Origin of the sequence: Rhizobium sp. NLR8a (genome assembly GCF_019685235.1) — a bacterium.
In the GTDB taxonomy this organism is placed as follows: domain Bacteria; phylum Pseudomonadota; class Alphaproteobacteria; order Rhizobiales; family Rhizobiaceae; genus Rhizobium.
Genome location: NZ_JABDWI010000010.1, coordinates 226,761 through 281,118 on the forward strand (window position 1 = coordinate 226,761; position 54,358 = coordinate 281,118).

At 61.0% G+C, this 54,358-nt stretch carries 57 protein-coding genes and 3 pseudogenes (2 of these 60 only partly in view); 29 read left to right on the forward strand and 31 right to left on the reverse strand.

The features are described from left to right. Window positions 1-123, forward strand: partial view of an ABC transporter ATP-binding protein gene (locus HJC04_RS20650; protein WP_221146961.1) — the 3' portion only. 1,734 nt of this gene lie to the left of the window's left edge; only the last 123 of its 1,857 coding nucleotides appear in the window; its start codon lies off the left edge, out of view; it ends in the stop codon at window positions 121-123. Between the two features lie 106 nt (window positions 124-229). Here HJC04_RS20650 and HJC04_RS20655 read toward each other — a convergent pair whose 3' ends face one another. Further along, complete coding sequence (locus HJC04_RS20655) at window positions 230-460, reverse strand: CopG family transcriptional regulator (protein ID WP_210630456.1); 231 nt, start codon at window positions 458-460, stop codon at window positions 230-232. A gap of 160 nt (window positions 461-620) precedes the next feature. On the opposite strand from HJC04_RS20655, the gene HJC04_RS20660 reads away from it, so the two are divergent. Then, window positions 621-2,534 (forward strand): ABC transporter ATP-binding protein, encoded by a 1,914-nt coding sequence (locus HJC04_RS20660; protein ID WP_210630457.1) that lies wholly within the window; start codon window positions 621-623, stop codon window positions 2,532-2,534. On the opposite strand, the gene HJC04_RS20665 is transcribed toward HJC04_RS20660, so the two are convergent. Further along, window positions 2,490-3,422 (reverse strand): endonuclease/exonuclease/phosphatase family protein, encoded by a 933-nt coding sequence (locus HJC04_RS20665; RefSeq protein ID WP_210630458.1) that lies wholly within the window; start codon window positions 3,420-3,422, stop codon window positions 2,490-2,492. The genes HJC04_RS20660 and HJC04_RS20665 overlap by 45 nt on opposite strands. A 286-nt stretch (window positions 3,423-3,708) precedes the next feature. Here HJC04_RS20665 and petA point away from each other — a divergent pair, with 286 nt between their 5' ends. The 4 genes from petA (at window position 3,709) to HJC04_RS20685 (ending at window position 7,149) form a co-directional block, all read left to right on the forward strand. Further along, complete coding sequence (petA, locus tag HJC04_RS20670) at window positions 3,709-4,287, forward strand: ubiquinol-cytochrome c reductase iron-sulfur subunit (RefSeq protein ID WP_011426278.1); 579 nt, start codon at window positions 3,709-3,711, stop codon at window positions 4,285-4,287. A 14-nt stretch (window positions 4,288-4,301) separates the two neighbouring features. Next, window positions 4,302-5,582, forward strand: coding sequence for a cytochrome b N-terminal domain-containing protein (locus tag HJC04_RS20675; protein WP_085778917.1), 1,281 nt, complete (start codon window positions 4,302-4,304; stop codon window positions 5,580-5,582). Window positions 5,583-5,607: 25 nt separating this feature from the next. Then, a complete protein-coding gene (locus HJC04_RS20680; RefSeq protein ID WP_210630459.1) occupies window positions 5,608-6,492 on the forward strand; it encodes a cytochrome c1 in 885 nt (294 codons plus the stop codon). Window positions 6,493-6,606: 114 nt separating this feature from the next. Next, complete coding sequence (locus tag HJC04_RS20685; RefSeq protein WP_210630460.1) at window positions 6,607-7,149, forward strand: adenine phosphoribosyltransferase; 543 nt, start codon at window positions 6,607-6,609, stop codon at window positions 7,147-7,149. 17 nt (window positions 7,150-7,166) lie between these two features. Here HJC04_RS20685 and HJC04_RS20690 read toward each other — a convergent pair whose 3' ends face one another. Together HJC04_RS20690 and HJC04_RS20695 are read right to left on the reverse strand one after the other, a co-directional pair. Next, window positions 7,167-7,634 (reverse strand): MaoC family dehydratase, encoded by a 468-nt coding sequence (locus HJC04_RS20690; protein ID WP_221146962.1) that lies wholly within the window; start codon window positions 7,632-7,634, stop codon window positions 7,167-7,169. Beyond that, window positions 7,631-8,119, reverse strand: a complete 489-nt coding sequence (locus HJC04_RS20695) for a MaoC family dehydratase (RefSeq protein WP_210630462.1) — start codon at window positions 8,117-8,119, stop codon at window positions 7,631-7,633. Before HJC04_RS20695 ends, HJC04_RS20690 begins: the two co-directional genes overlap by 4 nt. Window positions 8,120-8,197: 78 nt before the next feature. Here HJC04_RS20695 and HJC04_RS20700 point away from each other — a divergent pair, with 78 nt between their 5' ends. Beyond that, the gene (locus HJC04_RS20700) at window positions 8,198-9,274 is read left to right on the forward strand and encodes a hypothetical protein (RefSeq protein ID WP_221146963.1); all 1,077 of its coding nucleotides are present in this window, start codon (window positions 8,198-8,200) and stop codon (window positions 9,272-9,274) included. Window positions 9,275-9,290: 16 nt separating this feature from the next. Here the strand turns inward: HJC04_RS20700 and ychF are convergent, their stop codons facing one another. Beyond that, window positions 9,291-10,394 (reverse strand): redox-regulated ATPase YchF, encoded by a 1,104-nt coding sequence (gene ychF / locus HJC04_RS20705; RefSeq protein WP_020921909.1) that lies wholly within the window; start codon window positions 10,392-10,394, stop codon window positions 9,291-9,293. Between the two features lie 154 nt (window positions 10,395-10,548). Between ychF and HJC04_RS20710 the strand changes: the two genes are divergently transcribed. The 3 genes from HJC04_RS20710 (at window position 10,549) to clpS (ending at window position 11,618) form a co-directional block, all read left to right on the forward strand. Then, window positions 10,549-10,827 (forward strand): AbrB/MazE/SpoVT family DNA-binding domain-containing protein, encoded by a 279-nt coding sequence (locus HJC04_RS20710; protein WP_221146964.1) that lies wholly within the window; start codon window positions 10,549-10,551, stop codon window positions 10,825-10,827. Continuing rightward, window positions 10,817-11,215 carry a type II toxin-antitoxin system VapC family toxin gene (locus tag HJC04_RS20715; protein ID WP_221146965.1) on the forward strand — a complete coding sequence of 133 codons (399 nt, stop codon included), beginning with the start codon at window positions 10,817-10,819 and terminating at the stop codon, window positions 11,213-11,215. The genes HJC04_RS20710 and HJC04_RS20715 overlap by 11 nt, the downstream gene beginning before the upstream one ends. Before the next feature lie 91 nt (window positions 11,216-11,306). Beyond that, window positions 11,307-11,618 (forward strand): ATP-dependent Clp protease adapter ClpS, encoded by a 312-nt coding sequence (clpS, locus tag HJC04_RS20720; protein WP_221146966.1) that lies wholly within the window; start codon window positions 11,307-11,309, stop codon window positions 11,616-11,618. A gap of 6 nt (window positions 11,619-11,624) precedes the next feature. On the opposite strand, the pseudogene HJC04_RS20725 reads toward clpS, so the two are convergent. The 5 genes and pseudogenes from HJC04_RS20725 to HJC04_RS20745 all read right to left on the reverse strand — a co-directional run bounded on the left by HJC04_RS20725 (window position 11,625) and on the right by HJC04_RS20745 (window position 16,656). After that, window positions 11,625-11,889: pseudogene (locus HJC04_RS20725) on the reverse strand (hypothetical protein). Between the two features lie 5 nt (window positions 11,890-11,894). After that, entirely contained in the window at window positions 11,895-12,626 is a 732-nt protein-coding gene (gene pth / locus HJC04_RS20730; RefSeq protein ID WP_210630467.1) for an aminoacyl-tRNA hydrolase, read from the reverse strand. A gap of 93 nt (window positions 12,627-12,719) precedes the next feature. Next, window positions 12,720-13,433 carry an ABC transporter substrate-binding protein gene (locus HJC04_RS20735; RefSeq protein ID WP_210630468.1) on the reverse strand — a complete coding sequence of 238 codons (714 nt, stop codon included), beginning with the start codon at window positions 13,431-13,433 and terminating at the stop codon, window positions 12,720-12,722. A gap of 24 nt (window positions 13,434-13,457) precedes the next feature. Further along, on the reverse strand, window positions 13,458-15,809 hold the full coding sequence (locus HJC04_RS20740) for an EAL domain-containing protein (protein WP_210630469.1): 2,352 nt from the start codon (window positions 15,807-15,809) through the stop codon (window positions 13,458-13,460). A 232-nt stretch (window positions 15,810-16,041) separates the two neighbouring features. Continuing rightward, a complete protein-coding gene (locus HJC04_RS20745; RefSeq protein ID WP_210630470.1) occupies window positions 16,042-16,656 on the reverse strand; it encodes a 50S ribosomal protein L25/general stress protein Ctc in 615 nt (204 codons plus the stop codon). A gap of 403 nt (window positions 16,657-17,059) precedes the next feature. Between HJC04_RS20745 and HJC04_RS20750 the strand changes: the two genes are divergently transcribed. Next, window positions 17,060-18,604 (forward strand): hypothetical protein, encoded by a 1,545-nt coding sequence (locus HJC04_RS20750; protein WP_221146967.1) that lies wholly within the window; start codon window positions 17,060-17,062, stop codon window positions 18,602-18,604. Between the two features lie 207 nt (window positions 18,605-18,811). On the opposite strand, the gene HJC04_RS20755 is transcribed toward HJC04_RS20750, so the two are convergent. The 6 genes from HJC04_RS20755 to lgt form a co-directional block, all read right to left on the reverse strand. Further along, window positions 18,812-19,744, reverse strand: a complete 933-nt coding sequence (locus tag HJC04_RS20755) for a ribose-phosphate pyrophosphokinase (RefSeq protein ID WP_210630472.1) — start codon at window positions 19,742-19,744, stop codon at window positions 18,812-18,814. Window positions 19,745-19,849: 105 nt separating this feature from the next. Then, window positions 19,850-20,671 (reverse strand): hypothetical protein, encoded by an 822-nt coding sequence (locus tag HJC04_RS20760; RefSeq protein ID WP_221146968.1) that lies wholly within the window; start codon window positions 20,669-20,671, stop codon window positions 19,850-19,852. 102 nt (window positions 20,672-20,773) lie between these two features. After that, window positions 20,774-21,925: a Xaa-Pro peptidase family protein gene (locus tag HJC04_RS20765; RefSeq protein ID WP_221146969.1), complete on the reverse strand. Its 1,152-nt coding sequence runs from the start codon at window positions 21,923-21,925 to the stop codon at window positions 20,774-20,776. Between the two features lie 5 nt (window positions 21,926-21,930). Next, entirely contained in the window at window positions 21,931-22,725 is a 795-nt protein-coding gene (pgeF, locus tag HJC04_RS20770; RefSeq protein WP_210630475.1) for a peptidoglycan editing factor PgeF, read from the reverse strand. Between the two features lie 110 nt (window positions 22,726-22,835). Further along, the gene (locus HJC04_RS20775) at window positions 22,836-23,936 is read right to left on the reverse strand and encodes a class I SAM-dependent methyltransferase (RefSeq protein ID WP_210630476.1); all 1,101 of its coding nucleotides are present in this window, start codon (window positions 23,934-23,936) and stop codon (window positions 22,836-22,838) included. A gap of 18 nt (window positions 23,937-23,954) precedes the next feature. Further along, window positions 23,955-24,803 carry a prolipoprotein diacylglyceryl transferase gene (lgt, locus tag HJC04_RS20780; protein ID WP_221146970.1) on the reverse strand — a complete coding sequence of 283 codons (849 nt, stop codon included), beginning with the start codon at window positions 24,801-24,803 and terminating at the stop codon, window positions 23,955-23,957. A gap of 204 nt (window positions 24,804-25,007) precedes the next feature. On the opposite strand from lgt, the gene HJC04_RS20785 reads away from it, so the two are divergent. From HJC04_RS20785 to HJC04_RS20800, 4 genes are all read left to right on the forward strand, one after another. Beyond that, window positions 25,008-25,268 (forward strand): accessory factor UbiK family protein, encoded by a 261-nt coding sequence (locus HJC04_RS20785; RefSeq protein ID WP_210630478.1) that lies wholly within the window; start codon window positions 25,008-25,010, stop codon window positions 25,266-25,268. A gap of 388 nt (window positions 25,269-25,656) precedes the next feature. Then, window positions 25,657-26,157 (forward strand): YbjN domain-containing protein, encoded by a 501-nt coding sequence (locus HJC04_RS20790; RefSeq protein WP_004680153.1) that lies wholly within the window; start codon window positions 25,657-25,659, stop codon window positions 26,155-26,157. Window position 26,158: 1 nt separating this feature from the next. After that, window positions 26,159-26,986 (forward strand): pyrroline-5-carboxylate reductase, encoded by an 828-nt coding sequence (gene proC / locus HJC04_RS20795; protein WP_221146971.1) that lies wholly within the window; start codon window positions 26,159-26,161, stop codon window positions 26,984-26,986. A gap of 11 nt (window positions 26,987-26,997) precedes the next feature. Next, entirely contained in the window at window positions 26,998-27,339 is a 342-nt protein-coding gene (locus HJC04_RS20800; protein ID WP_221146972.1) for a tRNA-binding protein, read from the forward strand. Between the two features lie 51 nt (window positions 27,340-27,390). Here the strand turns inward: HJC04_RS20800 and HJC04_RS20805 are convergent, their stop codons facing one another. Next, the gene (locus HJC04_RS20805; RefSeq protein ID WP_221146973.1) at window positions 27,391-28,044 is read right to left on the reverse strand and encodes an MBL fold metallo-hydrolase; all 654 of its coding nucleotides are present in this window, start codon (window positions 28,042-28,044) and stop codon (window positions 27,391-27,393) included. 289 nt (window positions 28,045-28,333) lie between these two features. On the opposite strand from HJC04_RS20805, the gene HJC04_RS20810 reads away from it, so the two are divergent. The 4 genes from HJC04_RS20810 (at window position 28,334) to HJC04_RS20825 (ending at window position 32,125) form a co-directional block, all read left to right on the forward strand. Further along, on the forward strand, window positions 28,334-28,951 hold the full coding sequence (locus HJC04_RS20810) for a DUF1236 domain-containing protein (RefSeq protein ID WP_221146974.1): 618 nt from the start codon (window positions 28,334-28,336) through the stop codon (window positions 28,949-28,951). A gap of 529 nt (window positions 28,952-29,480) precedes the next feature. Continuing rightward, window positions 29,481-29,972 carry a MarR family winged helix-turn-helix transcriptional regulator gene (locus HJC04_RS20815; RefSeq protein WP_210630483.1) on the forward strand — a complete coding sequence of 164 codons (492 nt, stop codon included), beginning with the start codon at window positions 29,481-29,483 and terminating at the stop codon, window positions 29,970-29,972. Further along, entirely contained in the window at window positions 29,973-30,674 is a 702-nt protein-coding gene (locus HJC04_RS20820; protein ID WP_210630484.1) for a response regulator, read from the forward strand. 74 nt (window positions 30,675-30,748) lie between these two features. Then, window positions 30,749-32,125 carry an ATP-binding protein gene (locus HJC04_RS20825; RefSeq protein WP_210630485.1) on the forward strand — a complete coding sequence of 459 codons (1,377 nt, stop codon included), beginning with the start codon at window positions 30,749-30,751 and terminating at the stop codon, window positions 32,123-32,125. Here the strand turns inward: HJC04_RS20825 and HJC04_RS20830 are convergent. Continuing rightward, window positions 32,122-32,545: pseudogene (locus tag HJC04_RS20830) on the reverse strand (winged helix-turn-helix transcriptional regulator). The gene HJC04_RS20825 and the pseudogene HJC04_RS20830 sit on opposite strands and share 4 nt — an antisense overlap. Before the next feature lie 71 nt (window positions 32,546-32,616). On the opposite strand from HJC04_RS20830, the gene HJC04_RS20835 reads away from it, so the two are divergent. Next, on the forward strand, window positions 32,617-33,489 hold the full coding sequence (locus tag HJC04_RS20835; protein ID WP_221146976.1) for an oxidoreductase: 873 nt from the start codon (window positions 32,617-32,619) through the stop codon (window positions 33,487-33,489). Between the two features lie 61 nt (window positions 33,490-33,550). Here the strand turns inward: HJC04_RS20835 and HJC04_RS20840 are convergent, their stop codons facing one another. The 3 genes from HJC04_RS20840 to HJC04_RS20850 all read right to left on the reverse strand — a co-directional run bounded on the left by HJC04_RS20840 (window position 33,551) and on the right by HJC04_RS20850 (window position 35,752). Continuing rightward, window positions 33,551-34,012 (reverse strand): BA14K family protein, encoded by a 462-nt coding sequence (locus tag HJC04_RS20840; protein WP_210630488.1) that lies wholly within the window; start codon window positions 34,010-34,012, stop codon window positions 33,551-33,553. 147 nt (window positions 34,013-34,159) lie between these two features. Beyond that, window positions 34,160-34,375, reverse strand: a complete 216-nt coding sequence (locus HJC04_RS20845) for a cold-shock protein (RefSeq protein WP_003561293.1) — start codon at window positions 34,373-34,375, stop codon at window positions 34,160-34,162. 486 nt (window positions 34,376-34,861) lie between these two features. Continuing rightward, window positions 34,862-35,752: a DMT family transporter gene (locus HJC04_RS20850; RefSeq protein WP_210630489.1), complete on the reverse strand. Its 891-nt coding sequence runs from the start codon at window positions 35,750-35,752 to the stop codon at window positions 34,862-34,864. Window positions 35,753-35,850: 98 nt separating this feature from the next. Between HJC04_RS20850 and HJC04_RS20855 the strand changes: the two genes are divergently transcribed. Further along, entirely contained in the window at window positions 35,851-36,321 is a 471-nt protein-coding gene (locus tag HJC04_RS20855; protein ID WP_210630490.1) for a DUF3052 domain-containing protein, read from the forward strand. A gap of 4 nt (window positions 36,322-36,325) precedes the next feature. On the opposite strand, the gene HJC04_RS20860 is transcribed toward HJC04_RS20855, so the two are convergent. The 4 genes and pseudogenes from HJC04_RS20860 to HJC04_RS20880 all read right to left on the reverse strand — a co-directional run. Beyond that, window positions 36,326-37,468 carry a PQQ-dependent sugar dehydrogenase gene (locus tag HJC04_RS20860; RefSeq protein ID WP_210630491.1) on the reverse strand — a complete coding sequence of 381 codons (1,143 nt, stop codon included), beginning with the start codon at window positions 37,466-37,468 and terminating at the stop codon, window positions 36,326-36,328. 59 nt (window positions 37,469-37,527) lie between these two features. Continuing rightward, on the reverse strand, window positions 37,528-38,289 hold the full coding sequence (locus HJC04_RS20865) for a class GN sortase (protein ID WP_210630492.1): 762 nt from the start codon (window positions 38,287-38,289) through the stop codon (window positions 37,528-37,530). Beyond that, window positions 38,279-40,660, reverse strand: a complete 2,382-nt coding sequence (locus tag HJC04_RS20870) for a marine proteobacterial sortase target protein (protein ID WP_221146977.1) — start codon at window positions 40,658-40,660, stop codon at window positions 38,279-38,281. The genes HJC04_RS20865 and HJC04_RS20870 overlap by 11 nt, the downstream gene beginning before the upstream one ends. A 235-nt stretch (window positions 40,661-40,895) precedes the next feature. Further along, window positions 40,896-41,510: pseudogene (locus HJC04_RS20880) on the reverse strand (glycosyl transferase); the annotation flags it as partial. A gap of 207 nt (window positions 41,511-41,717) precedes the next feature. Between HJC04_RS20880 and HJC04_RS20885 the strand changes: the two are divergent. The 6 genes from HJC04_RS20885 (at window position 41,718) to HJC04_RS20910 (ending at window position 46,618) form a co-directional block, all read left to right on the forward strand. Further along, complete coding sequence (locus HJC04_RS20885; RefSeq protein ID WP_221146978.1) at window positions 41,718-42,920, forward strand: pyridoxal phosphate-dependent aminotransferase; 1,203 nt, start codon at window positions 41,718-41,720, stop codon at window positions 42,918-42,920. Between the two features lie 100 nt (window positions 42,921-43,020). Continuing rightward, window positions 43,021-43,287 (forward strand): type II toxin-antitoxin system Phd/YefM family antitoxin, encoded by a 267-nt coding sequence (locus HJC04_RS20890; protein WP_210630495.1) that lies wholly within the window; start codon window positions 43,021-43,023, stop codon window positions 43,285-43,287. After that, window positions 43,284-43,670: a type II toxin-antitoxin system VapC family toxin gene (locus HJC04_RS20895; protein ID WP_210630496.1), complete on the forward strand. Its 387-nt coding sequence runs from the start codon at window positions 43,284-43,286 to the stop codon at window positions 43,668-43,670. Before HJC04_RS20890 ends, HJC04_RS20895 begins: the two co-directional genes overlap by 4 nt. 362 nt (window positions 43,671-44,032) lie before the next feature. Continuing rightward, window positions 44,033-44,938 (forward strand): glycosyltransferase family 8 protein, encoded by a 906-nt coding sequence (locus HJC04_RS20900; protein WP_210630497.1) that lies wholly within the window; start codon window positions 44,033-44,035, stop codon window positions 44,936-44,938. Window positions 44,939-44,985: 47 nt separating this feature from the next. Further along, a complete protein-coding gene (locus HJC04_RS20905; protein WP_210630498.1) occupies window positions 44,986-45,855 on the forward strand; it encodes a 3-deoxy-manno-octulosonate cytidylyltransferase in 870 nt (289 codons plus the stop codon). Window positions 45,856-45,928: 73 nt separating this feature from the next. Next, on the forward strand, window positions 45,929-46,618 hold the full coding sequence (locus HJC04_RS20910; RefSeq protein WP_210630499.1) for a glycosyltransferase: 690 nt from the start codon (window positions 45,929-45,931) through the stop codon (window positions 46,616-46,618). Between the two features lie 39 nt (window positions 46,619-46,657). Here HJC04_RS20910 and HJC04_RS20915 read toward each other — a convergent pair whose 3' ends face one another. Beyond that, on the reverse strand, window positions 46,658-47,755 hold the full coding sequence (locus tag HJC04_RS20915) for a calcium:proton antiporter (RefSeq protein ID WP_210630500.1): 1,098 nt from the start codon (window positions 47,753-47,755) through the stop codon (window positions 46,658-46,660). A 231-nt stretch (window positions 47,756-47,986) separates the two neighbouring features. Here HJC04_RS20915 and HJC04_RS20920 point away from each other — a divergent pair, with 231 nt between their 5' ends. Further along, window positions 47,987-48,274 (forward strand): DUF2188 domain-containing protein, encoded by a 288-nt coding sequence (locus tag HJC04_RS20920; RefSeq protein WP_064804010.1) that lies wholly within the window; start codon window positions 47,987-47,989, stop codon window positions 48,272-48,274. A 104-nt stretch (window positions 48,275-48,378) separates the two neighbouring features. Here the strand turns inward: HJC04_RS20920 and HJC04_RS20925 are convergent, their stop codons facing one another. Both HJC04_RS20925 and HJC04_RS20930 read right to left on the reverse strand, forming a co-directional pair. Continuing rightward, on the reverse strand, window positions 48,379-48,888 hold the full coding sequence (locus HJC04_RS20925; RefSeq protein WP_210631585.1) for a GrpB family protein: 510 nt from the start codon (window positions 48,886-48,888) through the stop codon (window positions 48,379-48,381). A 32-nt stretch (window positions 48,889-48,920) separates the two neighbouring features. Further along, the gene (locus HJC04_RS20930; protein WP_221146979.1) at window positions 48,921-49,850 is read right to left on the reverse strand and encodes a LysR family transcriptional regulator; all 930 of its coding nucleotides are present in this window, start codon (window positions 49,848-49,850) and stop codon (window positions 48,921-48,923) included. Window positions 49,851-49,945: 95 nt separating this feature from the next. Here HJC04_RS20930 and HJC04_RS20935 point away from each other — a divergent pair, with 95 nt between their 5' ends. Continuing rightward, window positions 49,946-50,968, forward strand: a complete 1,023-nt coding sequence (locus HJC04_RS20935) for an NAD-dependent epimerase/dehydratase family protein (RefSeq protein WP_221146980.1) — start codon at window positions 49,946-49,948, stop codon at window positions 50,966-50,968. A 77-nt stretch (window positions 50,969-51,045) separates the two neighbouring features. Here HJC04_RS20935 and HJC04_RS20940 read toward each other — a convergent pair whose 3' ends face one another. The 3 genes in view from HJC04_RS20940 to HJC04_RS20950 are tightly spaced (at most 11 nt apart) and all read right to left on the reverse strand, a layout consistent with a single transcriptional unit that may run on beyond the window. After that, on the reverse strand, window positions 51,046-52,707 hold the full coding sequence (locus tag HJC04_RS20940; RefSeq protein ID WP_221146981.1) for a dihydroxyacetone kinase subunit DhaK: 1,662 nt from the start codon (window positions 52,705-52,707) through the stop codon (window positions 51,046-51,048). Window positions 52,708-52,718: 11 nt separating this feature from the next. After that, window positions 52,719-53,714: an ABC transporter ATP-binding protein gene (locus HJC04_RS20945; protein ID WP_221146982.1), complete on the reverse strand. Its 996-nt coding sequence runs from the start codon at window positions 53,712-53,714 to the stop codon at window positions 52,719-52,721. Further along, on the reverse strand, window positions 53,707-54,358 hold the 3' portion of the coding sequence (locus HJC04_RS20950; RefSeq protein ID WP_221146983.1) for an ABC transporter ATP-binding protein. 446 nt of this gene lie beyond the right edge of the window; only the last 652 of its 1,098 coding nucleotides appear in the window; the start codon falls outside the window, past its right edge; the stop codon is at window positions 53,707-53,709. The genes HJC04_RS20945 and HJC04_RS20950 overlap by 8 nt, the downstream gene beginning before the upstream one ends.

The window sequence follows — 54,358 nt, forward strand, 5'->3', positions numbered from 1 at the left end:
GTCGAGGCCGGTTCGCACGCCGAACTGATCGGAAGCGGCGGCATCTACGCCGACCTCTGGAACCGCCAGTCCGGCGGCTTCCTCTCCGATCATGCCGAAGAGGCGGAAGAGGCCGCGGAATAAGAATCGACCCTCCCGGCGTGAGCGGGGAGGGCATTTTCATGATTTCGATGATTTGTGCTCGCGAGACGATTGTCGAAGACCGGATGCGCTCGTGCCGGCGTTCTTTTCAAAGACTGTCGGCCCAGTCGATCACGCGGTCATGTCCGACGACGACGATGCTGTTGGCGGCCGCGATCGTGCGCAGCGCCACGATGCGGCGGCGCTCCTCGCTGTCGAGCCAGGCGGCGATAGCCTCGATGACGATCTCGTCGCGCGGCAACGCCAGGTCGAGAGCCAGGGCATCCAACCTTTCTGCAAGCGGAAGCGGAATATGCGCATCGAGCATTTTCGTTTCCATGACGTCTCTCCGGTTAAGCGCGATCCTATCGTCAGATTGTGACGGGTTCGGGGGCAATCAATGGCGATGCCGCCGATGTTATCGTCTATTACCAAAATATAAGGTTGCGTCCGCTTTTCATTCCCTTTGCCACTCCCCTCAATCCGCCTATATCGCTTGCATGTTTCTGCGACCCCTCTTCCGCCTGTTTGAAACCTGGATCGATCCGTTCCGCCGGCGCGACGACTTGCAGCCGCCGCGCGCTACGCTCGGTTTCATCTGGTTCTACATCGGCCAGGCGAAGATGCCGTTCATCGCCATGCTCATTCTCGGCGGCACGTCGGCGGCAATCGAGGCCGCACTCTTCTGGTTCGTCGGACGCCTCGTCGATATTCTCGCTAGTATTGCGCCCGGCGCCGGCTGGAGCGGTCTTATCGCGGCCCATGGCGGCGAGCTGTTCGGCATGCTCGCTCTCATCGGGCTCGTGCGCTTCGTCGTTGCCTTCCTGATTGCCCTCGTCGATCAGCAGGTGATCACGCCGGGCTTCTACAATCTAGCACGTTGGCAATCTTATCTCCATGTCTCAAGGCAATCATTGTCGTTCTTTCAGAGCGATTTCTCCGGGCGTATCGTCACCAAGGTCTGGTCGGCCGGCCAGGCAACCGGGGATCTCGTCACCTCGTTGATGGAAAGCGTCTGGTTTGTCGGAATTTATGCGGTAACGACGCTGGTGCTCGTCGCCAGGCTGGACTTTACGCTCGCCGCCGTCGTGCTGTTCTGGCTTGGCGCCTTCAGCCTGCTTGCCCGCCACTTCGTCCCACGGATCCGCCATCACTCGCGCGAAACGGCGGAGGCCGGATCGATGCTGAACGGCCGGATGGTCGACGCCTATAGCAATATGCAGACGCTGAAGCTGTTCGCGCGCGATGAAGAGAGCGACCGCTACATGCGCCAAGGTTTCGATATCTATCAGGACACGGTGATGCGCTTCACGCGGTTCATTACCGGTGTGAGGGCCTCCATGGCGCTGCTCTCCGGCCTGATGATCGTGACGATGGCGGGCTTGAGCGTCGATCTCTGGCTGCGCGGCCTCGTCAGCTCGGGCGCGGTGGCGTTCTCGCTGGCGCTGGTGCTCCGGCTGAATTTCCTGCTCGGCAGGCTGATGACGCAGTTCAACGGCATCATGCGCAATCTCGGCACCATTCAGAACGCCGCCGAACTGATTTCGCAGCCGCTCGGGCTCGTCGATCGGCCGGATGCGAAGAGCCTGGTGATCCGCCAGCCCGGCGTCCGCTTTGACAATGTCTCCTTCCGCTACGGCAAGGGTCAGCAGCCCGTCGTCGAGAATTTCTCCCTGACCATCCGCCCGGGCGAGAAGGTCGGGATCGTCGGGCGTTCGGGCGCCGGCAAATCAACGCTGATGAATCTGCTGCTGCGCCTCTATGACATCCAGGACGGCCACATCTTGGTCGACGGTCAGGATATATCGGCCGTGACCCAGGAATCGCTGCGGATGCAGATCGGCGTCGTCAGCCAGGATACGTCGCTGCTGCACCGTTCCGTGCGCGACAATATCCTGTTCGGACGACCGGATGCCGGCGAGGAGCGGCTGGTCGACGCGGCCCGACGCGCCGAAGCTGTGGACTTCATTGCGCGCCTGCAGGATCAGCAGGGCCGTAGAGGTTTCGATGCGCATGTCGGCGAACGCGGCGTCAAACTATCGGGCGGGCAGCGGCAGCGCATCGCCATCGCGCGAGTCATGCTGAAGGACGCGCCGATCCTGGTTCTCGACGAAGCGACGTCGGCGCTCGATTCGGAAGTGGAGGAAGCGATCCAGTCCAATCTCCATCGGATCATGGAGGGAAAGACAGTGCTCGCAATCGCCCACCGGCTTTCGACGATCGCCGCGCTCGACCGGCTGATCGTCGTCGACCTTGGCCGGATTATCGAGGAGGGCAGCCACGACGAGCTGCTTCGCCGCGGCGGGCTCTATGCGGAACTCTGGGCACGCCAGTCCGGCGGATTTCTCGCGTCCGACGAGGATGCAGGCTCAAGGATCGAGGACGAATTCCGCCATGAGGCCAAAATGGTTTGATCCGAAACTGTTCTCGATGCGGCGGACCGATTTCAGCCGCAGGGGCGCTTTGCTGAAGACGTGATCGATCGAAATGCCGAGCGGGCCGGCGGCGATCGGCCATGTCGCAGGCTCCAGCGATGCGGTGCCCAAGCCTTGGCTGCGCATGAGATACTGCACATCCGGCGCCAGAATCGACGTATTGAAATCACCAGCAAGCACGAGCGGTCCCGGCAGCGAAGAGATAATCTCGGCGAGATCTTCGACTTCCAGGCCGTGGAATTCGTCATAATAAGGTTTGGTCAGGTGCGCGGCGAGCAAGTTGACCTTCTGGCCGTCGAAATCGATCGTCGAGATCGTCAGCCGGTTGCGCCACAGCAGGCCGAGGCTGCGGATGCGAGGTTCGATCAGCGGGCGCTTCGACAGGACGAGCGTATCGCATTGCTCCATGCCGACGCCGCAGCCGACGTAATAGGGGTATGTCTTCAGCAGTCGCGGCAATTCGGACAATACCGGTTCGGCCTCGAGGATGTTGACGACGTCGGCGCCGGATCCGATCGCCATGTCGGCGATATCAGCGCCGTTTGCGAAATTGTCATTCTCTATATTGAAGGACATCAGCTTGAAGAGAGCAGGGCGGCTCTCGTCTACCTTAGGCTCGACGAATTCACGCGCCATCACGATGCCGTGGACGGCGAGAACCATCGATGCGCCAAGTGTCAGCAGCGCGTACCAATGGCGCTTGAAGAGGAGGGCTATGCCGGAGGCCACTGCTGCGGCCGCTGCCAGATGGATCTGGAAGCTATAAAAAAGAGAAAGCAGATAGAAATCTTTGGCATAGCGCAGCGAGATGATAGCGAGAACGAGGGTTGTGAGAACGCTCATTACGCAAAAGATCGTGTCTCTCATCCGCTCGGGTCCGGCTGGCTGGCATCGTTGCGGTTGCGCCTAACACGGTGGCTTTTGTGTTGCAATGCAACATAAGGGCAAGCGGGTGTTTGCCGTAAAAAATTCATCTGAAATTTCCCGCGACATTGTGCCCTCATCCCCTTGCCAAGGCTGGACATAATTTGCGATCAAGCTTAGAACGCGCCGGATTGCCGGGGAATCTATGGCCGAAATGTGTCCAGATCGATTCGTCAGCAGAGGGGGCGGGGCGGAATTCCGCGATAATTGCGCAGAGGATGGTTAAGCCGTGAGCGAACACGTAACGACAAGCGAGGCTTCAGCAGAGCCCACTCGCCGTGATTTCCTTTATCTCACCACTGGTATGGCGGGCGCTGTCGGCGCCGTTGCTGTCGCATGGCCGTTCATCGACCAGATGCGTCCGGATGCATCGACGCTGGCGCTTGCCTCCATCGAAGTCGATGTCGCGAGCCTTGAGCCCGGCATGTCGCTGACGGTCAAGTGGCGCGGCAAGCCGATCTTTATCCGCAACCGCACACCGGAGGAAGTGAAAGCGGCAGCTGATGTTCCGCTGGCGGATCTCAAGGATCCGATCGCGCGCAACGCAAACCTTCCACCTGAAGCGCAGGCAACCGGTGTTGACCGTTCGGGTGGCAAGGACAAGGAAAATTGGATCGTCATGATCGGCACCTGCACCCATCTCGGTTGCGTTCCGCTCGGTCAGGCCGGTGAGTACAATGGTTGGTTCTGTCCCTGCCATGGCTCGGTCTACGACACGGCCGGCCGCATTCGCAAAGGCCCTGCGCCGCAGAACCTGGCGATTCCGACCTTTTCATTTGTGTCCGATACCAAAATCAAGATCGGTTGAGGGGAGACTGATTTATGAGTGGCCATTCCAGCTACGAACCATCAACCGGCTTCGAAAAATGGGTCGATGCGCGCCTGCCTCTGCCGCGCATGGTCTATGACAGCTTCGTGGCATATCCGGTTCCCAGAAACCTGAACTACGCCTATACCTTCGGCGCGATGCTTTCCGTGATGCTGATCGTGCAGATCCTGACGGGTGTCGTGCTCGCCATGCACTACGCCGCCGACACGACGATCGCTTTCAACTCCGTTGAAAAGATCATGCGCGACGTAAACCACGGGTGGCTGCTGCGCTACCTGCATGCCAACGGCGCATCCTTCTTCTTCGTCGCCGTCTATCTGCACATTGCCCGGGGCCTCTACTATGGCTCTTACAAGGCACCGCGCGAAATCCTCTGGATCCTGGGCGTGGTCATCTACCTGCTGATGATGGCGACGGGCTTCATGGGCTACGTCCTGCCCTGGGGGCAGATGTCCTTCTGGGGCGCGACCGTCATTACCGGCTTCTTTTCGGCCTTCCCGCTGGTCGGCGAATGGGTGCAGCAGTTCCTGCTGGGCGGCTTTGCCGTCGATCAGCCGACGCTGAACCGTTTCTTCTCGCTGCATTACCTGCTGCCTTTCATGATTGCGGGCGTCGTCGTCCTGCATATCTGGGCGCTGCATGTGACCGGCCAGACGAACCCGACCGGCGTCGAGGTCAAGACGAAGACGGACACGGTGCGTTTCACGCCCTATGCGACGATGAAGGACGCCCTCGGCGTCTCCGTCTTTCTGCTCGTTTACGCCTATTTCGTCTTCTACCTGCCGAACTTCCTCGGTCACGCCGATAACTACATCCCGGCCGATCCGTTGAAGACGCCCGCCCACATCGTTCCCGAATGGTACTTCCTGCCGTTCTACGCGATGCTGCGTTCGATCACCTTCAACATCGGCCCGATCGACTCCAAACTCGGTGGCGTGCTCGTGATGTTCGGCGCAATCATCGTGCTCTTCTTCCTGCCGTGGCTTGACACCTCGAAGGTCCGTTCGGCGGTCTATCGTCCCTGGTACAAGCTGTTCTTCTGGCTGTTCGTGCTCAACGCGATCATCCTCGGCTGGCTCGGTTCGCAGCCTGCGGAAGGCAGCTACGTCATCGTGTCGCAGATCTGCACGCTTCTCTACTTCGCCTTCTTCCTGGTCGCGATGCCAGTTCTGGGTCTGGTGGAAACGCCGCGCCGCATCCCGAACTCGATCACTGAAGCGGTGCTTGAAAAGCGCAACAAGACCACTGGCGCCGCCGCGGCGGCCAATGCGTAAGCGAGCGACGGAAGGGAATAGAACTATGAAAACGCTTGTTGCAAGCATTCTGCCGCTTGCCGTCGCCGCTCTCCTTGGCAGTGCCGCTTTCGCAGAGGAAGCGACGCCCGCGAATGGTGCAGCTCCCGCGCATCACGAGGAAGGCGCGACGCCGCACTATCCGCTAAAGGAGCCAAAGGAGCAGGAATGGAGCTTTGCAGGCCCCTTCGGCCACTACGACAAGGCTCAGCTCCAGCGCGGTCTCAAGGTTTACACGGAAGTCTGTTCTGCCTGCCATTCGATGAGCCTCGTGCCTTTCCGCACGCTCGACGAACTCGGTTATTCCGAGGCACAGGTGAAGGCATTCGCTGCCAATTACGAAGTTCAGGACGGGCCGGACTCGGCCGGCGAAATGTTCACCCGCAAGGCAGTCCCTTCGGATCATTTCCCATCGCCCTTCGCCAATGCTGAAGCGGCGGCTGCGTCCAACAACGGTGCGGCTCCGCCTGATTTTTCGCTGATCGCCAAGGCCCGTGAGGTCGAGCGCGGCTTCCCGCAATTCGTCTTTGACATCTTTACGCAGTATCAGGAAAGCGGCCCGGACTACATCTACTCGCTGCTGACCGGCTATGAAGAGCCGCCATCCGGCTTCCAGGTGGCTCAGGGCGCGCATTATAACCCGTATTTCCATGCTGCCGCCGTTCTCGCTATGCCGAAGCCGCTTTCCGACGGCCAGGTAACGTATGACGACGGCGCGCCGGCGACTGTCGATCAGTACGCCAAGGACGTTTCCGCTTTTCTGATGTGGGCCGCTGAACCGCATCTCGAGGAGCGCAAGCGCACCGGCTTCATGGTCATGGTGTTCCTGGCGATCTTTACGGTGCTGATCTACCTGACAAAGCGCTCGGTTTACGCCAACAAGGAACATTGAGCGTTCCGTGTCCGAATTCGAAAGGCGGCTTGCGAGCCGCCTTTTTTGTTGGTTCCACCCCCGGCAATTGATAGGGTGCAGCCGGTTTTATGCGCTCGCAGATACGGACTTTCCATGAACAATATGCTTTCGGAGCTTGCCGCCAGCATCCGCTCCATTCCTGACTATCCCAAGCCCGGCATCATTTTCCGCGACATCACCACGCTGCTCGGCAATCCCCGCGCTTTCCGCCGCGCGGTCGACGAACTCGTGCAGCCTTATGCGGGCCTGAAGATCGACAAGATCGCCGGCATGGAGGCTCGCGGCTTCATCCTCGGCGGTGCGGTGGCGCACCAGCTTTCCTCGGGCTTCGTGCCGATCCGCAAGAAGGGCAAGCTGCCGCATGACACCGTGCGGATCGCCTACAGCCTGGAATATGGCGTCGACGAGATGGAGATGCATCGTGATGCGGTCGAGCCTGGGGAGAAGGTGATCCTGGTCGACGATCTCATCGCCACCGGCGGCACGGCCGTGGGGGCGACGCAGCTTCTGCGCCAAATGGGCGCGGAAGTGGTCGGTGCCTGCTTCGTCATCGACCTGCCCGATCTTGGCGGTCGCAGGAAGCTGGAAGAACTCGGCGTCGTGGTGCACACGCTGGTCGAATTCACTGGACACTGACCCCTGTTGCGACGGGGTCAGTCGTACTCCAGCACACCGCTTTCGAAGCGCATCACCGGATCGCCGTTCTGATTGACGCCTTCGCAGAGAATGGTGTTGAGGTGCCACCCCGGCCGCGACGCGAGCGGCCGGCTGGAGAGAAGGGCGACGGAATAGCTCACGACGTCGCCTGCAAAGACGGGCCGCAGCCATTGCAGCTTCTGAAAACCGGGCGAGGGGCCGAGGTTCGGTGCCGTCAGGCCTCTTTCCCTAAGCGCGATGCTTTGCTTTTTCCAGAAGGCGAGGAAGGTCCGCATCCAGGCGGCCGTGGTATGCCAGCCCGAGGCGCAGAGGCCGCCGAAAAGGGTGTCTTTCGCCGCTTCCTTGTCGATATGAAAACGCTGCGGATCGTAGCGTCCGGCAAAGCGGATGATGTCTTCCTCGGTGAAGGCATAGCTGCCGATTTCGGCCTTCGCGCCGAAAGGATAAAGTTCGGACATTCTCATGCCGGCAGCTCCGGGTTCATATCGGCGTCCTGCGGGGGGCGCATGCGGATCATGACCGAATTCTCCGAAAGGCAGACGAGTTCGCCGCGCTGGTTTTCCAGCACGTGGCGGAATTTGACGATGCCCATGCCGGGGCGCGAGCGCATCGGCCGCGTTTCGAGTACGCTCGAATGGCCCTGCAGCGTATCGCCCGCGAGCACCGGCTTTCGCCATTCCATCAGATCGATGCCCGGCGCCCCCTCGCAGAGGGCGTTCAATATATAGCTGTCGGCCATCATGCGCATGAGCATTGCTGAGGTATGCCAGCCGGAAGCGGCAAGTCCGCCGAGGATGCTGGCGCGGCCGGCAGCTTCGTCGAGATGCATCGGCTGCGGGTCGAATTCTCTGGCGAACTCGATGATTTCTGCGGCGAGCACCAGCTTGGGACCGAGGGGGAAACGGTGTCCGGGCTCGAAATCTTCGAAAGACAGCTTTTCTGCCGGCATTTTCTCCTCCGCCATATGCAGCGCATAATGCTTACAATAGCATCCGCGCGGGCTCAATGATTCCGGGGAGAAACCGGTATGACTGAACTGAGGTCGATACTCGACGAAGCGGCGCGCGAGGGGCTAATTTCGCCGGAAGCGGGTGGGCGTCTTCTGCCGTTTCTCATCGAGCGCGGCGTTGCCGTTGCCGAAGCGCCGGTGACAACAACAGCCGAACCGCAGCAAACATGGTCGGATACCGAGACGCCGCGCTTCGTGCGCGGCTTCCACGACGTGCTGATCACCATCGGCGTTATTGTCGCGGTCGTCGGCCTCTGGGGGCTGGCGCCACTTTACGCCGTGCCGGTTGCCATCATCGTGCTTTCGGAAATCCTGGTGCGGCGCCAGCGGCTCGCTTTGCCGGCTGTCAGCCTGACGATCGCACTGTTCTGCTGGACATTTTTGATGATGTCCCGCGTCTTCACGCCGTGGACCTCCGAAATCGGGGCGGATCTGACGCAGTTCGTCGCCGGCTTTCCGATCCTGCTCGGCGTCTATTATGTCCGCTATCGCGTGCCGTTGTCGCTGGCGCTCACCATCATGTCGACGCTTGCTTTGGTGCTCACGCTGCTTTTGCGACTGGTGCAAGGTCTCAGCGGCAATCCCGCGTTTTTTGTCGATCATCTTGGTGTGCTGGCCGCGGTCGCTTTCGTGTGCGCGCTCGGCCTGTTCGCGACGGCGCTTTATTTCGATCTCGGCGACCGGCTGCGGCGGACGACGCGTTCGGATATCGCCTTTTGGCTGCATCTCGGCGCGGCGCCGGCGCTGCTCTACAGTGCCGTCTCCCTACTGTCGTTCGGGGAAAGCGGCAGGATCTTCGACCTGGCGAACATGTCGGCCCGGACTCCCGTGGTCGTCGCGACCGTGGCGGCGCTGATGCTGATCGGCCTCGTCATCGATCGTCGCGCCTTCGTCACGTCGGGGCTGCTGTCCCTCGGCTTTGCGATCTTCAGCGTCGTTCGGAAGGGAAATGCGACTGTCGACACCTACATCTTCACGACGCTGATCGTCGTCGGCGCGATCGTGCTCATTATCGGAACAGGCTGGATGCCGCTTCGGCGGCTGGTGCTCAGGGCACTGCCGCCGGCAATCGCAAACAGGCTGCCGCCCGGTTAACGCGGCAACGATTTCATCAGGTGTTGAAACGGAAGTGGATGACGTCGCCGTCCTGGACGACGTATTCCTTGCCTTCGTCGCGCGCCTTGCCGGCATCCTTGGCGCCAACTTCGCCATTGTACTTGATGTAATCGTCGTAGGCGATGGTGTTGGCGCGGATGAAGCCGCGTTCGAAATCCGAGTGGATGACGCCGGCGGCTTGCGGCGCCTTGGTGCCGCGCTCGATCGTCCAGGCGCGCGTTTCCTTCGGGCCGACGGTGAAATAGGTGATGAGGTCGAGCAGCTTGTAGCCGGCGCGAATCAGCCGGTCGAGGCCCGCCTCGTCAAGGCCGAGGGCAGAGAGGAATTCCTTGGCTTCCTCTTCGGCAAGCTGCGCCACCTCAGCTTCGATCGCCGCCGAGATGATGACGGTTTCGGCACCCTGCTCCTTCGCCATGGCGGCGACGGCGGCGGTGAATTCGTTGCCGGTCGAGGCATCGCCTTCGGCGACATTGCAGACGTAGAGCACCGGATGCGAGGTGAGGAGGTTGAGGCCCTTGAGGATAGCGATCTCCTCGGCATCGAGCTTCGACAGCAGCGTGCGCACCGGCTTGCCTTCGTTGAGCAGCTTCAGCGAGGCTTCCATGATCGGCAGCATCGCCATCGACTCCTTGTCCTTGCCGGTGGCGCGCTTGCGCGTCTGCTCGGTTCGGCGCTCCAGGCTCTCGAGATCGGCGAGCATCAGCTCGGTCTCGATCGTCTCGGCATCGGCGACCGGATTGATACGGCCCTCGACATGGGTGATGTCGCTGTCCTCGAAACAACGCAACACGTGCACGATGGCGTCGACTTCGCGGATATTGGCGAGGAACTGGTTGCCGAGGCCTTCGCCCTTCGAGGCCCCGCGGACGAGGCCGGCGATGTCGACGAAGGAGATGCGGGTCGGGATCAGTTCCTTCGACTTGGCGATGTCGGCGAGCTTGCGCATGCGCGGATCGGGCACCGCGACTTCGCCGGTGTTCGGCTCGATGGTGCAGAAGGGGTAGTTCGCCGCCTGCGCGGCCGCCGTCTTGGTGAGCGCGTTGAAGAGGGTCGATTTGCCGACGTTCGGCAGACCGACGATGCCGCATTTGAAGCCCATGGCTTGATCCATATCTAGTGGTAAACTTTGCCCTGCCTATGCGGGAATGGCCGGCTCGGGTCAAGGGTTTGCGGCACGAATCGAAAAAGCAAGGCCGGCCGGCTTGAAGGTAAGGCGGTTTAGCCTTACCTTTGGCGGAAAGGATAGAGCTGACATGACAACCCTGACAGTGACGGCAAAAGGACAGGTCACCTTGAGAAAAGAAGTGCTTCGGCACCTCGGGATTAGGCCCGGCGACAAGATCGATGTCGATCTCCTGCCTGGTGGCAAGCTTGAGGTCGTTGCGGTCAAAACGCAGCCGGCCAGCGGCTCCATCGAGAGTTTCTTCGGAAGTATCGAGAACAAGGGCAATGTCCATGCGACGCTCAAGGAGATCGATGAGGCCATAAAGGCGGGCGGGGCTGGCGAGGTCGGCGTCGCTGATGATCGTTGATACGAATGTGCTCGTGCGGGCGGCCGTGGATGACGATCCGAAGCAAACGGAACGTGCAAGGATGTTGATGCGCGAGGCTGAGCAGCTGTTCGTCTCCAACTTGACGTTCTGCGAGTTCGTTTGGGTCGTCGGTCGGATTTATCGCAAAAGCGCCGCCGAGATCGCCGCGACAATCCGGCTGTTGATAGCCGACAGGAAGGTCGTCTACGATAGAGCAGCTGTCGAGGCTGGATTGTCCTTCCTCGATGCCGGCGGGGATTTCGCCGATGGCGTCATCGTCTTGGAAGGCCGCAGGCTTGGCGGCGAAGTATTCGCGACCTTCAACAGGAAGGCTGCCGCCATCGTCGAAAGCGCCGGGCGAGCCTGCCTGCTGCTCTCGTCGGAGTGATATCCGTCATTGAACTGCCGTGCTGACGGTGCAATATAGTCCGGCGGATGTTTCTTCCGCCTTTTCATGTCATCAACGGGTGGATTTTCCGATGAGTGACAATGACGTTGCCCTGAAACCGAAGACCAAGGTGAAGCCGAAGCTGGAGAGGCCGAAGCTCTACAAGGTCATTCTCGTCAACGACGATTATACGCCGCGCGAATTCGTCATCGTGATCCTGAAGGTCGTTTTCCGCATGAGCGAGGAGACCGGCTATCGGGTGATGATGACGGCGCACAAGCTCGGCTCCTGCGTGGTCGTCGTCTGCGCTAAGGATATTGCCGAGACCAAGGCCAAGGAGGGCATCGACCTTGCCAAGGAGATGGGCTTTCCGTTGATGTTCACCACCGAGCCTGAGGAATAGCTGGGCTCAGGGCCGGCGGATCTGATAGCCCGTCTTGTCCTGCAGGAAGAGGCAAGTCTCGTAGAAGCGCAGCGTCGCCGGGTTTTTATAGCCGGTGAGCCGCATCACCTTGTAACAGCCGGCGTTCCGCGTCAGATTTGGGACGATGATCACCGCGAGGTCGCAGCAGCAAAATTGCCAGCAAAGCCGATGAACAGGTCATGCCGGGCTGAGCGAGGTTGGCGGACAAGATTGCCGGCGCCGGAGGGACGTTAAGATCCTGGTCCGGCATCCGTCTTATTCCCCCTTGTTGCCGAACATCTTCTTCAGCATCTCGGCCATCGGGCCGCTGGTCGGCAGCTTCGGCTGATTGCTGTTGCGGGCCTGGCGGATATGCGATTGGCCGGCCGGCTTCTTGTCGCTATCCCTGCTTTCCTTTCGCGGATTCTCTTCCTCGGCCTTGCCGCCGAGCGCCAGCGCGATCTTGTTCATCAGCTGCGAATCCTCGTTTCGCACCAGCATGTCGGCATTGTCGGCGAGCGTATCGAGAAGCGGCTCCAGCCAGACCTTGTCGGCCTTGGCGAAATCGCCGAGCACGTGGTTCTGCACCATTTCCTTGACGCCGGGATGGCCGATGCCAAGGCGCAGCCGCCGGTATTCCTTGCCGCAATGGGCGTCCAGCGACTTGATGCCGTTATGGCCGCCATGGCCGCCGCCGGTCTTCAGCCGCGCCTTGCCAGGGGGCAGGTCGAGTTCGTCATAGATCGCGACGAGGTCGGCGGGCTGGAGCTTGTAGAAGCGCATCGCCTCGCCGACGGCCTCGCCGGAGAGGTTCATGTAGGTCTGCGGCTTGATCAGCAGGACCTTGTCGCCGCCAAGCTCTCCCTCCGCAATTTCCGCCTTGAACTTCTTCGACCAGGGGGAGAAGCTGTGGCGCCGATGGATGGCGTCGACGGCCATGAAGCCGATATTGTGGCGGTTGCCGGCGTATTTGCCGCCGGGATTGCCGAGACCCGCAATGATCAGCATGGCCTGTCGTCCTCGCTTAAGCTTTTCCGACGTTCACCACCCGGAAACGGGAGCAAAGTCAAGCGGAAAGGGCGGCGGGCGCACCGAGCGGCATCAGTCCGACAGGTTCATGCCGTATTTCTGGAAGATCTGCCTCTGGTCGCCATCAGCGATCAGCTTGTCGAGGGCAGCCTGCATCTTGGCGTGCAGATCGTCGGGAAAGCTCTTCTCGCAGGCGATGCCCATTGGCTGGGAGGAGAGCACGGTTACGATCTCCACCGGCTGATCGGCCTTCAGCTTTTCGAAGTAGAGTTCGGAGATCGGCATCATGTCGATGCGGCCGCTGAGCAGCTTGCGCAGTGTGGCGTTGAAGTCACTGGCGACGTCGAGCTTGGTGAAACCCTTCTCCTTCAGGATCGTCTCGGTGTAGTCCTCGCGCTGGGTGCCGATCGTATATTTCTTTGCCTCTTCGAGATTGCTGGCGGTGATGCCCGAACCCTTGCGGGTGATCAGGATGTTTCGGTCGATGAGCAGCGGTTCGACCCATTTGAACAGTGGGTCGCGCGCGCTGTTGTGGGCGGTGGCGAAAACACATGTCATCGGCGCGGTGCGGGCAAGGCTGAAAGCACGCGCCCAAGGCATGACCTCGATCGTGTAGTCGACGCCGATCGCGGCCATCACCTTCTCGACCTGCTCGACGGTCGCGCCCTTGATCTCTTTGCCTTCGCGATAGTTGAAGGGAGCGTAATCCTCGGTCGTGAAGGCAACCGTCTGTGCGTGAGCCGCGCAGGGCAGCGCCAGGCATGCGAGAAGCAGGAGCTTTTTCATCGTCTCATCTCCTTGGGTCTTCGTTTATGAGGCGCGCGCGACGGCCGACTGCGGGGCCATCAGTTCCTCGATGAGTGCGGCTGCGTGCTGCGGACGATGGAAGAGATAACCCTGGCCGTAGTCCAGACCCATCTGGTGAAGCGTGCGGCATTCCTCTTCCGTCTCGATGCCCTCAGCAATGACGGTGCAGTTCATCTTGTGGGACAGGGTGGTGATGCCTTCAATCAGCATGCGGCTCTTCTGGCGCACGTCGTCGTCGCCGTCGTTAATCGCGCGGGTGAAGGACTGATCGATCTTGATGATATCGACAGGGAAACGATTGAGGTAGCTCAGCGACGAGTAGCCGGTGCCGAAATCATCGAGCGCGATGCGGCAGCCGAAGCGGCGAAGTTCCGTGACAATCATGCGAATCTGCGGGTTGTCGTGCATCAGCACGGCTTCCGTGATTTCGACGACGATGCGCTCGGGGCGGATGCCGTGGCGACCGACGATCGCGGCAAGACGGGCAGGCAGCGCCGGCTCGAACTGCAGCGGCGAGAAGTTGATGGCAAGGTAGGTATCCTGCATCCCCGATATGCGAGAGATTTTCGCGAGATTGGAGATCGCCTTTTCCATGATGAGGTTGCCGACGCGGACGATCTTGCCCGTCTCCTCTGCGACGCTGATTATTTCGGCCGGCGGCATCAGGCCCTTCTGCGGATGGTTGAGCCGCATCAGCGCCTCGAAACCGGCGACGCCGCGGCCGTTCAGATTGACGATTGGCTGCAGGAACGCCTCGAACCAGTTCTCGGAGAGACCGGCTTCGATATTGGCCTCGATTTCGGCGCGGCTGCGGGCGCGGTCGAGCATGGCTTTGTCGAAGAGCTGTGCGCCGTTCTTGCCGTCCCGCTTCTTGGCATACATGGCCATGTCGGATTTCTGCAGCAGCTCGGCGGCGGTCGCGGCATGATGTGGGTAGATGGCGATGCCGATGGAAGCGCTCAGATGCATGTCCGGGGCAAATGGCGTTTCGAAGATTGAGGCGATCTGCTCGCACATCGCCTTTGCGCGTGTTTCGGCGTCTTTCGCCGGCAGCAGGATGGCGAACTCGTCGCCGCCGAGACGGGCCGCCTCGTCGGAGGGGGCAAGATGGGTCTTCAGGCGCTCGACGAGTTCGATCAGCGCCGTGTCGCCGGCAGCGTGCCCCATATTGTCGTTGATCCACTTGAAGCGGTCGAGATCGACGAAGAGGCAGGCGAGTTCCTGGCCGGCGGCGTCTGCGGCAGCGATTTTGTTGTCGAGCACCGCCTCGAAGCCCTGGCGGTTGAGGAGCCCGGTCAGATGGTCGGTGATTGCCTGGCGATGGTTGCGGTCCTCCGAAGCCTTGAGCTCGGTCACATCCGTCATGACGGACAGCGAGAGGCGATCGTGAGCGCCGGCGGCGGCTTCCGATTCCATAATGAGGACGTCCATGGTGCGGCCGTCCAGGCAGACGAATTTGACGGTGACCGTCATGCCATTTTCGCCCTGGCGGCGCTTGACGAACTTATCGCGGCTGCTTGACGTCACCAGATCTGCGAAATTGCGGCCGATGATCTCGGGGCGGCTATATCCGGTGGCAAGCAGCCAATAGTCGCTGACGGCGGTGATGCGGTCTTCCTCATCGAGCGAGAAGAGCATGGCGGGTGTCAGATTGTAGATATCGGTGGCGCGACGATGGGCGAGCTTCAGCTCCATCTCCTCGCTTTCGAGCTTGGTTTGCATCTCGTTGAAGCTCCGGGCAAGCCGTCCCATCTCGTCGTTCGACTGCCAGTCTACATGATGGCGCGAGCCGAGCTGCCGGGTGGCCTCGATTGCCGCCGTCAGACGCATCAGCGGCTGGATGACGAAGAATCGGTTGCCGATCAGCGCTGTGCCGAAAACGGTCAGAACCGCGAAGATGAAGATCGAAATGAAGACGACCTCTTCCTGCTTCAGACCGGAAAACAGTCCGAGGGCGGGATAATAGACGCTGATGCTGCCGAGGTTCTTCGGACCGTCGACGGTGTTGTAGATGATGGCACGCGACACCTGCACGAGCTTGCCGTCAAAGGAACGCGGAATCGTGGATTGGCTGACGTCGAGCTGGCCCGACTGATCACGCACCTCGACCTTGACGATGGCGCCTTGGGAAACGACCGTCGCGCTGATCTGGGTGACACTTTCCTCGTCGAGGTCCCAGAGCGGTTTTGCCAGCGCCTGAGCGTTGGCGACAAGAAGAACAGAGATATGGTCGCGTATTTCTTTGTCGGCGCGCTCCGAGGAAAGAAAAAGGAAGAGAACAAAAAGCGGAGCGACAAAAACAAGCAGCGCTCCGCAAACAATCCCAAAAAACCTGTTCTCAACGGAATTGTTCATGGTTCCGTCTACTCCCCCAGGCCGGCATATTTGCTGTCGCGCGTTCGGGCCGGCTTCTTCGCAGCTGACGGCCCATGCTTTCACGAATATGTTAAATGTTGCTGAAACGGAGGCTTGGCAGGCAATGAAAAGCCCGCCTTCCCCGTAAGCTGGCTCTAGAAAGTTGGATGGCAACTTTCTAGAGCCAGTTCACCGGGGAGGCGGGCTATATGCTTTCAATTGGTCGAAGCGATCAGGCTTCGGCTTCACCTTCAGCTTCCGTGGCGCTCTCGTCGACGCCGGCAGCCGGAGCGACGATGGTGGCGATCGTGAAGTCGCGGTCGATGACCGGGCTGACGCCCTTCGGAAGGGTGACTTCCGAAATATGGATGCTGTCGCCGATCTTCTTGCCGCTGAGGTCAATGTTGAAGAATTCCGGGATCGCATCGGCCGGGCAGTGAACTTCAACTGCGTGGCGGACGATGTTCAGAACGCCGCCGACCTTGAGGCCCGGAGACTTCGTTTCATTGACGAAGTGAACCGGGATTTCGACGGTCACCTGGGTGTTGCCGGAGACCCGCAGGAAATCGACATGCAGCGTGAAGTCGCGGACCGGATCGAGCTGGTAGTCCTTCGGCAGAACCTTGTACTTCTTGCCGTCGACTTCGATGGTCGCTACGGTGGTCATGAAGCCACCGGCATGAATGCGCTTCGTCACCTCATTGGTGTTGATAGCGATGGCAATGGGGGCCTGCTTGTCACCATAGATGACAGCGGGAATCAAACCGTTGCGGCGAAGTTCACGGGCGGACCCCTTACCAACCCGTTCGCGCGCCTCGGCCTTGAGCTCGTAAGTTTCCTGGCTCATGGCTTTTCCTTTCGAGGTTATTTGGAGAGTTCGGCGGCGGGCAAAAGCCTTGTTCCGTCGAACCGGAGGCGGGTTTTCCCGTCCTCATCCGCGTTGCCTCCAAGGGTGTCTACGCGGACCGGTGGCCTATAGTATAAGTCGTCCTGAAACGCAAGTTGCCGATAGCGCCGGTTTTCCGACGATGGAGGGGCTTTCGCCGGGGCGCTCCATCATTTGAGAAGAGCGAACTCGCCCAGATTGCATCCGCACCCATCCCAATGCGAGAACCTTGTCGAAATCACTCGCGATCTGCACCTGGTCAAAGGCAAGATTGCCAGTGCCTATCGCCGCTTGGCTTGACATCGGCGCGCTTCGCATCTTTGGATGGCCGCAACCGAAAAGCGGCTGAGGAGAAAACCGGACCATGCGTCTCAAACTTGTCACGGCAACGAGTATGCTTGCCCTTTGCCTTTTCACCGGGGCCGAGGGCGCGGAGATCAACCAGGAGGGCGCCAATGCGGTCAAGGAGACCCTGACGAAGCTGCTTCCGCAGGATTTGGCAAAAAGCGGTCTCATCACCGTCAATCCGGCCGGCACGCGCTATGAGGTCATCTATGATCTGGCGAAGCTGCTTACCAAGGCCGATCCGGCGACGTTTGCGATCACAGGGCTGACACCGTTTTCGATGTTCGCCACGCCATTGGACAGCGGGCTCTGGAACGTCGAAGGCGACAACAAGCTCAACGTCTCGGGCCATTTCAAGGGTCCAGACCAGAAGCCGACGGATTTCACCTATTCCATCGCGTCGCTTGTTTACACCGGCGTCTTCGACCCGGCGATCAGCTATCTGCGCTCCGGCACCTTCGCGGCTAAAGACATCAAGGTATCAAGCAAGTCCGAAACCGAGGAAGTCCATGCCAGCATCGCCAGCATGGACCAGAAGCTGAGTTCGACCGACAGCACAGGCGGCAATGGACGTATCGATTTTGCCGGCAGCGGCTCGATGTCTGATTTCGTCGAGCAGGTTTCCGGCCTGCAAATGCCGCCCATCGAACTTCGTGCCGGCTCAATCGATGTCGATGCCAAGGTGAACGGCCTGCCGGCCAAGCAGATTCGCGAGATAGTCTTCTTCGTGCTCGACCATCTCGATGAGAAGGAATTGAGCCCGGAAAACAGTGACAAGATAAAGGGAATAGTGAAGGAAGCCTTCCCCCTTCTGACCTTGTTCAGCGAGACGATCGGGGTCAACGACCTGACCGTCAGCAGCGAGATGGGCAAGGGCGGCGCCAAGGCATTCGGCTACAACCTCGCCATCGATGGGCCCAGTGACGCAATGCGTTTTGGCTTCGGCATGAATGCGCAGGAGATCAGCCTCGACACACCGCTGATGCCGGCAAACTATTCGGCCTTCATGCCGAGCAACTTCGATTTCCAGCTCGCGCTTCCGAACCTGGATTTCGCAAGCTTCGGCGACGCGCTCATGGCGATGGATTTCAAAGATTCGGCGTCCGAGAAGACCGGCGAGGAGATGGCGAAGAAGCTCTTCCGCGATGGCCGGCTTGCCGTCGAGTTTCCGAAGATCAGTGCCAAATCGCAGGTCTATGACGTCGATATAACCGGCAGGATCGAAGGTCGCGTCGATACCGAGAAGGACTATTCGATGGAGGCGACGATCCTCGCCCGCGATCTCGACAAGACGATCGCGGCGGTCCAGGAGCTTGCCAAGACGGACCCCGATCTCAACCAGGTCTCCTTCGGCATCATGATGGTGAAGGGCTTTGCCAAGATCGATCCGGATGGCCGTTCGCGCTGGGACGTCAGCATCAGCCGCGACGGTTCCGTGGCGGTCAATGGCCAGCAGATCAAGGGACCGGATGGCCCGAATCAGGATCAGGGGCTGGAGTCGGACCAGGAGCAGGAACCGGATCAAGGACAGGACGTGATACCTGCGCCGCCGCAGCAGCCTTGAAGGTTCTCGATTGGAATCGAAAAAGAAAGAGGCCGGCTTGTGCCGGCCTTCAGGCCGCTGACAAACCACTGCAAAAGCCGTGTCGCCATCTTCGGCCTTGTGCCGAGGATCTCATCCGGCCGATTAAATATCTGAAAATAATGCTTTCCTGCCAAGGAATTGCAAGGGCCAGATGCTCGGCACGCCGAGTATGACGGAGGAGGCTTTTTAATCGAAAAGGCTGGAGACCGACTCTTCCTGGCTCGTGCGGCTGATGGCTTCGCCGATCAGCGGGGCCGTCGTCACGACGCGGATATTGTGCGCTGAAAGCACCGCCGTTGTCGGCTGGATTGAATCGGTGATGACGAGTTCACGCAGCTTCGAGGAGGTGACGCGGGTGACCGCGCCGCCCGAGAGAACGCCGTGCGTGATATAGGCGGTGACGCTGGAGGCACCCTGGGCGAGCAGTGCGTCGGCCGCATTGCAGAGGGTGCCGCCGGAATCGACGATGTCGTCGATCAGCAGGCAGTCCTTGCCGGTGACGTCGCCGATGATATTCATGACCTCGGATTCACCCGGCCGATCGCGACGCTTGTCAACGATGGCCAGAAGACAGTCCAGCCGTTTGGCGAGCGCGCGGGCGCGCACCACGCCGCCGACGTCGGGCGAGACGACCATGACGTTGCTGAGGTCATAATGGCTCTTGATGTCGCGCGTCAGCACGGGCATGGCGAAGAGGTTGTCTGTGGGGATATCGAAGAAACCCTGGATCTGACCGGCATGGAGATCGAGCGTCATGACGCGATCCGCGCCGGCTTCGGTGATGAGGTTGGCAACCAGCTTGGCGGAGATCGGCGTGCGGCCGGATGCGCGGCGGTCCTGACGGGCATAGCCGAAATAGGGAAGAACGGCCGTGATACGGCGTGCCGACGAACGACGCATCGCGTCGATCATTATCAGCAGCTCCATCAGGTGGTCGTTGGCGGGAAAGGCGGTGGGCTGCACGAGGAAGACGTCCTCGCCGCGCACGTTTTCCTGGATTTCCACGAAGATTTCCTGGTCGGCAAACCTTCGGACACTGGCTCTTCCCAAAGGAACATTGAGATAGTTGCAGATCGCTTCGGCGAGTTGCCGGTTCGAATTGCCTGCGAAAACCTTCATTTTGGTCCGCCTATTATGCGCTGATAGCCGCGCTTTTTAGTCAGCTTCCCCGTGAATGCAAGGGCAAAGGCGCCACAGACTTTCATATTTGCAAAAAGTTTGTGACTAACCACCCTGAGTTTGCCGCCAGGAGGTGAATTCCGCGATGGTTTTCGAAGCGATCTGTTGCATCACCGAAGCCGGGACACCCGCCCAAGGGTCGGCCGCGGCTGTCGGCACGCTTTCCTGGCCTTGGATTCGGTGCAGGCGGGCGCCGCCGCCATCGAGAACGTCCCAGACATAGACCACGGTGACCTTGCCTTCGTCACCGAAGGCAGAGAGGTAACCTTTGAGGATGTAATCGCTGCTCGTGTCATTCGAGCTCTTGATGGAAAGGCCGTGGGCGCGCGCCTCGGCGCCGAGCTGGCGCGAGAGCGGAGTCACGGCTTGCACCGGCGCCCCGATGATCGGCAGGAAGCGCACCGTATTGCCACGCGCGGAAGATGCGCCGGGCGCGAGGCCGGCGGTCTGCTGCGGTTGCTGCGTGTCAAGCAGCTGGCCGGGCTGTGTTGGAGTCTCGGCGCCGGCAGCGGCCGGCGGCAGCGCCTGTCCCTCGATCGGGGCGGAGGCGGCGGGCGAGGAGCCGTTTCTCGACAGCGCGTCTGCCTGCTCCTGCATCGTCGTCGGCGGCGCGCCGCTGCCGGGTCGATAGGTTCTTTGCGACTGATCATAGGCCGGATGATAGCCACTCGGCTGCGTGCTCCCGGCAAAAACCGGCTGGCGGGTGCCGGCCAGACGTTCTGCCTCGCCCTGCGTCATCGGACTTGACGGCGGAGTTCCGGAGGATTCGCCGATGCCGACTAGCGGCGTCAGCGCGTCGGTGGTGTTGCAGGCGGTCAGCAGAGCAATGACGAACAGGAGCGTGGGCACAGTCGCAGTTCGCGTCATCCCGTGATCCGTCCTTCCCACAATCGTACCAGCCCGCCCGGATTTATGCGGGCGGGGATGGTACTCTGTCAATTCCGGATTCTCACCGGTCAGCCCCGGTCTTCAAAGGCCGATGAAATCGAGCGAATGACGGGAAAGTGCGCGCGGCGCATCCGCGGTCGTCACGTAGGTCTGTCCGAGCGTCATTGCCGTGCCAGTATCGGAATCGGCAATGATCATGTGCACGAACAGCGACATGTTCGGCTCGATCGGCTGCGGATTGCCGACATGGAACATCTGGTGCTCCATCCAGGAGGGCGAGAAGCGGGCGCCGAGCGAATAACCGCAGGCATTCAGCCGGTGGCGGGCGAGGCCGCGCTCGTCCATGATCCTGGCATGCATGTCGAAGACGTCACCGAAGGTGTGGCCGGGCATCAGCACCGTCTCGATCGCCTCGATGGTTTCGCGGCAGGCATTGTAGAGCTCGCGATGGCGTTGCATCGGCTCGCCGATGACGATCGTGCGCATCATGGCGGCATGGTAATGCGCATAGGTGCCGGCCCATTCCAGCGTCAGCTGGTCGTTGGCGTCAAGCTTGCGGCGGCCGGCCTTGTAGCGGCAGAGCAGGGCGTCGGCAGCCGAGCCGATGATGAACTCGTTGGCGGGATAATCGCCGCCGCCGGAAAAGACCGCACCCTGCATGGCGGCGAGGATATCGGCTTCGTCAGCGCCGGGCCTGGTCAGCCGGATCGCGGCGTCGAGCGCGTCGTCGGCGAGAGCGGCGGCGCGCTCGACATAGGCGACCTCCGTCGGACTCTTGACGAGACGAAGACGGCTGACGAGATAGGAGGCGTCGACGATCTGGCCGAAAGTGGTCAATTGTGCGTCGAGCAGACGGGCGACGCGGCCGGTCATGCCGTGGGTGTCATATTCGACGCCGATGCGGGCGCCGAGCAGATCCATCTCGACCATGAGGTTCTTCAGGTCGAGCGTCGGATCGGCATTGACCCTGTCGACCCAGATGTGGACGTCCTCAAGGATCGATGTGTGTCTGGCCTGGCGAAGATCCGCCGAGCGGGTGATCAGCGCCATGGTGCCGTCGCTCTTGACGATCAGCGTCTGGAAAAAGCAGTAGCCGAAGGTGTCGTAGCCGGTCAGCCAGTACATGCTTTCCTGGGCGAAGAGCAGCAGGGCGTCGAGCTTTTCTTCCTTCATCTTCTCGGTGAGGCGCGCAAGCCGGCTTGCGAACTCGGCCTTTTCGAAGTGCAGTGCCATTCTGCTCAAGTCTCCCTGATTGATATCGCTGAAATCTGGCGGCCGTAGTCCGGCTCGCCGCGATGTGTCGTCCGGCGATAGGAAAAGAAGCGCTCGCTATCCGGATAGGTGCAGAGCCCGAGGCTTTCGGCCTGCACGCCAGCCCGCGTCAGCCTGTCGATCGTCAGCGCCGGCAGATCGAACATGGCGCGGCCCGGCGTTGCGGACGGCTTGAAAAAGCGTTCGTAGTCCGAATTCTCGGCGACGAAGCGATCGACGAATTCCGGCCCGACCTCGTAACTCGCCTGACTGATCGAGGGGCCGAGGCAGGCCAGTATGCTGGCGCGGTCGGCTCCCAATGCTTCCATGGCGGCAATGGTGTTTTCGAGAACACCGGTCAGCGCGCCCTTCCAGCCGGCATGGGCGGCGCCGATGACGCGATTTTCGGGGTCGGCAAAGAGGATCGGGCCGCAATCGGCGGCCAGCACGCCAAGGGCAATGCCGGGAACTGCCGTCACCATCGCGTCCGCGTCGGGACGGGCGCCATCGTAATCGGCGCCAATCGTCACGACGTCGGGCGAATGCACCTGATGAACAGTTGCCAGCCGCTCGAGCGGCAGATCGAACCAGGCGGCGACACGGCGGCGGTTTTCCACGACGTTCCCGCGCTCGTCGTTGGAGCCGAGGCCGACGTTGAGACCGCGATAGATCCCTTCGGAAACACCGCCTTTCCGGGTGAAATAACCGTGGCGGATGGTGCCGCCCGTCGCTTCGTTCAGCAGCGTGCTTTGGATCGGTGCGGGAGAGGCCGCGTCCTGCATCTGTAATTCCGGGTTTTTCGAGGGGTTTGTTTTGTCCCGAGCGCATCGCATCCACGGCGCGCTTCAAGTTCCTGTTTCGCGCGGATGTTGGCTCAGCCGCCTGCGCCCTGTCAATCCACCGGGCGAAAGGGCATGAGATCAACGGCAGGGTGGGAGACCGCCATGACCTTGAAGAGTTCGCCCATCCGACCCTCACCGGCGCCGGCAAGCCTGTCGATCGCCGACTGGATCACCTGCTGGGTCTGCGGTTCGCGGTCACGCCCGAGGGCGGCGGCGCGTTCGAGAATGCCGAGGCCGGTCAGAAAGTCACCCTGGTGCAGGGCGCCGTTCAGATGGAGGCCGGCCGTCATCGCCGTCTCGGCGAGCTGCTGGAAATCGACATGGCTCGTCAGGTCAGCTTCGCCGGGGTGAGCGAGCGGCGGATCGAATTCATGCATGCGCACCGCCTGCAGCGTATCGCCGAAGCCAGTGACGAGATGGCCGTAGTCGATGACCAGCGCCGTGCCGCCGAAGGCGCGCAGCCGCTCACAGATCGCCATCATCACGGCCTGGCGGGCGGGCGAGATCTCGAAGAGCGTGCCGAGCGGCAGGTTCTGCACCGGTTCCGGCAGTAGGGCAGGATCGATGCCCGCGACACCTGCGGCAAAGGTCAGTTCGCCATCGGCGTCAAGACCGACCATGCGCTCGCGGAAACCCGTTTGCGTGCGGACGAACTGCCGGATCGGGATCGCGTCAAACAATTCGTTGGCGGCAATCAGCGTGAAGCCCGGCGGGACCTCATCAAAGCCACCGTGCCACGCGATCCTTTCGCCATAAGCTTCGAGTGTCTGGCTCTGGACGTCGCGCAGGCGCTCGCTGGTTTCGACGAGATGCACGCTCATCGTGTCGAAGAGCGGCGGGGCAATGCGGGCGATGACGCGCAGCATATCCGCCATCATCGTGCCTCGGCCGGGGCCGATCTCGACCAGGCGCACATCTGCCGGCGTGCCATGACGCTGCCAGGCATGGACGACGAAGACGCCGATCATCTCGCCGAAGATCTGGCTGACTTCGGGCGCGGTGACAAAATCGCCGGAACGGCCGAAGGGCTCGCGGGTGCGGTAATAGCCGTGCTCGGGATCGGCGAGGCAGAGCGAGAAATAGTCGGTGACGCTGATCGGGCCGTTGGCCTGGATGATCGCCTTGATCTTTTCGCCTAGAGCGGTGGTCATGTCGCGCGTCCTGCCGGTTTAGAGCTGCGGCGCGGCCTGGCGACGGGCCCGCAGGATCGCCCAGAGGCCGAGCAGGATCATCGGGGAGGAGAGGATCATGCCCATGGTCAGCCAGTTGGTGCCGAGGAGGTAACCGAGCTGGGCGTCCGGCTCGCGGAAGAACTCGACGAAGATGCGCGACAGTGCATAACCGCAGACGAAGACGCCCGTGATGAAGCCAGGGCTTTTCAGCGCGCGCATGCCGTAGACGAGGGCGGCAAGCACCAGGAGCAGAACGATGCCCTCAAGGCCGGCCTCGTAGAGCTGGCTCGGATGGCGGGCGAAGGGACCACCGGTCGGGAAAACCACGGCCCAGGGGACGTCGCTCAGCCGGCCCCAGAGCTCGCCATTGATGAAATTGGCGATGCGGCCGAAGAACAGGCCGAAGGGAACGACGGCGGCGACGATATCGAACAGGCTCCAGATCGGAATGGCATTGCGGCGGGCAAAGATGATCATGGCGATCGTCGTGCCGGTCAGGCCGCCGTGGAAGGACATGCCGCCGTTCCAGATTTCGACTGCGCGGATGGGATCGCGCAGGATGGCGGAGAGGTCATAGAAGAAGATATAGCCGAGACGGCCGCCGAGCACGACGCCGAGGGCGGCCCAGACGATGAAATCGTCGAGCTGCGTCTTCGTCATCGGCGATGTATTGCCAGGCCAGAGACTGTCGTTGGCGGCGAGGCGGCGCGCATAGGCCCAGCCAAGCAGGATGCCGGCGACGTATGCCAGGCCGTACCAGTGAATCGCCAACGGACCGAGCGAAAAAGCGATCGGATCGATGTCCGGGAAAGGCATGATGGCAAGGAGATTGGCTGCTGTCGGCAAGATTTTCCCATCCGTTGAGGTCGGCGGAACATGCCGCCGCGATCCCGGACGGTCAAGTGCATTGTTCGTGATCGCTCCTCCGCTACCTGCTTCAGGATAAGGCTATCCCGCGCAAAGCGCTTGCATCCCAGGTGGCGAAGCCCTACCTCAATCTTCGGGGCCCCGAAGGGCTGAATTCACCTTATACGAAGGGAGAAAAACGCCATGACGACCGGAACGAACCGCATCATGGACGAGTTCGCCAAGCTGATGACCGACGCGGCAGGTGCCGCCCAGGGCGTCCGCAAGGAGATCGAGACGGCTTTCAACGCGCAGGCCGAGCGTTGGCTGAACAGCATGGACGTCGTCAAGCGCGAGGAATTCGAGGCCGTGCGCGAGATGGCGATCAAGGCGCGTGATGAAAATGAGGCGCTTGCCGCCCGTATCGCGGCGTTGGAGGCCAAGCTCGCCGGCGAGAGCCACTAAATTCCCATATGGCGCAGATGCGGCGTTGCCTTCATGCCACACGCCGCATCTGTCACAAAAAATTCCAGGTGAGTTTTCCACCTGTGGACACAGCCAAAAAAGCCAATACGCAGAGTCGTTTAATCTCCCTTCTGAATTGAGTTTCGAAGTGCTTTCCACAGCAGGTCCGCCCTATTTTCCCTTCTGGGGGCTGGCAGGTGGCAAGGGTCATTATACACTGATTTTAAATGATGATTCGAAGCGACTTGGTAAGCTCCGGGCAGGTTATCTGCGTTAAGTCTGGCAGCGGTTCAACGATCATCCGATGGTGGTTTCCGGTATTGCGTGTGTCTTTCTTGTGTTCGTATCCCAAGCTAAGCCGCATTCGTTCCGGTCAAGAAGGTGCTGCATGAACCTGATGGAATTGGAAGTCGAGCGTCAGTCGAACCCGGTCGATATGATCGAGTACGTGGCCTCCAACAACGACTGGTCGTTCGAGCGGTCCGGCGAGGACGAGATCGCAATGACGGTCGAGGGGCGCTGGGCGGACTATCACGTTTCCTTTTCATGGATGGAGGAATTCGAGGCGCTGCATCTTGGCTGCGCTTTCGATATCAAAGTCCCCGACATCAGGGTCAACGAGGTGGTCAAGCTGCTCTCGGCGATCAACGGGCAGGTGCTGATGGGTCATTTCGACCTCTGGCGTCAGGAAGATGTCGTCATCTTCAGGCAGTCGCTGCTGCTTGCAGGCGGCGCGGAGCCGACCAATCGCCAGGTAGAGGTGCTGCTTTCCAGCGCGCTCGACACCTGCGAAGCCTATTTCCAGGCATTCCAGTTCGTTGTCTGGTCCGGCATGGACGCGGCGAAGGCGATGGAAGCCGTGCTGTTCGAAACGGTAGGCGAGGCATAAGATGCCAGCGAAGGCTTTCTCCTCGGTAAATCCCATCGTGCTGATCGGCGCCGGAAACATGGGCGGAGCCATGCTCTCCGGCTGGCTGAAGAGCGGCGTTCCGGGTTCGGCCGTCATCGTTGTGGATCCCGGCCCCTCGTCGGCGATGCTGGCGACGATCAAGGAAGCCGGTGCGATGCATCTGACCACGGTCCCTGCGGAATTGAAGGCGAGTGTCTTATTCCTCGCGGTCAAGCCGCAGGTGATGGAGACGGTGTTGCCGGCGGTGAAGAGCGCCGTCGGACCGGCGACGGTCGTTGTCTCGGTCGCAGCCGGCAAGACGCTCGGTTTTCTCGAAAGACATCTCGGCAAAGCCGCCATGGTGCGAGCCATGCCGAACACGCCGGCTATGGTCGGCCGCGGTGTGACCGGGGCCTTTGCCAATTCAGGGGTCAGCAATCCGCAGCGCGAACGCGTCCATGCCCTTCTCAGCGTCTCCGGCCCGGTCGAATGGGTGCCTGCCGAGGCCGATATCGATGCCGTGACGGCGCTTTCCGGCAGTGGCCCGGCTTATGTATTCTATCTCGTCGAATGTATGGCGGAGGCAGGCCGAAAGCTCGGCCTGCAGGCGGACCTCGCCATGCGTCTTGCGCGGGAAACGGTCGCGGGGGCTGGTGAACTCTTGCACCAGTCCCCCGACGATGCTTCGCGGCTGCGCCAGAATGTGACGTCTCCCGGCGGCACGACGGCGGCGGCGCTCGCCGTGCTGATGGCGGAGAACGGCATGCAGCCCCTGTTCGACAAGGCGCTCGCGGCAGCGCGCAAGCGGGCCGAGGAACTGGCCGGCTGAGGAAGAACCACATGGCGGAAGAGATCAGCTACGCCGATTTCGAGCGTGTCGACATCCGTGTCGGTACGATCATCGAAGCTAGCCTCTTTCCGGAGGCGCGCAAGCCGGCTTTCAAGCTGCTCATCGATTTCGGCCCTGAGATCGGCATCAAGAAATCCTCGGCGCAAATCACCGTGCATTATACGCTGGAAACCCTGATGGGCCGGCAGGTGCTCGGCGTCGTCAACTTCCCGCCGCGGCAGATCGGGCCGCTCCGTTCGGAAGTGCTGACGCTGGGATTCGAGGACGAGAATGGCGCGATCGTGCTTGCGGCGGTCGAACAGCCGGTGCCGAACGGCAGGAAGATGATGTGAGTATCGGCTCACATCGTTTTGCCGGGTGCCTGATGTGTCTGCATTGGATGCTCAACGAGGCCTGATTTCCTGCAGAAAGGGATTGCTTCGCCGTTCGTCGCCGATGCGGCTGCCGGGCCCGTGGCCGCAGATAAAGCCAACATCGTCGCCGAGCGGCAGGACCTTGTCGCGGATCGAATCCAGCAGCTGCTGATGATTGCCGCCCGGCAGGTCGGTGCGGCCGATCGAGCCGTTGAAGAGCACGTCGCCGAGATGGGCGAAATTCTGCGCGCGGTTGAAATAGATTACGTGGCCGGGGGCGTGGCCGGGCGTGTGATAGACCTCGAATTCGTGGGCGCCGAAGGAGACCTTGTCGCCGTTCTTCAGCCAGCGGTCCGGCAGAACATTGCGCAATCCGGATATGCCGTATGTCGCGGCCTGGGTCTCTATCCGCTGCAGCAGCGGCAGGTCGTCCTGATGCGGGCCGACGATGTCGACGCCGAGCGCTTCCTTCAGCTCCCTGGCGCCGCCGGCATGGTCTAGATGACCGTGCGTCAGCCAGATTTCCTTGATGGTCAGGTCGCCTTTCTCAATCGCCTGAAGGATCAGCGGAACGTCGCCGCCCGGATCGACGACGACGCCTTCCCGGGTACCGGGATCGAAGAAGACCGTGCAGTTCTGCTGAAAGGGTGTCACCGGAATGATGCCGGCCTGGAGCATGCCCATAAGTGCCTCGCTTGGGTGTCTCGGGTGCTCAGGGTATAGTCCGAAACGGCGTCGAGGACAGCCGAAATCTTCGGCTTTTGACGCGTGTTTCACGGCAGCAAGACCCACTGCAACACAAGTTTATACGTCCCTTCCACCGTTCGGCCCGTCGGGGAAGTCCAGTTTTGTTATGGTTTTTCAATTGCTTGCCAGCGCGTATTTACAGGTGTTGTTTTGCCGGGTCGGGGCGCGTGGGAACATCGTAGAACGCCGCGCGTTGTCCGGCCATCGAAACCAAGGAGACGCTCACATGACCTTGAAGAGAAACATCCTATTGGCTGGAGCCGTGCTCCTGGCGAGCGGCGGTCTGGCGCAGGCGGAGATGGTGGCGACCACGGTCAACGATCTCAACGTCCGCGCCGGTCCGGGCCCGCAATATCCGGCAGTCGGCCTTGCCACCCGCGGCTCGACCGCGGTGCTCGACGGCTGTATCGAGGGCAGCCGCTGGTGCCGTGTCGACGTCAACGGGATCCGCGGCTGGGTCTATGCGGATTATCTACAGATGGAGTATGGCGGCAATCAAGTTATCGTCGAGCAGCATCGTTCCGAAATCGGCGTTCCGGTCGTGACCTACGAGTCCACCGCCAGCGTTGTCCCGGCTGACCCACAGCCGGCACCGGGCGATGAATTGATCGGCCCCGTCGGAGCCGTCGAAACGATCACTCCGCCGGAGACGGTGCGGACCTACATCGAGACCAATCCGACCGAGACAGTCCGGCTTGGCGGCGATGTGGTCGTCGGCGCGGAAGTGCCTGCCGACGTGACTTTCGAGACGATTCCGGACTATGAATACCGCTACACAAGGATCAACGACCGGCCGGTGCTGGTCGATCCAGGTACGCGTCGGATCGTCTACGTCTATCAGTAAGATCATCGGGAAATCCGAAACGAGGCGGTCGGCAGGCCGCCTCGTCCGGGCAATTCCTCCTCCCGCCTCAATCCCGCAAGGATGGATTTTCCCAGCTTTCTTTCTTTGTATGAGAAGATAATAATATATTAAGAGTTCGGCCTGTTGGAGACCGGCGTTGCTTCCGCGGCCTAACCGGTGCGACCGAACCGGAAACATTCGCTGAAATCAGGCAGTTCCTCCGGCCGGATCGCGCCCTCGATCACCTCGATGCCAGGCGATCCCAAACCTTCTCCGGCGCTTAACGCGCCCTGCCTGTTGATTGTTGTCCCCATTACGTTTTATCCACAGGCGGTAAGGGAATTACTTATTGCGGTCGGAAATTCCGGCGGACCTTGGTTTCCAAAAGAAGTGTCAGGGAAACTGAGAAGCTGGGGGCTCCCACGAAAGTTCGGCAAAGCTGGCAGCCGCGTAAATTTATGCCAACAATACTGATCTATATTTTGCGGATAGTTTCCCGCAACATGCGGAACGAGAAAGGAAATGCCGAGTGTCACGACAGACCGGTCTGAAAGCAGGCAAGCCGGAGCCGTTGGCCACGCCGATGGAAGATACAGGCGGTATCGATTTCGAGATCATCGAACTGTTCTTCTTCGCCTATCGCGACTTCGTTTCCGATCCTGACGCCATCCTCGAGAAGAGCGGCTTCGGCCGGGCGCATCACCGCGTCGTGCATTTCGTCAACCGCAATCCGGGCATGACGGTGGCTGATCTTCTCGACACACTGAAGATCACCAAGCAGAGTCTTGCAAGGGTGCTGAAACAGCTGATCGACTCAGGCTATATTCGCCAGGTGGCCGGTCCTGAGGATCGGCGGCAGCGCAAGCTTTATCCGACGAAATCGGGCCGCGAGCTGGCGCTTGCCCTTGCAGAGCCGCAATCGCGCCGCATTGAGCGGGCATTCGAAGGAGCCTCTGCGCAGGAGCGGGAGGGCGTGAAGGCCTTCCTCGGAGGCATGCGGGACAGAAAGAAGGCGGATTGAATGGCGGTCAGGACAGGTATTTCCGACGATGCGGCGCATCTGCTGGTGGTCGACGATGACTCCCGCATCCGCGCGCTGCTCAATCGTTATCTCGCGGAGAACGGCTTTCGCGTCACTGTCGCGGCCGACGGCGCCGAGGCGCAGCGCAAACTTGCCGGTCTCGATTTCGATCTCATCATCATGGATGTGATGATGCCGGGCGAATCCGGCATAGACGTCACCCGCGGGCTTCGGGCCATCAAGAATGTGCCGATCATCATGCTGACGGCGCTGGCGGAATCGGGCAACCGCATCGAAGGCCTCGAGGCCGGCGCCGACGATTATCTCTCAAAACCCTTCGATCCGCGCGAGCTGGTCCTGCGCATCAACAATATCCTGCGCCGCAACGCTGGCGGTGAGGGGCTGAAGATTGAACAGGTCATGTTCGGGCCCTACACTTTCTCCTTGACCCGCAAGGAGCTGAAGAAAGCCAGTGAGGTGATCCGGCTTACCGATCGCGAGCAGGAAATCATGCTGCTCTTTGCGCGGCGCGCCGGTGACACCATCCCCCGTCACGAACTGATCGGCAATGACACCGAGGTCGGCGAGCGGACGATCGACGTGCAGATCAACCGGCTCAGGCGCAAGATCGAGGAGGATCCGGCCAACCCCGTCTGGCTGCAGACGGTTCGCGGCATCGGATACAGGCTGAGCATCGACTAGATTTGAGAAGTGGAGCATGATGCCGATGACGTTCACACTTTCCCGCATCGTGCTCTGAACGGCCGGGACCGACGATGGTGACAATGGACAGTTTGCGGCGGGAAGACCGCGCTCCGGCGGCGGGCTGGCGCTGGATCGTCCGCTGGCTGCGGCGCCGATTGCCCACCGGACTCTACGCGCGCTCACTGCTGATCATCATCATCCCGATGGTGCTGCTGCAATCCGTCGTGGCCGCCGTCTTCATGGAGCGTCACTGGCAAATGGTGACCGAACGGCTGTCGCTCGCCGTCACCCGCGACATCGCCGCGATTATCGAGATCGTCGAGACTTATCCGCAGAATTCGGACTATAGCGAGATCATCCGCATCGCGCGCGATCAGCTCAACTTGCAGATTTCGATCGAGCCGGACGGCGATCTGCCGCCGCCGCGCGTCAAGCCCTTCTTCTCGATCCTTGACGGCATTCTCAGCGATGAGATCACCGATGAGATTCACCGGCCTTTCTGGATCGACACGGTTGGTAACTCGAATCTCGTCGAAATCCGCATCAAGCTCGAGAACAAGATACTGCGGGTGCTGGCCAAACGCAGTCAGACCTATGCCTCAAACACCCATATCTTCATCGTCTGGATGGTCGGCACGTCGCTGGTGCTGATCGGCATCTCGATCCTCTTCCTGCGCGGACAGATTCGGCCGATCCTGATGCTGGCCCGGGCTGCCGAAAGCTTCGGCAAAGGGCAGAAGCCCGACAATTTCTATCCGCGCGGCGCCGACGAGGTCAGGCGCGCCGGCCTTGCTTTCATTCTGATGCGTGAACGCATCGAACGGCAGATCGAGCAGCGCACGGCGATGCTTTCCGGCGTCAGCCACGATCTGCGCACCATTCTCACCCGCTTCAAGCTGCAACTGGCGCTCGCCGGCGACAATCCCGACCTGCATGGCCTGAACGACGACGTCAATGATATGCAGACGATGCTGGAAGCCTACATGGCCTTCGCCCGCGGCGAGGTCGAAGAGGATGTTGGCGAACTGAAGCTCAGCGAGATCTTCGCCAAGCTGGAATCCGATTTCGTCCTGCATCGTAAAAGGTTCAGCTATTCGATCGAGGGCGACGACGACATTTCCGTCAGACCGAATGCGTTCACGCGTCTCGTCACCAACCTTGCCTCGAACGCGCGCCGTTATGCCGACAGGCTCGACATCGAGGCCAAGCACAATGCCAAGTGGCTGACTGTTATTTTTGACGATGACGGGCCGGGCATTCCGGAAAAGAATCGCGAAGACGTGTTCAAGCCGTTCTTCCGGCTGGACACGGCCCGCAACCTCGATGCATCGGGCACTGGCCTCGGTCTTGCGATCGCCCGTGATATTGCGCGCAGCCATGGGGGCAACGTCACGCTCGGCGACAGTCCACTCGGAGGCTTGAGGGCGACGATCCGCATTCCCGCTTAAATGTCCGTTGCCGTCAGCTTCACGGCCTTGCGCGCATCGAACTCATCCAGGCGCTCGACGATCCAGCGCCAGAGAGTGACAACCTGCATGAGCAGATTGCGGCCGAGCGGCGTCAATTCATATTCGACGCGCGGTGGAATCTCGGGATAGAGCGTGCGAATAATGAGGCCGTCGTTTTCGAGCGTGCGCAGCGTCTGAGTCAGCACTTTCTGGCTGATGCCCTCAACCCGCTCCATGAGGCGCGAGAAGCGTAAGGGCGCGCCGGCATCGGACAAGACGTGCAGGATGCGCAGCGGCCATTTCGCCGCCGCCCGCTCGATCAAGGCGCGCGCCCGCGCATCCTGCTCGTCGGTCATGTTGCAACAGAAATCGAACATTTCGCCGGCCATTCCCAGTTACCTCAGGGTGTGTATAGATCATACTGGTACCTTCTTTCGAATGGAAACAATACGACCTACATGCTCCGGGAACCAATCAAGGAGAGGTTACCGATGTCGAAGGTGTGGTTGATTACAGGCAGTTCGCGTGGTCTCGGTCGGGCGCTGGCGGAGGCGGTTCTGGCAGCCGGCGACAATCTGGTGGCGACGGCGCGCGATCCCGCTCAGCTTGCCGTTCTTTCCGAACTGTACCGCAGTCAGGTGCTGACGCTGCCGCTTGACGTGACCGACGAGCAGGCGGCAGCTGCCGCGGTGGAAGCTGGCGTGAAGCGGTTCGGCCGTATCGACGTGCTTGTCAACAATGCCGGCTACGGCAATGTCGGCCCGATCGAGGATACCAGCCTTGCCGATTTCCGGGCCCAGATCGAGACCAACCTGTTCGGCACTGTTATCATGACCAAGGCGGTGATCGCCCTGATGCGCGAACAGGGTGCGGGCCATATCATCCAGTTCTCATCCGTTGGTGGCCGTATCGGACCGGCTGGACGCGGCGCCTATTCGGCAGCAAAATTCGCCGTCGAGGGCTTTTCGGAGGTGTTGTCGAAAGAGATCGCGCCATTCGGCATCAGGGTGACGGTGATCGAGCCGGGCGGCTTCAGAACGGATTTTGCCGGTGCCTCGACGGTGCTGGCCGAGGGGCGAGCGAACTATGCGGAAACGGTCGGCGCCACAGTGCGCTTCCAGCGTGAATATGACGGCCGTCAACCTGGCGATCCTGCCAAGGCGGCTGCGGTCGTCATCCACATTTCAGGGCTCGAACAACCGCCGTTCCGGTTGCTGCTCGGCAGCGATGCGGTTCGCAATGTCGAGAAAGCGGATGCGGCGCGCATCGAGGCCGATCGAGAATGGCGTGCCGTCAGCGTCTCGACTGATTTTGACCCGGATGCCGAAGCGGGCCTAATGCCTTGGGAAAAGAAGACCGCCTAAACTCGGCAAAAAACAAAAGCGCCGCTGAGGAGCGGCGCTTTGTATCAGGAATTTTGAACAATCAGCCTGCAGTGCAGAAATGGCTGCGGCCGTCATTGCCGATATAGGTGCCGCTGCGCGGATCGAAGGAGCGGTAGCGGTAGGAGCAGTAACGCTCCCATTGCGGTGACCAGGGCTCCACCGAGGTGCGGACGGGCGCATAATATCTCGGCTGTTCGACATACTGCGGCTGCTCGACATAGACGCGGCGCGGGGCGCGATAGACCGGAGCAGGCTCGTAATATCCCGGCTCGTAAGGCGGGTCGATGTAGCGGGGTTCGTCGTAAACAGGGCCGTTATTGGCGTTGGCGATGGCCGAGCCGACGATCAGACCGGTGGCGAGGCCGACAGCGCCGCCGACCAAGGCGTCGTTGTTGTTATGATGGCGCCAGTGGCGGTCGCCGGCCGAGGCGTCGCCGATGACGGAGAGAGTAAGCGCGGCAGCCGTTGCCGTCAGCAGAAGAGTTTTGGCGAGCCTGTTCATAACCATCAAGTCCCAATCTCGGAAACCGAACTCCGGCTCCTTCTCGATGGTGTCAGTCCTAGAGATTTCTAGCTGAACGAAGGCTGAACGACAAAACCCGGCATTGCTGCCGGGCTTCAACTCGAATTCGACAGCCTAGTTAAGGGCTCAGCCGGCAATCTGCAGATTGACAGCCTTGGGGCCCTTGCCGCGGCGATCCGGCTCCGTGTCGAAGCTTACCTTCTGGTTTTCCGTCAAACCGGCCAGCCCGGAGGCCTGTACGGCAGAAATGTGAACGAAGATATCGGCGCCGCCCCGGTCCGGCTTGATGAAGCCGAAGCCCTTGTCGGTATTGAAGAATTTTACAGTGCCAGTCTCGGCCATGCGTCAGGTCCTTTTCTCTCTGCCCGCCATCCACACGGGCAGCATCATAGCATTGCCTCCTTGCGGGAGGCGTTAGCAGGCAAGTCTTGAAATGTGAGAAAAAGGTCCCCTCTACCTCGGCCTGTTCCAAGCAGGACTTTCGCCTGCTTTTTCTGGAACCGGCTGACCGGAATATTAGCGTTCCCGGCGCGCAAATACTTAAGGACTTCCCATGCTCGCAAAATGCCCGAACGAGCCGAGAGTGCTGCGTTTAAGGGATTTTGGCAAGCAAAAGTTTTTTAACGTGTCCTTCCGGGCACACTGCTCCCGACATCTGGTTTGCGCAAAAACGCAAAATTTCCGTCGCGAACGGAGGATGATTAACGATTCATATCGTCCGCAATGTAAGTTTCGGGCAGATTTTGCCAAAAATGCAACGTAAACGGGCCTTGCGGGTTCCTAAAATTTTTTTCCAGATCCGGCGTCCACCCATATTTGGAGGCGTGTTCAGACGGCTGGCAAGCGGCGGCGAGCAAATCCGGGGACGATCTCGACTACAAGCATAGCGATAAACATTAGCGCACAACCTGTATATCCTGTCGCCGGCATCGACTCACCGAGAATCAGGGCTGCGAGCGATGCACCGAAGAGCGCTTCGGACGAAAGGAAGATCGCCGCCTGCGACGGCGTCGTGTAGCGCTGCGCGATTACCTGCAGCACGAAGGCCAGACCGGACGAGAAGATGCCGACATAAAGGATCTCGGGTCCTGCGGACCAAATCGCGGAAAGGCTGATCGGTTCGACCGTTGCGGCAATGGCCAGCCCGAAGACAGTGGTAACGGCAAATTGCGTGGCCGCCAGCGCGAGTGGCCTTCCGTTCTCGGAGACGGTCGTGCCGGCAAGGGTGATCTGGATCGCCCAGAAGACGGCGCAGACCACGGTCAGGAGATCGCCTGAGGTGAGCGCCGAAAGATGACCGCCGGATAGGAGATAGATGCCGGCGAGCGCCATCAGCGCGCCCGGCCAGATGATCCAATGCGGGGCACGGCGCAGGAAGAACACGGCAATGAGCGGCACGAAGACGACATAGAGGCCGGTGATGAAGCTGGAATTCGTTACCGTCGTCGTCTGCAGGCCGACCTGCTGGGTGGCAGCGCCGCTGAAAAGGGCAAGGCCGGTAAGGACGTAGAGCCTGGCATGGCGCGCGCTGGTCTTCGCCTCTGCCTTGCGCGCTTCCAGAAGAACGAAAGGCAAGACGGCCAATGTGGCAACCGCAAAACGCAGGGCGATGAACCAGAAGGGGCCGATCGCCTTCATCGCCGTCGATTGTGCGACGAATCCGCCGCCCCAGATGGCGGCGGCAAACAACAGGAGGAGATTCGCCTGAATGCGCGTCATGTCGTCCTCCAAGGGAAGGGAGATGTGTCCGAGCGGTTAGCAGTTGCCTTTCCGCTAGGCAAGGGCGAAGACTTGGTGCTGATGGGGGAGGTGGAGGCATGCAACACGAAAAACAGCGGCCGGCGAGCGACATGGCTGCACCCGGAACGGCAAGCTATTCCGGTACGCCGCTTGCCAGGAAGCTCGGGCTTGCGCATGGGCAGGCTGCCGCTCTTCTCGATGTTCCCGAAACGATCGAAGACATCGTTGGTTTCGCCGGTTTTGCTTCGGTCGTCCGCGTGCTTCCCGAGACACTTTTGCGGGCGTTTGACTATGTGCATCTATTTGTCACTGAGCGCATGGTGCTGGAAGCGGCGGCGCCAACGCTTTTGCGGGTCCTAAAGCCCGACGGCATGATCTGGATCTCCTGGCCGAAGAAGAGTTCACGCGTGCCGACCGATATCACCGAAGACGTGCTGCGGGAGATCCTGCTGCCAACTGGCCTGGTCGACATCAAGGTCTGCGCTGTCGACGGGACCTGGTCGGGGCTGAAATTCGTCATTCGCAAGGAATTGCGCAGCGCGCTGTGATCGCTCAACCGTTGCTGGCCGGAGCGCGCGAGACCCTGAGCAGCGCGCCGTCGTCCTCGTCCGTCACCATCAGCAGCGCGCCATCGGGCGCCACGATGACGTCGCGGATGCGGCCGTAATCACCTTCGAACAAGCGCTCTTCGGCGACGAAGGCGCCGCTCTCGTCGCGCTGCATGCGCGAGAGCAGCTGGAATTTCAGTGCCGCGACGAGGAAGTCGCCGTCCCATTCCGGGAACATGGCGCCGCGATAGACAGCGAGCGCGCCGGGCGCGATCGAAGGATCCCAATAGTGCAGCGGCTGCTCCAGCCCTTTTTTGGCGGTGCCTTCGCCGATCTCGGCGCCCGAATAGTCACGGCCGTAGGTGATGATCGGCCAGCCATAATTCTTGCGGGCTTCGATCCGATTGATCTCGTCGCCGCCGCGTGCGCCATGCTCGACGGTGTAGAGCTTGCCGTCCTTGGCATCGAAAGAGATGCCCTGCGGGTTCCGGTGGCCCTTCGACCAGATCTCCGGCAGCGCCTTGCCGCCGTCCTTGAACGGATTGTCGGCGGGGATGCTGCCGTCGGCATTGATGTGAACGATCGAGCCGGCATCGTCCTGCCAGTCCTGCGAGCGGTCGCGGTCGCCGCGGTCGCCGACACTGATGAACAGCGTGCCGTCAGGGGCAATCGCGATACGCGCGCCATATTGGATGTTGCCTGAGGTGAAGCGCTTCATGGTGAAAATCGGCGTCACCGCCTCAAGCGTCTTTTCGTCAGGAGATAGCGTCGCGCTGAAGGCCTCGGTGCCGGAGCCCTGCTTGTTGGCGATGGCGGCGGTGAAATAGAGTTTTCTGCTCGCGACAAAGTCCGTGGCAAGCGCCACGTCCATAAGACCGCCCTGGCCGCGGGCATTCACTTTGGGCACGTTGCCGATCGGCTCGGAAAGCTTGCCATTGCGGATGATACGTATGCGGCCCGGCCGCTCGGTGACGAGATAGGCGCCGTCGGGCAACACTTCGACCGCCCAGGGGTGTTCGAGACCATCGGCCAGTTTTTCGACGCGAACCGTAGGACCCTGCGTGTTGACGGTATCGGCCGCATTGGCCGAAGTGGCGCCGAAAAGAATCAGCGTCGCGGCGAAATGGAAGGCGGATATTCTTGTCATTTGCTTCCCCGTCGTCTCTCCATCCGGAACGTGGAGTGGGCAGGGCAGAGCTTCAAGCCTCAGTCTGTCTGTAATAACGGCTTTGTGTTTGCCGGTTGAACGGAGCCGGCCGCGTTACCATCGACCAGTTCGGCTTCGAGGATGTAGCGCAGCGGCCCGCGTTCGGTCGCATCGAAAGGCCAGCAGGTGGTCAGTACAAGGCGGCGGCCATCGGAGGAGGGGTCGATGCCGCTCGCGTCCCAGGGGGCAACGCGGCCTTCGCCGGCCTTGAATGTCAATAGCTTGCCGTCGCGGCGGGTAACTTCGATCGTATCGCCCGGCCTTATATATTGCAGCCAGCGGAAATGGGTGTCGCGATGGGCGGCGATGACGGAGGTGCCTTCGTCGCCCGGCTGCGGTGTATTGGCGAGCCAGGCCGGACCGAAGGCGAGCGCTTGGCCGGAGGCGCCGGAAAGCACGATCGCCTCCTTGCCGAGGCGCGGCGCACGCACCCTCGCTTCAGTGATGAAATCGGCCCAAGGCCAGGGTTTCGTCTCCTTGCCGCTCAGTTCGGCGGCAAAAGCACGCTTCAGCAGGACCTGAGAGATTTCTGCCTTCGCCTTCAGCAGGAGGCCGTCGCCGATCAGCGTCAAGCCGTAGAAGGCAAGACCGGCAATGGCGAAGGCGATCGTCTTTTCGATCGGCGAAAGACGCCAGAGGAAGAAACCCTTTCTCCTCCGTGCCTTCGGCATGTCGTGGGCCGTGGCGGCGGCCATGGCGAGTTCCAGATAGGTCGGAAGCGGCTCGAATTCGGCCGCTTCCTGATTGTTGCTAGAAGCCATCGCGCTTGGCTCCGGCAGTGACGAGACCCTTGAGGCGGCGGCGCCAGATGGCGAGCCCGCTCGCCGCCGCCAGCGCCAGCAGCAGCATGGTGAGCCCGCGCATGATCTGCTCGTCGGCGCGCGTCGCCGTCTGCGGCAAGTTCACGGTTGAGCTCTTCTGCGCGATCAGCATGGCGGCTTTCGCCGTCGGCGCCGCGGCCATCAAGTTGGCGATCTCGGGCGATGCGGCGAGATCCTGGGTTGCGGCTGCGGTCCGTTGCGGTTCGGCTCTTCCAACCGGCGTGGCCGCGCCATGGCGTTCGGCGCCGCCAGAAGGGACAGCATTTTCGCCGAAGACCTTTCCGAAGTCCCAACCTTCGGGGAGGTTGAGCGGCAGCTTCGTCGAGCCGAGCGGTTCGGTTGCCGGCCGCGACGGCGTGACGTCGACGGCGACCAGACTGGTGACGCGCGAGACGAGGTGGTGGGCGAGCGCCACCGTCTCGATGTCCTTGTCGAGTGCCGCGGGGTCCTGGCGCTCATAGGCACGGGCCTCGAAATCGTCGATCTTGCGTCGCGCCCAGAGCTTGGAAATGCCGTTGCCGTCTGCGGCATTGGCGATATCCATCTCGACGCGCCAGGGCTGGTTGCCTGTCTTGCCGACGATCTGCAGCTTGCCGGTAGGCTTTTCCTGCGGCAATTCCGCAGTCAGAACGACGGGCTCGCCGCTATAGAGGTCGGGCATCGGGTTCGGCGTGATATCCTCGGCTTCGATGCCTTCGAAGGTTGCGGCGATATCGGTCATTGCGGGGTTCTGCAGCTTGGCGAAGAGTTCGCTCATGCGGCTTGCCACCTGGTCGGTCGAGCCAATCTGGGTGAAGGTGCCGCGGCCGACCTCGGCGGCTTTGGTCATGAAATAAGTGTTCGGCGCCGAGCCGATGCCGACGGTGAATACGCGGGCATCGCCGTGGTTTGCGGTGATTTCCTGGAAGAGCTGTTTTTCGTTGCCGATCGCGCCATCCGTCAGGAAGACGACCTGGCGCAGAGCGCCGGTTGCGACGGGGCCTTGGTTGCGAAGTGCATCCTCGAGCGCCGGCAGCATTTCCGTGCCGCCATCGGCGTTCAGGCTCCGGACGTAAGCGATGGCCTTTTCGCGGTTATCGGGAGTAGCGGCGACGAGGCCGTTGAAATAGTCGGTCATCGTATCGTCGAAACGGATGACGTTGAAGCGGTCGTCCGGGTTCAATCTGGAGATGGCAAGCGCCAAGCTTTGTCTTGCCTGCTCGATCGACTGGCCGGACATGGAGCCGGAATTGTCGATGACGAAGACCACTTCGCGTTTTGCCGGCGCTGCCGCATCCGGCGCGGTGGGCGGGGTGACGAAGGCAAGCAGATAGGTCTTGCCATCAATCGCTTCGCGGAAGAGGCCGGCGCCTGGCGTCTTGCCCGGAGCGGCTTTCCAGGTGAGCTCGAAATCTTTGTCGGCAGGAACCGCGTCTCCTTTCAGGCTGATCGTTCTCGCCTGGTCGCCGTCCTCCCGGATATCGACGTCGTGGAAGGACGACTTCACTCCACTGAGCGGGAAGCCAGCCTTGAGATTGACTGTCAACGAGATCGGATTGATTTTGGCATTCTCGCGCGGATCGAGCACCGGGGCTTCGATCTTCTCGCGATTTTCCACCGGGTCTCTCGGTGTTGCGAAGCCGGCACCGTTGTTGAACTCGACGGTCTGGACGATCGGCGCCGGATTGTAGCGCGGCGCGACGACCATCGGGAAACGCAGCGAGAATTCGCCGCCGGACTGGTGGACCGTCTGCTGATATTCGATCTGCACGACGATCTCTTCGCCGGGACCGATATTGGCGACCTGGTTGGTGAAGATGTTCGGCCGTTGCTGTTCGAGCAGCGCTGTCTTCTTGCCCTCAGCCTTGGCCTGCTCGTAGATCTCGCGGGCTTCCTGGCGCGGCTTGATCTGGCCTTCGATGAAGCGTTCGCCGATCTGCATCTTCAGCGCATCGACGGCGGAATTGTCCGGCAGCGGGAAGACGTAGGTGCCCTCGACCCAGCCCTGGCTCGGGTTCTGGAAACGCTGGGTCACCTTCACCCTGGCGATCGGGCCGGAAACAGCGATTGCGACGTCGGTCTTCAGCCGCGGCGCTTCGACATAAAAGCCCGGTTCCTTCGACGGGAAGAGCAGCGAGCCGCTATTGACGTCGTTCGGCCGTAGAAGGGCCGCGAGCTGGCCGGATGCCTGCCGCGTCTCGGCGCGGGCGGCAGAGGCAAGCCCCAGCATCGCAGCGATGCAGGCGACAAAGGCGGTGACGGCGACAAGACATGAAATGGAGATCCGGCGCATGCGCATGCGCCCAATGGCGAACTCATCTTCCAGAAACATTGGCCTACCCTCAATAACCAATTTTGGATGAGGGAATGATGCAGCTTCGATCTCGGCGCGCTCGCGACCGAATTGCGGCGGCGGGCGGCATTTGTTGCGGCTTATTCGTGGCGCGATTGAAATCCGGCGATCTCTCTGATTTTAAAAGACGAAAAACATGATCATCGTCACCGTGAAAATACCGCGGCCGGGGTCATACCCTGCCCAAATCCCGTGCCCCCAATTGTCGTGACGTTCATGGATGGGTAATTCTGTAGACCAGCAAATCATCCGAATCCACAAGCTTGGTTGCGGTCTTGTTCAGATAATCGATGACGCCGACATGATGCTCGATGAACCGTAGATCCTGCTTGTCGGCGGCGTTCTTCGCCACGCCGAACAGATCCGCCCCCTGCCGCGCAGGTCCTCGAGCTGCCCGATCGCCGTGGCGTCATTGGCGACGAATTTCGACCATTCGGAATCGCCTCCGCCGGGTGGAAACACCCATCCGCGCGCCCTGCTGTATTAGACCGCGACGGGATCGCCGGCCCTCGGGTGCGATGGCGACGACAAGGTCGCCCGGTTTCGCCAGCCGCGCCAGTTCCTCGTCAAGCAGCTTGCCCTTCATGGCGATTGGCTTCTTCATCGTCCTGACGAGGGGGAAGGGTCGACCAGCCCACAGCGACGACCACGATGCAGATCAAGCGGAGCACGACCGCCGGGGTTGTCTTAGATGAAAGCTTTGCCAGAAGAAGCGCGCCGTGGCCGCAAATATCGCGGCCGGCACATGGAAGATGTGCAAGTTCCATACATTGCTGGTGATCTCGCCCGCCGCAGCCAGATAGAGGATGACAGCTGCGGCCAGCCAAACAAGAGTGTGCGGTGCGTTTCGACTGCGCGCTGCAAGTCCCGGTGAGAACGACGGCGGGTCCGCCCGCCGGTGCGGCAAAACGATCGATAAGAATCATTGCCCCCATCACGCCTTTGCCCTTGAAATGCCGTCATACATTGGACATAGAGCTAACCGCAGAACTCCGGTCCCGGCTTTCTGCCCGTTTTAACCAATAGGACCGATATCATGGCCTTCCTTGCCGATGCTCTTTCCCGTGTGAAGCCTTCAGCCACCATCGCCGTTTCCCAGAAAGCGCGCGAGCTGAAAGCGAAAGGACGCGACGTCATCGGCCTCGGCGCGGGCGAGCCGGATTTCGATACGCCCGACAATATCAAGAAGGCCGCCATCGACGCGATCAACCGCGGCGAGACGAAGTACACGCCGGTTTCCGGTATCCCTGAGCTGCGCAAGGCGATCGCCGCCAAGTTCAAGCGCGAGAACGGCCTGGAATATTCCTGGGAGCAGACGATCGTCGGCACCGGCGGCAAGCAGATCCTGTTCAACGCCTTCATGGCGACTCTGAACCCGGGCGATGAGGTCGTCATTCCGGCGCCCTACTGGGTGTCCTATCCGGAGATGGTGGCGCTCTGCGGCGGCACGCCGGTGTTCGTTTCGGCCACCCAGGAGCATAATTTCAAGCTCCAGGCCGCCGATCTCGAAAAGGCGATCACGCCGAAGACCAAGTGGTTCATCTTCAACTCGCCGTCCAACCCGACGGGTGCGGCCTATACGCATGCCGAACTGAAGGCGCTGACCGACGTGCTGATGAAGCATCCGCATGTCTGGGTGCTGACGGACGACATGTACGAGCACCTGACCTATGGCGACTTCAAGTTCGTCACTCCCGTGGAGGTCGAGCCCAGCCTCTACGACCGCACACTGACGATGAACGGCGTCTCCAAGGCCTATGCCATGACCGGCTGGCGTATCGGTTATGCCGCCGGCCCGCTCCATCTCATCAAGGCAATGGACATGATCCAGGGTCAGCAGACCTCGGGTGCGACGTCGATCGCCCAGTGGGCGGCTGTCGAAGCGCTGAACGGCACGCAGGACTTCATCCCGGCGAACAAGAAAATCTTCGAAGGTCGCCGCGACCTCGTCGTGTCCATGCTGAACCAGGCCAAGGGCATCGTCTGCCCGGTGCCGGAAGGCGCCTTCTACGTCTATCCGTCCTGCGCCGGCCTGATCGGCAAGACGGCGCCGTCGGGCAAGGTCATCGAGACGGACGAAGATTTCGTTTCCGAGCTTCTGGAATCGGAAGGCGTCGCCGTCGTTCACGGCTCCGCCTTCGGCCTCGGCCCGAATTTCCGCATCTCCTATGCGACGTCGGAAGATCTGCTCGAGGAAGCCTGCCGCCGCATCCAGCGCTTCTGCGGCGCCTGCAAGTAAAACGAACCGCGATCATATCGATCGAAGGCCTGCCGGTGACGGCGGGCCTTTTATTTATCCGGCGTTGACGGTGTGGCTGCATGTGGCTACATTTGGTATCATGAAGACCGTTTCGATCCGTGACGCGAAGAACCGCCTGACCGAGCTTGCCCGCGAGGTCGAGGCAGGCGAGACCATTGTCGTCACGCGGAACGGCCGACCGGTGTTCGACCTGGTGCCGCATCAGAAACGCGGCGGTTTGAATCTGGAGGCCGGTCAGGCCTATCTTCGTGCTCGGGGTATTACCAATCCGGTGCCGTTCATCGCGGATGATTTTGACGATCCGCTGCCGGAGGATTTCCTCCTGAGGCCTTTGCCGGAGTCATGAGACTTCTTCTTGATACTCACATCGTTCTCGCGATCCTGAGGAAGGATGCTGGCGCGCGATTTCCGGAGATCGCGTCGCTGCTCGGCGACAGCAAAACCGTGGGCTTCGTCAGCGTCGCGAGCCTTTGGGAAACGGCGATCAAGGCTCGTCTGGGAAAGTTGGATCCCGGCATGCCGCTCGAAGACATTGCCGGTTCTCTTGAGGAAATAGGGCTGATCCTGCTGGGGATCGAAATTCAGCATGTGATTACTGCCGCCGACCCCGAGCCGGAGACGCGTGATCCCTTTGATCGGCTGCTGCTGGCGCAGTGCAAGGTCGAAGGCTTGCAGCTTGCCACCGTCGACCGGCTGCTCGTCGATCATCCTTTGGCGCTGCGGCTTTAGAGCCTTCCCTGGTCAGATTGCAGCGTTCTGCCGGAGCAGGTTTTCGTCAGGGCAAAGGCGATTGGCGACGGGCATACCCGCAGGTACGTCCGAGCCGATCGCCCGACGCGCGCCGGCCGGTCGACCATCCAACTCCGTTTGAGCCAACAGAATGCTGCAATCTGACCAGGAAAGGCTCCAAGTTCACATCCCGATTCAACCCGTTGCCGCATTGAATCCACTTCGCCTCGCAAGTCGTTGAATTCCGATTCAAAACGTGACGGGGAGTGCCGGTGGGGCGGGTGATCTGCTGTTGCGGGCGGACGCCAAACCAACTAGATATCCGGCATCAAGTTCAAATTGCCGCTTCGGGGGTCCGGATTTTGCAGCAGAGTGCCGTCATCGTCTGTTCTGACGTTAACATGCTCCCGGCCGCCTGCTGCACTCTGCTTTCCGTCAAGCGCAATCTTACCAATGCTGATGTAGAGTTCCTGCTTCTCGGCATTGACCTCAAGCCGCACGAGGTCGCCGAGGTCGATAATTTTGGGCGGCTTCACGGTATGGCGATCAGGGTGTTGCCCTATAAGACGCCCGACACCGGCCTCCAGGCGCGGGGCCGCTGGTCCGCCGCCACGCTGGCGCGGCTCTATATGGATCGGGATATACCAGAACATATCGAGCGCCTGCTTTACCTCGATGCCGATGTGCTCGCGGTGGCATCCGTCGACGAACTCTTCACGCGGGATCTCCAAGGCAAGGCGCTTGCTGCCGTCGACGACTATGTCATGGCCTTTCCCGAAAAGGCCGGCGCACGCCAGCGCAAGATCGGCATGAGCGAGGGCGGCCGTTACTTCAATGCCGGCGTGCTGCTGTTCGACTGGTCGGCCTGCCGGGCGAGGGGGCTTTTCGCAAGGACCCGGGAGATCTTCGAGGAACGGTCGCACCTGTTCGAGAACAACGACCAGGATGCACTGAACGTCACTTTCGATAGCGATTGGCTGGTGCTCGATCCGCGCTGGAATACGCAGACGGGCCTGCTGCCTTTCGTCGGCCGGCCGGCCATCTTTCATTTTACCGGCCGCAAGAAGCCGTGGCAGGCGAACGTTCCCTGGGTGCACCGGCGGATGGCCGATCGTTATGCCGAAGATCTTCGCAACACGTCCTGGGCGTCTTTCTGCAGGCAACCGTCGACGACGGACCGAGTGGCGGGCTTCCTCTCGCATGTGGGAAAGCAGATCGGCGGGCTGACGCGGCTTGCCCGGATGCGCGCCTATTTCAGCAACAGCTAGTCGGGCGGGCGGAACGCGTCGTCCTTGGAAAGTGCATGTGAGGCGATATGGAAGCAATCCCCAGCGATAACAAGGCTACGACCACTCCGGATGGTGGCTTCAATTTCCTGACGCCGGAAGCGTGGAAGGCGTTGTTGTCGGGCTATTCCCATATCGTGCTGGTAGCAAACAGCGAGGCGGTCGATATTGAACGGCTGCGGAGCGAATTGCCGGAGACGGCGCTCTACGTCTTCTTCAACAAGGTCTACAAGGTGCTCGACGAACCCTTCGTCGGCCATTCCATGCTGGTTGCCCGCAGCGACGTGATGGGCGCCCATATCGTCCACCGGCGCGAGGCGGCGGATGTCTTGCGGTTCTTTGGCGGCGACGATTTCCTCGGCGTCGTCAACATCCGGGTCTCCGTCGAGGAAAATCTCAGCGAAAAGAGCCGCTTCGAAGGCGCTAAGGCCCGTCACCTTGATCTGACGCAAATGCTCGCCGATCTCTATCCGATCGGCAAGATCGCGACGAGCGGCTTTGCGGTGGCGCTGTGGCTCGCCGATCTGCAGTTGCCGGGCAAGATCCTGCTTGCCGGCTTTTCGGCGAAACGGAGCGAGAAGTGGAAGGTGTTCGACGTGCACGATTGGACGTTCGAGCAGATCTTCCTGCGTCTCTTTGCGCGCATGGGATCGATCTCGATGATGGGCGGCGTCGATGCCAGCCCCTATTCGGCGCTCGCCAAACGGTTTCCTGAGGTGCCGCCGATCGAGATCGCGATGACTGCGGCTGAGGTCTTGTCGGAGCGGCTCGACAATACGAACAGCCAGATCGACAGGCTGATGTCCGTCACCAAGTTCATCCGCGCCGTCGACAATTTCTTTCGGCGGTTCAAACCGAAAACCCGCAAGCAGCGTTTTCTCGAAAAGTCGAAGGGATGACTGTCGCGGGCCTTTGCTAACAGGCGTGGGTGGCCACGAAAGCTGTTGCCGATACTGGCGATCAAGGTGGACAATGGAACAACAGAACGTTCGAATATTTGTGGGATTCGATCCCAAGGAAGTGGTCGCCTACCACGTTCTCGTGCAGAGCATCATCGAGAAGTCGTCGATCCCGATCGAGTTCTCGCCCATTGCGCTCTCCAACCTTGGCGGGATTTTCACCCGCCAGCGCAACGCGATGCAATCCACGGAGTTTTCCTTCTCGCGTTTCCTGACGCCCTATCTCAGCGGTTACGACGGCTGGAGCATCTTCATGGATTGCGACATGCTGATGCGTGCCGATATCGCCGAGCTTTGGGCATTGCGCGACGAGCGTTACGCCGCCATGTGCGTCAAACACGATTACCAGCCGAAGATCGACACCAAGTTCCTCGGCCAGGCACAGACCAAGTACGAAAAGAAGAATTGGTCGAGCCTCATCCTCTTCAACAATGACGAATGCCGCGCGCTGACGCCCGACTACGTCAATACCGCGACCGGGCTGCAACTCCATCAGTTCAAATGGCTGGAGAATGAAGACCTCATCGGCGAATTGCCGGTGACGTGGAATTACCTCGTCAATGAATACGACTACCGCGAAGACGCCAAGAACGTCCATTTCACCGATGGCGGGCCTTATTTCGAGGAACACAAGAACGACGATTACGCCGAGGAATGGTTCGCGGCCCGCGAACGCCTGCTCTTCGCCCAACAGTCCGCCTAAACAGCCTGTTCTTTCCCTTTTTCCGCGGTGAGGGAGCCCTCAGAGACCAAGCGCCGTCAGCATGACGAAGGTGGCGAAGAGGATGAAATGCGTCATGCCTTCTATGGCGTTGGTCTCGCCGTCGTTGAGGTTGATCGCGGCGGCAATCAAGGTGATCGTTACCATCACCGTCTGCACCGGGGTCATCGCCATGATGAAGGGCTGGCCGGTATAGAGTGCGATCGCCTCCATGACGGGCACCGTCAGGATCACCGTCGACAGCGAGGCGCCCATGGCGATGTTGACGGTCGCCTGCATTCGGTTCTTGAGCGCCGCCCGCAACGCGGTCAGGATTTCAGGCGCGGCCGAAATCGCCGCGACGACGACGGCGGTCACCGCGATCGGCGCGCCGCTGTCGCGCAGGCCTTCGGTCATGAAAGCCGACATGAACTCCGCCAGCAGGCCGATGATGACGACGCCGACGAGGATGGTGGCGATCGAGACAGCGGCCGGTCCGTCGGCGCCGTGTTCTTCCTGACTTTCCCGCTTCCGCTCGGAGCGCGGATAGCTGTAGCTGAAGAAATAGCTGTGCTGGCCGACCTGCATACGCAGGAAGAGGCCGTAGAGAGCGATCATCGCGACGATGGTAAAGGCGGAATAATAGTGCCACTTATCGCTCGGCACGAATTCCGGCACGATCATCGAAATGCCCATGGCGGTCAGGATCATCACGCCGTAGGTCTTGCCCGAATTGTCGTTGTAGGGCTGCTCCCCATGCTTGAGGCCGCCAAGGAGGGCCGCGAGGCCGAGGATGCCGTTGATATCGAACATCAGGGCCGAGTAGATCGTGTCGCGCACGAGCGTCGGCGAGCTCTCGCCGCTCATCATGGTGGCGAGGATGATGACTTCGACGGCGAGAGCCGAAAGTGTCAGAATCATCGTGCCGTAGGGATCACCGACCTTGACGGCGAGGAGTTCGGCATGATGGGCGACGCGGATGGAGGCGAGTACGATGGTGGCGACCAAGGCGGCGGTGGCGATGAGCGCCAAGCCGCGCCCCATCTCGATAACCGTGTGTTCCAGAAGATAGGCCATCACCGCGACGACGAGTGCGGTGACCAGAAACCTCTCCTCGTTAAGGCGTGACGCGATACCCAAGCCTCGGCTCCCGTTGTGATTCACGCCTTTTAACTAAGTCACTGATTTCGGAAGGGAAGCGCACGGTGGCACTCTGCTATTTGCAGTCTTCGGCGTTTAATGGAATACTGAACGCCATCGGGGCCGGAAAGCAGATCGCGGCGTCCTCGAATTCTCGTCACGCGGCCGCGATGATCCGGACCCTGTCCGGAAGCATGCGAATGCGCAACAAGATGATGAGGAGACGGATGCATGATCAAGGTGGTCTATGAAGTCGTGCCGCATGACGGCGGTTGGGCCTACAGGCTTGGAGGCGTCTATTCCGAGGCATTCCCGACCCATGCCGAGGCGCTCGAAGCTGCGCGCATCGTCGCGGCCGAACAGCAGGTCGGCGGCGATTCCGCCGAGATCAGCTGGCAGGACGAAAACGGCAAATGGCATGAGGAATATGCTGAGGGCGGTGACCGGCCGGAAACCGAGGTGGTCGACGGCTTATGGCAGGAGCGATCGGCTGGAGCCTCGCAGAGCGCTGGACATTAACCCTAAAGCGCGTCGTGATCTTTCAGATTCGCTCGCTGCGATTTAAGTCCTTGTCTTTGCGCATGCCGTTATCGCACAACCGCGCGCTTTTGCGCGACATGCACCTAGCCCCTCAATGCCCGCGTGACAATCGTGTCGACAAACTCGCGCTTCTCAGTGGTATAGCGATCGCCATCCATTCGGAATTCAGCTGCCAGCCTGCGTTTCAGCGCGGCATAATCGGCCGCCGCCTCGGGATGCGCGATGAGATAATCCCGGAAAGCCAGCCTGTTTCGATGCGTGCCGTTGCCGGCCGGGCAAAGGTAGACGCGCTCCGCCGGCATCGAACCTCTCGATAAGAATGCCCAAACCTCGTCGTCATAGCGGTTGCCGCGCGGTTCGTAGTTTTCCGAGAGAAGCACCTGCGTCGCATTCTCGATATGCTCCAGACCGGGAAGGACAATGTCGATATCGATGAGGGGCTTGGCGGCCATACCGGGTATGGCGGTGCTGCCGACGTGATCGATGGCGAGCGCCTGCGGCAGCAAAGCCAACAGCTTGGCTCGGATGCGCTGGAAAGCTTCCGGCCATTCCCTGTCATAGCTCACGAGTTCAACCGGCTTGTGCATCGTTATCTCCATAGATGCTGCGAGATTGCCCATGATTCTCATCGAAAATCGATCTCGATCTCCGCTTGCGCGCCGGTGGAATGACGATGGTAAGCCCGGATCCCCTTGACCAGCGCGTCGAAAGTGGCGCGGCAGCGCGGTGAGGTCTTCAGGCTTTCGTGCATGACCACCCATGTGCCGAGCGGAATCTCGAACGCATCGGGAAGCACATGCACGAGGTCGGGGTTTTCGCGGGCCAGTCCGATCTGGCAGAGGCCGATGCCGACGCCGGCGCGGATTGCGGAGAGCTGGGCAAGATTGCTGTCGGTCCTGTAGGAGAATTTGATCCCTTCGGGCGCCGGATAGCGTTTCATCACCATGCGGACGTAGGCCGTCTGCCGGTCGAAGCCGATGAGCCGGTGGTTGGCGAGGTCCGCCATGGTTTGCGGAATGCTGTGCCGTTCGAGATAGCGGCGGTGGGCGTGGAAGCCGATCGGGATGTCGCCGATGCGGCGCACGATGAGAGCATCCTGCTGCGGCTCGGCCATGCGTACGGCGATATCGGCCTCGCGATTTACCAGATCTTCGATCGCATCGGATGCCGAGAGCTCGATGTGGAGTTCGGGATAGGCTTCCTGCAGCGGCCCGAGAATCCGAGGCAGGATCTCGACGGCGACGACCTCGCTGGCGCTGACCCTGACCGTTCCGGCTACCCTCTCGCGCTCGCCGGATGCGGTGCGCAAAAGGGCGGCGGCGGTTGCCGCCAGCGTTTCGGCATAGGGTTTCAGCGCCTGTGCGGCGTCGGTTGGCACGAGGCCGTTCGGCGACCGGATGAAGAGCTCGGCGCCGATCGCCTGTTCCAGTGCGTCGACATGGCGGCCTATGGTCGGCTGCGTCAGCCCCAGTTCGCGCGCGGCGGCCGAAAGCGACCCCTGCTGGAGCACGGTCAGGAAACTGCGGTAGAAATCCCAGCTTGGTTCGAGAGGCATATGTTTTTGTATAACTGATCCACTTATTTCGTCAATTTTGTTTATCGGAAAGCAGGGGCATAGTCATCTCATGCAATTGAAAGGAGATGATTGCGATGAGTGGAGAGACGAAGATCACGGCGCTGGTTCTCGGCGCGACCGGCGGCATCGGCGGCGCAATCGCCCGCAAGCTTCTCGCCCGCGGGTGGCGCATCCGGGCGCTCAACCGCGACGCCGCCAAGGCATCGAAGAACGAGCCGGCATTCGAATGGGTGCAGGGCGACGCGATGAATGCCAGCGACGTGCTGGAGGCGGCTGAAGGTGTTGACCTGATTGTCCACGCGGTCAATCCGCCCGGCTATCGCGACTGGGAAAAGCTCGTGCTGCCGATGCTCGACAATACCATTGCCGCCGCTCGCGCCGTCGGTGCGCGCATCGTTCTGCCGGGCAATGTCTATAATTTCGGTCCCGATGCTCTGCCGGCGCCGGCGGAGGAAAGCCCGCAGCATCCGGTGACCAGGAAGGGTGCGATCCGTGTCGAGATGGAGACGCGGCTGAAGGCGGCATCGCAATCCGGCGCGGGCGCGATCATCGTGCGGGCCGGCGATTTCTTCGGTCCGGGCGCAACGGCCAACAGCTGGTTTTCATCGGGGCTGGTGACGCCGGGCAAGCTGGTTGGCACGATCAAGAATCCGGGACGGCGCGGCGTCGGCCATCAGTGGACCTTTCTGCCCGACATGGCGGAAACCATCGTCCAGCTCATCGAGCGGGCCGATCGGCTGCCGCCCTTTGCCGTTTATCATATGGATGGCTTCTGGGATGCCGATGGCATGCAGATGGCGGAAATGATCAAGCGCGTTTCCGGTGGCAAAGCAAAGATCGCCGGCTTCCCGTGGTGGATCGTGCCGCTCGCCGCGCCTTTTATGCCCATCATGAGGGAGATCAAGGAAATGCGCTATCTCTGGAAGGTGCCGCTCAGGATGAGCAACGCCAAGCTTGTGGCCGAACTCGGCAAGGAGCCGCGCACACCGATCGATGAGGCGGTGAGAGCCACACTCGTGGCCCTCGGCTGCCTGCCCGAACCGCATCACGACACAGCGGCCGCCTTCATTGCGCATTCGCCGGTTTCACCTCGTTAAGGTTGGTAACGCTTCATTTCGATCGCTGAGATAGGCCCGCCAAGTTCCATGTCCTGGATAATCGTCATTGTCGACATTCAGCCGGTGATGCGCCTGCCGGTCTCTGCCGCCTCATCGGGGCGGAGAGCCAGGAATTCGAAGAGCCGGGCCACCGCTTCCGCGCCGGGATCGATATGGCCTTCGAGCTGCTTGGCGTTGATGTATGCGGCGCGTCCGGCTTTCGCATGAACGAGCGTGGCGGTCAGGTCCGCGCCGGCGCGGGCGGCTTCCGCAGCCGCGGCAAATCCCACGTCGAGCGCATCCAGGGCCGGCGAGAGAGCATCGACCATCGTCCGATCGCCCAGACGCGCGCCGCCGATCTCCTGCATTCGGGAGAGGCCGGCCTTGAGGGCTTCGCGAATGCTCAGCCCGCTCGATGCGCCATCGCCGGCCGCGGCAAAGAAGATTGCGAGAAGCACACCCGAGGAGCCGCCCATGGTCTGGCTGAGTTCCTGCCCCATGGCCCGGAAGAGCTGGGTGTGATCAGAGAGGGGGAGACGATCAAGCGCCTCGATGAGCGCGCGGGCAGCACCGGCCAAGGTCGAACCGGTATCGCCGTCGCCCGACTTCGCATCGAGCGCATTCAAGTCCCTCTCCGCGCCGATGAGAAGATTGCAGCAATCCGTCAGGAACTGGCGGGTGGGTTCGTGCCTTGATGCAATCGGGGCGATCGGCGTCAATCCGTCCGGCAGCGAAAGCACCGTAACAGGTTTGACGGCTGTCACGCCCGGCCAGGCGGCAAGTTCAACCGGCTTGGAAAGAAGCTCCAGTTCTGCCTTGCCGGCAGGGAAGACCGAGATTGAGAATCCCTGCATGTCGAGAGACGTCATCATCGGCGCCGGTCCGACGATGTGTGAAATCCTGCCCGCGATGGCTGACTGGAGGAGTTCGTGAACGACGACCGACATTTCCAGGACCGAGGTGCCGCCGAGGTTGTTCACGAGGACGACGTGAGATCTGTCATCCATCGATTGCGCAAGACGCTCGACCATCGCGGCGACCGCGCCTTTCGCACCCGAATATTCGACCTGCTCGACACCGGCTTCACCGTGAATGCCGAGACCGAGCTCGGCGTGACCGTCCGGAATTCGGTGCTCCTTCGGAGAGCCCGGCACTGTGCACGTATCGAGCGACATGCCGATCGAACTGGTGTTTTCGATCACCCGGCGCGCGGCTTTGCTCACCGCCCCGAGGTCGGCGCCGCTCTCGGCGAGCGCACCCGCGATCTTGTGAACGAACAGGGTTCCGGCCACGCCGCGGGACTGCGGGAGATCCGGCAGCGCGATGTCGTCATCCACGATGACCATGCTGACGTTCAGGCCAAAGGCGCGTGCGCGTTCGGCGGCGAGACCGAAATTGAGGCGGTCGCCGGTATAGTTCTTCACGATGAGCAGGCAGCCGGCTGTTCCGGTGACGGCCAGGATACCGGCAAGGATCGCGTCCACGCTCGGCGAGGCAAAGACATCGCCGCATACGGCTGCAGTCAGCATCCCCTTGCCGACGAAACCGGCGTGTGCGGGCTCGTGTCCCGAGCCGCCGCCGGAGACGATCGCAACCTTGCCCTTGTCCCAATCGGAGCGGACGACGACGCGAATATGCGGATATCCGTCGAGGCGGGTGAGCGCGCCGCCGGATGCGGCCAGAAGGCCGTCGAGTGCTTCGGTGACCGCGTTTTCCTTGCTGTTGAGGAACTGTGACATTCTCGCCTCCCTTAAACTAAGCGCATGCCGGCCGCGTCGAAATAGAGCGGCTTGTTCGGCTGGATCTTGATGGTTTCACCGCCCTTGAGCTCGGTATGGGCGTCGGTGACGGTGATCAGATTATGTGTCTTGAACGTGATGTGGAGGCGCGTCTGATCGCCGAGATGTTCGACGCGCGTAACCGTCGCATCCTGGCCATCGCCCTGATCGATATGCTCGGGCCGCAAGCCGATCGATTTGGCCTTCGCCGGCGCGCCTGGGAAGAGCTCCGCGGGAATGACATTGATGCGGGGCTGCCCGAGGCGCGTCGCGGCGTAGATGCTGACCGGATGTTCGTAGATCTCACGCGGGGAGCCGAACTGGACGAGCCTGCCCTCTTGGAGAACGCCGACATGGGTTGCCATCGTCATCGCCTCGACCTGGTCGTGGGTGACATAGAGCAGCGTCGCGCCGGATCTGGCCTGGATATTCTTGAGCTCGATTCGGAGATCGGCGCGAAGCTTGGCGTCGAGTGAGCTCAGCGGCTCATCCATCAGATAGATCTGCGGGTTCCTGACCAGTGCGCGCCCGATCGACACGCGCTGCATTTCTCCGCCCGATAGCGCGGTCGCCTTGTTGTCGAGCTTGTGGGAGATCTGGAGGATTTCCGCAATCGCGTTCACCTTCTCGTCGATCACGCGCTGCGGCGTCTTCAGCAAGGGCGACTTCAGGGGAAATTCCAGGTTCTGGCGGACCGACAGATGCGGATAGAGCGAATATTGCTGGAACACCATGGCGACGTTGCGCTGGGCCGGCGTCAGGCCGCGCATGGACCGTCCGCCGATCATGACTTCGCCGACATCGGGGTTGTCGAGGCCGGACACCATGCGCAAAGTCGTCGTCTTGCCCGCACCCGTCGGTCCGAGAAGGACCACGAACGAGCCGTCGGGGACGATCATCGAGACGTCATCGAGTGCACGATGGCCGGCGAAGGATTTGGTGATGTTTTTCAGGATGACCTCAGCCACGGCGCACCACTCCTTCGTTGGCCTCGGAAACAAGCGCGTTTCCGGTCGCAGAGTCAAAGATCGTCAGGTTCCTGGAATCGAAATCCAGGCCGATCAGTTCGTCGACATGTGCGGATTGATTGGACGGTGTGCGGGCCTTGATCTCACCGTGGGCGGTGTCGATCGTGACGATCTGCGTCGTGCCTAGATATTCGACGGCAATAACCCGCCCGCGATAGGCTGAATCGTCGCTGAAGCTGATATGTTCGGGTCTTACGCCCAGGGCGAGTTTGCCAAGGCGTTCGTCCCGGCAGACCGGAACCTTCATCACGTGTCCGGCGAGGCTGACCTGGTCGTCGCCGGCGCCGATCGAGCCTTCAAATTCGAGGAAATTCATCGGCGGCGAGCCGATGAATTTCGCAACGAACTTCGTCGCTGGCCAGTCGTAGATCTGCTGGGGCTTGCCGAATTGTTCGACGACGCCGTGGTTCATCACCACGATCTTGTCGCCCATCTGCATGGCTTCCAGCTGGTCATGGGTCACATAAACGGTGGTCGCGCCCATGCGATCATGCAGAGCCCGCAATTCTTCGGCCATGTGCTCGCGGAACTCGGCGTCGAGCGCGCCGAGCGGCTCGTCCATGAGGAAGGCCTTCGGATTGCGC

What these genes read in the sequence shown, in the direction of transcription:
- HJC04_RS20735 (WP_210630468.1), bottom strand. Translation starts at nt 13,433, where the DNA reads ATGAAAAAGCTCCTGCTTCTCGCATGCCTGGCGCTGCCCTGCGCGGCT.
- HJC04_RS20715 (WP_221146965.1), top strand. Translation starts at nt 10,817, where the DNA reads ATGATCGTTGATACGAATGTGCTCGTGCGGGCGGCCGTGGATGACGAT.
- HJC04_RS20775 (WP_210630476.1), bottom strand. Translation starts at nt 23,936, where the DNA reads ATGACCACCGCTCTAGGCGAAAAGATCAAGGCGATCATCCAGGCCAAC.
- HJC04_RS20675 (WP_085778917.1), top strand. Translation starts at nt 4,302, where the DNA reads ATGAGTGGCCATTCCAGCTACGAACCATCAACCGGCTTCGAAAAATGG.
- HJC04_RS20895 (WP_210630496.1), top strand. Translation starts at nt 43,284, where the DNA reads ATGAGACTTCTTCTTGATACTCACATCGTTCTCGCGATCCTGAGGAAG.
- HJC04_RS20810 (WP_221146974.1), top strand. Translation starts at nt 28,334, where the DNA reads ATGACCTTGAAGAGAAACATCCTATTGGCTGGAGCCGTGCTCCTGGCG.
- HJC04_RS20690 (WP_221146962.1), bottom strand. Translation starts at nt 7,634, where the DNA reads ATGAGAATGTCCGAACTTTATCCTTTCGGCGCGAAGGCCGAAATCGGC.
- ychF (WP_020921909.1), bottom strand. Translation starts at nt 10,394, where the DNA reads ATGGGCTTCAAATGCGGCATCGTCGGTCTGCCGAACGTCGGCAAATCG.
- HJC04_RS20840 (WP_210630488.1), bottom strand. Translation starts at nt 34,012, where the DNA reads ATGAACAGGCTCGCCAAAACTCTTCTGCTGACGGCAACGGCTGCCGCG.
- HJC04_RS20765 (WP_221146969.1), bottom strand. Translation starts at nt 21,925, where the DNA reads ATGGCACTGCACTTCGAAAAGGCCGAGTTCGCAAGCCGGCTTGCGCGC.
- HJC04_RS20905 (WP_210630498.1), top strand. Translation starts at nt 44,986, where the DNA reads ATGGAAGCAATCCCCAGCGATAACAAGGCTACGACCACTCCGGATGGT.
- HJC04_RS20845 (WP_003561293.1), bottom strand. Translation starts at nt 34,375, where the DNA reads ATGGCCGAGACTGGCACTGTAAAATTCTTCAATACCGACAAGGGCTTC.
- HJC04_RS20710 (WP_221146964.1), top strand. Translation starts at nt 10,549, where the DNA reads ATGACAACCCTGACAGTGACGGCAAAAGGACAGGTCACCTTGAGAAAA.
- HJC04_RS20655 (WP_210630456.1), bottom strand. Translation starts at nt 460, where the DNA reads ATGGAAACGAAAATGCTCGATGCGCATATTCCGCTTCCGCTTGCAGAA.
- HJC04_RS20800 (WP_221146972.1), top strand. Translation starts at nt 26,998, where the DNA reads ATGGCGGAAGAGATCAGCTACGCCGATTTCGAGCGTGTCGACATCCGT.
- pgeF (WP_210630475.1), bottom strand. Translation starts at nt 22,725, where the DNA reads ATGCAGGACGCGGCCTCTCCCGCACCGATCCAAAGCACGCTGCTGAAC.
- clpS (WP_221146966.1), top strand. Translation starts at nt 11,307, where the DNA reads ATGAGTGACAATGACGTTGCCCTGAAACCGAAGACCAAGGTGAAGCCG.
- HJC04_RS20755 (WP_210630472.1), bottom strand. Translation starts at nt 19,744, where the DNA reads ATGAAGGTTTTCGCAGGCAATTCGAACCGGCAACTCGCCGAAGCGATC.
- HJC04_RS20920 (WP_064804010.1), top strand. Translation starts at nt 47,987, where the DNA reads ATGATCAAGGTGGTCTATGAAGTCGTGCCGCATGACGGCGGTTGGGCC.
- HJC04_RS20805 (WP_221146973.1), bottom strand. Translation starts at nt 28,044, where the DNA reads ATGGGCATGCTCCAGGCCGGCATCATTCCGGTGACACCCTTTCAGCAG.
- HJC04_RS20760 (WP_221146968.1), bottom strand. Translation starts at nt 20,671, where the DNA reads ATGACGCGAACTGCGACTGTGCCCACGCTCCTGTTCGTCATTGCTCTG.
- HJC04_RS20855 (WP_210630490.1), top strand. Translation starts at nt 35,851, where the DNA reads ATGCAACACGAAAAACAGCGGCCGGCGAGCGACATGGCTGCACCCGGA.
- HJC04_RS20660 (WP_210630457.1), top strand. Translation starts at nt 621, where the DNA reads ATGTTTCTGCGACCCCTCTTCCGCCTGTTTGAAACCTGGATCGATCCG.
- HJC04_RS20885 (WP_221146978.1), top strand. Translation starts at nt 41,718, where the DNA reads ATGGCCTTCCTTGCCGATGCTCTTTCCCGTGTGAAGCCTTCAGCCACC.
- HJC04_RS20750 (WP_221146967.1), top strand. Translation starts at nt 17,060, where the DNA reads ATGCGTCTCAAACTTGTCACGGCAACGAGTATGCTTGCCCTTTGCCTT.
- HJC04_RS20745 (WP_210630470.1), bottom strand. Translation starts at nt 16,656, where the DNA reads ATGAGCCAGGAAACTTACGAGCTCAAGGCCGAGGCGCGCGAACGGGTT.
- HJC04_RS20835 (WP_221146976.1), top strand. Translation starts at nt 32,617, where the DNA reads ATGTCGAAGGTGTGGTTGATTACAGGCAGTTCGCGTGGTCTCGGTCGG.
- HJC04_RS20785 (WP_210630478.1), top strand. Translation starts at nt 25,008, where the DNA reads ATGACGACCGGAACGAACCGCATCATGGACGAGTTCGCCAAGCTGATG.
- HJC04_RS20665 (WP_210630458.1), bottom strand. Translation starts at nt 3,422, where the DNA reads ATGAGAGACACGATCTTTTGCGTAATGAGCGTTCTCACAACCCTCGTT.
- HJC04_RS20740 (WP_210630469.1), bottom strand. Translation starts at nt 15,809, where the DNA reads ATGAACAATTCCGTTGAGAACAGGTTTTTTGGGATTGTTTGCGGAGCG.
- HJC04_RS20910 (WP_210630499.1), top strand. Translation starts at nt 45,929, where the DNA reads ATGGAACAACAGAACGTTCGAATATTTGTGGGATTCGATCCCAAGGAA.
- HJC04_RS20820 (WP_210630484.1), top strand. Translation starts at nt 29,973, where the DNA reads ATGGCGGTCAGGACAGGTATTTCCGACGATGCGGCGCATCTGCTGGTG.
- HJC04_RS20930 (WP_221146979.1), bottom strand. Translation starts at nt 49,850, where the DNA reads ATGCCTCTCGAACCAAGCTGGGATTTCTACCGCAGTTTCCTGACCGTG.
- HJC04_RS20790 (WP_004680153.1), top strand. Translation starts at nt 25,657, where the DNA reads ATGAACCTGATGGAATTGGAAGTCGAGCGTCAGTCGAACCCGGTCGAT.
- proC (WP_221146971.1), top strand. Translation starts at nt 26,159, where the DNA reads ATGCCAGCGAAGGCTTTCTCCTCGGTAAATCCCATCGTGCTGATCGGC.
- pth (WP_210630467.1), bottom strand. Translation starts at nt 12,626, where the DNA reads ATGCTGATCATTGCGGGTCTCGGCAATCCCGGCGGCAAATACGCCGGC.
- HJC04_RS20890 (WP_210630495.1), top strand. Translation starts at nt 43,021, where the DNA reads ATGAAGACCGTTTCGATCCGTGACGCGAAGAACCGCCTGACCGAGCTT.
- HJC04_RS20870 (WP_221146977.1), bottom strand. Translation starts at nt 40,660, where the DNA reads ATGTTTCTGGAAGATGAGTTCGCCATTGGGCGCATGCGCATGCGCCGG.
- HJC04_RS20850 (WP_210630489.1), bottom strand. Translation starts at nt 35,752, where the DNA reads ATGACGCGCATTCAGGCGAATCTCCTCCTGTTGTTTGCCGCCGCCATC.
- HJC04_RS20860 (WP_210630491.1), bottom strand. Translation starts at nt 37,468, where the DNA reads ATGACAAGAATATCCGCCTTCCATTTCGCCGCGACGCTGATTCTTTTC.
- HJC04_RS20695 (WP_210630462.1), bottom strand. Translation starts at nt 8,119, where the DNA reads ATGCCGGCAGAAAAGCTGTCTTTCGAAGATTTCGAGCCCGGACACCGT.
- HJC04_RS20935 (WP_221146980.1), top strand. Translation starts at nt 49,946, where the DNA reads ATGAGTGGAGAGACGAAGATCACGGCGCTGGTTCTCGGCGCGACCGGC.
- HJC04_RS20680 (WP_210630459.1), top strand. Translation starts at nt 5,608, where the DNA reads ATGAAAACGCTTGTTGCAAGCATTCTGCCGCTTGCCGTCGCCGCTCTC.
- HJC04_RS20940 (WP_221146981.1), bottom strand. Translation starts at nt 52,707, where the DNA reads ATGTCACAGTTCCTCAACAGCAAGGAAAACGCGGTCACCGAAGCACTC.
- HJC04_RS20825 (WP_210630485.1), top strand. Translation starts at nt 30,749, where the DNA reads ATGGTGACAATGGACAGTTTGCGGCGGGAAGACCGCGCTCCGGCGGCG.
- HJC04_RS20865 (WP_210630492.1), bottom strand. Translation starts at nt 38,289, where the DNA reads ATGGCTTCTAGCAACAATCAGGAAGCGGCCGAATTCGAGCCGCTTCCG.
- HJC04_RS20700 (WP_221146963.1), top strand. Translation starts at nt 8,198, where the DNA reads ATGACTGAACTGAGGTCGATACTCGACGAAGCGGCGCGCGAGGGGCTA.
- HJC04_RS20685 (WP_210630460.1), top strand. Translation starts at nt 6,607, where the DNA reads ATGAACAATATGCTTTCGGAGCTTGCCGCCAGCATCCGCTCCATTCCT.